Genomic DNA, 46,624 nt, shown 5'->3' on the forward strand with positions numbered 1-46,624 from the left:
TGCTTCTTCAGCCTGACGAGAATAACTTCTCCCGCCAGGCCAGTCACAACATACAAGGAGCGAGCGCAGCTCGCGATGCGCCGCGCGGGCGGCGCTCGATCTCACAGGCGCTGAAGATGCTCCGGCTACCCTTGCCAGGAACCATAGAATCTCCCACAGGGACCGCGCTGGCCTTGGCGTTTGTTACAGGGCAGCGACCCCCTGATCATTGAAAAGGCTCTAGGCCCAGCGCGGTCCCTGTGGGTTGTTGCTGCGCGCTACCACCGACCACCTAGCGCGCGGAACAGATTGACCTGTGCCTGCGCCAGGCGCCCTTGGGCCTCGACCTGGCTGGCGCGCAGGCGGATCAGTTCGCGTTCGCTGTCGAGCAATGCCAGGCCGTCAGCCGTGCCAGCGCGGTAGTTGTTCTGGGCCAGGGCAAAGCCCCGCTGGCTATGGCCAAGCGCTGCCTCCAGTGCCTGCAGGCGCTGCCGCTCACCGGCGTAACCCGCCAGCGCCTGGCGCACGTCCTTCAGCGCATTCAATGCCACGCCCTGGTAGCGGGCGACCTGCGCCTGCCGCAATGCTCGGGCCTTGCCAACGCGCGCGCGATTGGCCTTCAGGTTGGGAAACTGCCAGTGAATCAGCGGGCCGATCCCGAACATCACTGCGCGGCTGTCGCCGAGGTCGGCCAGGTGAGCGGCGGAGGAGGTCAACGAGGCGCCGAAGCTGACCTTCGGGTACAGGTCCGCCCGGGCGATTTCGGTCTCCAGCGCAGCAGCGCGCAGTTCCCGTTCTGCCTGGCGCAGATCCGGCCTTCGCTCGAGCAGGCGCCACCCATCGCCAAGCGGTAGCGGCACCGACACCGTGGGGATGGCGCTGCAGTCGCCTACCGGTGCCGCAGCCGCCTGGCCACTGAGCATGGCCAGTTCGTAGAGCGCCATTTGCCGCCTGGCAACGAGCATCGGCAGTTGCGCCCGCACCTGCTCACGCAAGCCCAGCAGGCGCTCGCTGTCGAGCGCCGTTGCCACGCCGGCCTGTTGCTGGCGTTCACTCAATTGCACGCTGCGCTCGAGGCTTTGCAACGACTGCCTGGCCTGGGCCAGGCGTGCGCCATACACGCATTGAGCCAGGTAGGCGCGGCTGGTCTGGGTGACCACCTGCAGGCGTACCAGGTCCCGTGCTGCAGCGCTGGCATCGGCTTGAGCCCGGGCACGCTCGATGGCCGCACGTACCTGGCCCCAGACATCCACCTGGTAGGCCAGCTCGATGCCGGGGCTGAATTGCCATTGTGACGGCGCATGGCTGTCAGTGGCCTCGGCCAGGGTCTGGTCATCGGCGCTCTTGCCATAGGTTGCGCCAACCTCCACTGCAGTGGCGGGCCAGCGGCGCGCGTCGAATTCACCGATACCCGCCAGCATGGCCTGCACAGTGGCGTCTGCCTGGGCCAGGTCCTGGTTATGCGCCAGGGCCAGCTGTACCCAGTGGTTGAGTTGCGGGTCCTGGAACAGCGCCCACCATTGCGCGGGTAACGGCTGCTGGCTGACCCCCGCCGGCAGGTCTGCCAGCGGGTTTGCCTGCAGCACGGGTGGCGGCGCGGCGGGGGCCGGCTGCCGCGTGCACGCCGTGAGGGCACCGAGCACGGCGAGCGTGGCGCCCAGCCGGGCAGCGAAGGGAGAAAAGTGCAGTAAAGGCATCACACAGGCCACTTGAAGAGGGTGATGCGAGGTTAACCAGGGACGGGGAAGCGGCGCTGTCGCAAGCAGGACAAGCCTGCGCGCAAGCGGGACAACCTGCTGTTCAGTGGCCGCGTGTGAGGTTGTGCTGCCAGTCACTCGGCGCGTAGCCGAGGATGCGCTTGAACATGGCGGTGAACGCGCTTGCACTTTGGTAACCGTGCTCCAGCGCCACGTTGAGGATCGGCTGACCCTGCGCCAGGCATTGCTGGCTGAGCATTACCCGCGCGCGGGCGCGCCACTCGCCATACGACATGCCCAGTTCGCGTTGAAACAGCCGCGCCACGCTGCGCGCACTCAGGTTCAACTGCGCGCCACACTGCGCCAGCGTCAGGTCCTGGGCCGGGTACTGGAGAAAGCCCTCGCACCAGGCACGCAAGCGCGGGTGCGAGGGCGTGGGCACGAAGGCATGGATGCGCCGAGCGGCGGACAACTCGTTCAGGATCAATGCCCGCGCATGCTCGCCGTCACGCCGGTCGAGCATGCGTGACGCGGCCAGGATCAGTTCGCGCAGCAAGCCGGATACCACGATGACCTGGCAGCACGCGATGCCGGCGTCGAGCAGCAACGTGCGCATGCTCACCACGCCCTGCATGCGGATGGCGTGGCTGACCCCGGCAGGCACCCACAGTGCATGCCCGCCGGGGATCACCCAGTCGCCTCCCGCGCTGCTGACCCGCATTACCCCGCTGGCGGCATAGATCAGCTGGTCTTCAGCGTGGCAATGGCTGGCGACTTGGTCGCCGTGGCCGTAGTCCATTTCCAGTGTTCGCATTCAAGGCATCCTCGATATTGGATCCAATTATACGGCGGTGGATTTTCATCGGGTTGCGATGGTAGGCATGGAAAAGGGGTGACCAAGACGCAAAATGGCTGTTTGGCAGTTGAACGTGGTGAATTATTGCCAAGCGAGTGCTACGCACAACAAGTAAAGCGGCTTCTGTTGTCAGATCCAGACATCATTGACGGCGGTGCGCTCGCCGCCCTCATGCCCGGTGTTCAGAATGCCGCGGGGCTCGATCATCATCAGTTTTGCTTCGCCCTCTGCGGCTGTCCTGTGTTCGATACCGCGCGGCACGACGTACAGCTCACCGGGATTGACGTGCACACAGCCACCGGGCAGATCGATGCGCAAAACACCCTCCAGCACCAGAAATGCTTCGTCGGTTTCCGGGTGTGCATGCCAGATGAATTCGCCTTCAATGCGCACCACCTTGAATTGGTAGTCGTTCATTTCGGCAACGACCCTGGGGCTCCACTGCTGCTCGATCAGCGACGCTTTGTGCAGCAGGTTGGCAGGCTGGGAGGGGATACGGGCTTCAGACATGACAATTCCTCGTTGAGTGGAGTGGCCAGCCTAACGGTCTGCAACATGGGCATCTTGTACGATCCTGCAAGTCAGCGGGTGGGGCGCAGGCGCTCCAGCCAACGCAAGGGCGGCACCCCATAGCAACGGGTGAAATGCCGCGTCATGTGGCTCTGGTCATGAAAGCCGGCAGCAAGCGCCGCATCGACCAGGCTGAAGCCGTCGACCACCATGCGCCGCAAACAGTCCAGGCGGCGCAAGGTGACGAAGCGGTAGGGGCTGGTGCCGTACAGCGTGCGAAAATCACGCGACAGGCTCCAGCGCTCGCGGCCGCTGGCCTGTTCGAGCATGTCCAGGGTAATGCTCTGGTGCAGGTGCGCCATGATGAAAGCCCGGGCACGTTCGGCGGCTTGGTAGTCCAGGCGCTTGCGCCCGCGTGGTTTGCCGCCGACCGCCAACAAGGCCATGGCCAGGTCGTACAGGGCGTCCTGCTGCTCCAGCGGCTCCAACGGGTGGTCCACGGCCTGTACCAGTGCCTCGCTGGCCTGGTACAGCCGTGGGTCGCTGGACAGCCCGCCAGCGATGAAGGGCAGCGGCTGGCCACCCAGCACGTTCTGGATCAGGGCCGGGTCTACGTAAGCCATGCGGTAGCGAAAGCCTGCGTTGGTGCCGGCCATGCCGTCATGCAGCTCGTCCGGGTGCAGCACCAGGGTGTTGCCGGGTATGCCGTGGCGCAGCGAGCCCTTGTAATGGAAGCTTTGCACGCCGGCCAGGGTTCGCCCGACCGAGTAGGTATCGTGGCGATGCGGGTCGTAACCGTGGCTGCCGAACCAGGCCTCGATACGCTCGATGCCGCCCGGCTGGTCGCTGCGGATTACCCAGTCGGACGGTGGCGGGTCAGCTTTACGGTTCATCGCGGTGGGAGCCTGGGCGGAGCACGGCTGGGGCGGCCGTGAGGGGAGGAGAAGGAAGGGTAACCGGACTGTCCGCTGTCGGGCAATCGGGTCGCCGCCAAGGGCCGCCCTGCCAGGTTATCTACCAACGTTGACTCGACCAGGGTGCTTGTCAGTGCTGAAATCGAGCAAGCACAACCACAATGGGCCGGGAGCGCCAATGAACCGCAACGAACTGCGCAAAGCCGATATCAACCTGATGGTGGTGTTCGAAGCGCTGATGCAGGAGCGCAACCTTACCCGCGCCGCAGAAAAGCTGTTCGTCGCCCAACCTACGGTCAGCGCTGCGCTGGCGAGGTTGCGGGTGATGTTCAATGACCCGTTGCTGATCCGTGTGGGCAACCGCATGGAGCCATCGGCCCGCGCCCAGGAAGTGATCAAGCACCTCACCCCGGCCCTGGATGCGATGTCTGTGGCCCTTAGCCTGACCCACGACTTCGACCCACTTTCCAGCAAGATGACCTTTCGCATCGGTTTGTCCGATGACGTCGAGTCCGGGCTGTTGCCGCCCTTGTTGCGGGCGCTGCGGGTCGAGGCGCCGAACGTGGTGGTGGTCGTGCAGCACGTGGATTACTGGCGCATTCCCGACTTGCTGGCGGCGGGGGATGTCACGGTCGGCATCAGCCAGACCCGGGGCCTGCCGGCCAATGCCAAGCGCAAGGTATTGCGCAGCATGCAGGCCAGGGTGGTGCGCGCCGACAAATCCACCAGGCCGTTGACGTTGGATGAGTTCTGCGCCCGCCCGCACGTTCAGGTCTCGCCTACGGCCAATACCCTCGGTGTAGTCGATGACTGGCTCAAGGAGTTGGGGCGCGAACGCCAGGTGGTGTTGTCGGTGCCGCAATTCAGTACGCTGCCGGCGATCCTGGCCGGTACCGAACTGCTGGCCTGCTGCCCCGATTACGCGGCCCAGGGGATGGAGCGCTGGGGCAACCTGCAGGCCGAGCAACTGCCGTTCGCGGCCACGGCGCTGGAGCTGGCCATGGTCTGGCTGAGCACTACCGACAATGACCCGGCCGAACGCTGGCTGCGCGGCCGCCTGGAGCACTACATGGGCGGTATGGCCTAGCCGGCAGAAGGGCGCTTAAAGGCCCGCTTCCAGGTCCAGCAGGTCCTGCACGGTCTGCCGCCGGCGGATCATTCGCAGCGCGCCGTTCTCGATCAGGAACTCTGGCAGCAGTGGCCGGCTGTTGTAGTTGGACGACATCGATGCGCCATAGGCCCCGGCATCGTGGATCACCAGCAGGTCGCCCACCTGTGCTTGCGGCAGGTCTTGCGGGGTGAGTTCCTGGTCGTCCTGGGTGAATACGTCACCCGACTCGCACAGCGGCCCGGCCACCACGGTTGGCTGGCGTGGGCGCTCCACCGGCTGGCCGTTGGCATCGAGCAGGGTCATGCCGTGGTAGGCGCCGTACATGGCCGGGCGCATCAGGTCATTGAAGCCGGCGTCGATCATCACGAAGGTATTGCGCCCCACCTGTTTCACCGCCCGCACCTCGGCCACCAGGTAGCCGCACTCGGCCACCAGGAAGCGGCCGGGTTCGATCTCCATACGCACCGGGTGGCCGAGCATCGCTTCGATTTCCTTGCGTGCCACTGCCCAGGTCTGGGCGTAGCGCTGCAGGTCGACCGGCTTGTCGCTGCTGCGGTAGGGGGTGGAAAGCCCGCCCCCGATGGAAAACGCCTCGATGTCCACCCCCAGGCGGCCGACCAGCTCGATCATCGAGCGGGCTACCTGTTCCAGGTGCTGGTAATCCACGCCCGAGCCAATGTGCATGTGCACGCCGACCAGGTGCAGGCCGTGTGCCTTGATCACGCCCAGCGCTTCGTCCAGCTGCTCATGCCAGATGCCGTGCTTGCTGTTTTCACCGCCGGTGTTGGTCTTGCGGCTATGGCCGTGGCCAAAGCCGGGGTTGATGCGGACCCACACGCGGTGGCCAGGGGAGCGCTCGCCCAGCTGGCGCAGCATGTCGATGGAGCCGGCGTTCACTTCGATCTTTTCTGCCACCACCCGCTCCAGGGTAGGCCGGTCCAGTGCATCGCAGGTCAGCACCACGCCGGCCGGGTCGCCCTGAACGCTGGCGCCGGCAGCGAAGGCCCGCTCCATCTCGCCCAGCGACACGGCGTCCAGCACCAGGCCGTGGCTACGCATCAGGCGCAGCACGTGCAGGTTCGGGTTGGCTTTCTGGGCGAAGCGTACAGTGTCGAACACCTTCAGCTGTTCGACACGCTCTGCGATGGTGCCGGTGTCGTAGGCCCACAACGGCGAGCCATGTTGGCGCACTGCCTCGGCCAGGAGGGTGAAGGATGTTGTCATGTTGGCGCTACTCGCTCAGGTGATACCAGGAAGGAAAGCAGGATGCGATAAAGCAGGAATTCAGAAAAATAGCTATTTTTCTGTCGGCCATTCATATCTGATATGGCTACTGTCATTACGCAGGGCGTTGCCGTGAAATTGTCCGTTCGCCATATCGAAGTGTTCCGCGCCATCATGGCGGCGGGCAGCGTCACCGCCGCAGCTCGCCTGCTGTTCACTTCGCAGCCCACCGTCAGCCGCGAGCTGGCCCGGCTGGAGCAGGTCACCGGGCTGAACCTGTTCCAGCGCGAAGGTGGGCGGCTGGTGCCGACAGCCCAGGCACTGCTGTTGATCGAGGAGGTGGAGCGCGCCTATGTCGGGCTGGAGCGGATTGACCGCTTTGCCCAGGCCATTCGCAATTTCGAGCAAGGCCGGTTGGCCATCACCTGCCTGCCGCTGTTCTCGCAAACCCTGCTGCCCAAGGCCTGCCAGCGCTTTCACCGGCAGCACCGGGGGGTGAGTGTGAGCATTCTGGCCCAGGAATCGCCGTTGCTGGAGGAGTCACTGGTGGCCCAGCAGCACGACCTGGGCCTGACCGAGGTCGAGCAGATACCGCGCGGGGCGTATGGGGAGCGGCTGTTCAGCGCCAACATGGTGTGCGTGCTGCCCGAACACCACCCGTTGCAGGCCAAGGCCGAGCTGGCGTTGAGCGATTTTCACGAAGTCGATTTCATCAACCTGGCCAGCCTGGACACCTACCGCCAGCAACTGGACCAGCACTTTCGCGCGGCGGGTGTGAACCGCCGCACGGTGATCGAGACGACCAGTGCGGCCTCGGTCTGCGCCATGGTGCGCCAGGGCCTGGGGGTTGCCATCATCAACCCGCTGAGCGGCCTGGAGGCCGCGCAGGGCGGGCTGCCGATCCGGCCGTTGCGGGTATCGGTGCCATACCAGGTGATGCTGATCCGCCCGGATCATCGGCCGGCTTCGGCTGCGGTGGAGCCGTTTTGTGAGGCATTGCGGGCGCAGGCTAAAGCAATGCAACAAGCGCTGGCATGAGCAGGGGCGACGCGCGGCGTGTGAAGCCCTAAAGCTCGCAGACGAAGGTGCCAGTGCCGGCCAGGATGTTCTCCAGGGTTTCCTTCACCTCATCCAGGTCACTGAGGTCGCTGGTCAGGTTGATTTCCAGCACCTCACCCCCCTTCAGCGCATCGCGGTCACCGGCGGCCACTTCGATCAGCAGGCGCTTGGCACTCAAGGTCACTTTCAGCCCGTCCAGCGTCGACGGCTCGTCATCCAGGGTCAGGTCGACGGTGTCTTCGTCCGGGTAGCGGGTAAGCAGGAACATCTGGCCCTTGTCGCTGTGGCAGCACAGGGTCGCCATGTTGTCTTCCTCGTCATCGCAAGGGGTGGCGAACAGCAGGGCGGTGTTGATTTGCATGAGCAGGCTCGGATCAAAGGAAACGGAAGGGAATTCTGACAGTCTTGGCTACATGCATAAACGTAAAGTTACCGCCCCTTGACCGAAATTGTCGCAGCGCTGCAAGCCTTGATGACCGATCAGTCGTTAAGCTTCGCCAAGCCCGGGCGTGCCTGCGCACGTTCCACCTCTGGTTTTTACCGTCCGCCTTGCCACGGGTTGGCTATCGTTGATCCGTAAATGGCGCACGCAGCGACGCTTCAACTATTACAAAGCCCAAGCGGAGTACCACAGATGGCGTTCTTCACCGCAGCCAGCAAAGCCGACTTCCAGCACCAACTGCAAGCGGCCCTGGCGCAGCACATCAGCGAACAGTCCCTGCCACAAGTGGCGCTGTTCGCCGATCAGTTCTTCGGCATCATCTCTCTGGACGAACTTACCCAGCGCAGGCTTTCCGACCTGGCCGGCTGCACCCTGTCGGCCTGGCGCATCATCGAGCGTTTCGACCCCGAGTCCCCGCAAGTACGCGTGTACAACCCCGATTACGAACGCAACGGCTGGCAGTCGACCCACACCGTGGTCGAGGTGCTGCACCACGACCTGCCGTTTCTCGTCGACTCGGTACGTACCGAGCTCAACCGCCGCGGCTATAGCATCCACACCCTGCAAACCACCGTGCTCAGCGTGCGCCGGGGCGCCAACGGCGAGCTGCTGGAGCTGCTGCCCAAGGGCAGCCGGGGCGAGGGGGTGCAGCACGAGTCGCTGATGTACCTGGAGATCGACCGCTGCGCCAACGCCGCCGAACTGGCCGTGTTGACCCGCGAGATCGAACAGGTGCTGGCTGAGGTTCGGGTGGCGGTTGCCGACTTCGAGCCGATGAAAGCCAAGCTGCAGGAAGTGCTCGCCAAGGTGGAGCAAACCGCGTTCGGCCCGGCGCAAAACGAGAAGGGCGAGGTCAAGGCCTTCCTCGAGTGGCTGCTGGACAACCACTTCACCTTCCTCGGCTATGAGGAATTCACCGTTGCCAGCACCGCCGATGGCGGCCAGATGGTCTACGACGAACAGTCGTTCCTCGGCCTGCCGCGCCGCCTGCGTGTGGGCCTGACGGCCGACGAACTGCGCATCGAAGACTACGCCGTGGCTTACCTCAACGAGCCGCTGCTGCTGTCGTTCGCCAAGGCCGCGCTGCCCAGCCGCGTGCACCGCCCGGCCTACCCGGACTACGTCTCGATCCGCCAGCTGGACGCCGACGGCAAGGTCATCAAGGAGCACCGCTTCATGGGCCTGTACACCTCGTCGGTGTACGGCGAAAGCGTGCATGCCATACCGTACATCCGCGGCAAGGTCGCGGAAGTGGAGCGCCGCTCGGGCTTCGATCCCAAGGCTCACCTGGGCAAGGAGCTGGCCCAGGTGCTTGAGGTGCTGCCGCGCGACGACCTGTTCCAGACGCCGATCGACGAGCTGTTCACCACGGTCATGGCGATCGTGCAGATCCAGGAGCGCAACAAGATCCGCGTGTTCCTGCGCAAGGACCCGTACGGCCGCTTCTGCTACTGCCTGGCCTACGTGCCGCGGGAAATCTACTCCACCGAAGTGCGGCAGAAGATCCAGCAGGTATTGATGGAGCGCCTGAAGGCCAGCGACTGCGAGTTCTGGACGTTCTTCTCCGAGTCGGTGCTGGCCCGCGTGCAGTTGATTCTGCGGGTCGACCCGAAAAACCGCATCGACATCGACCCGCAGCAGCTGGAGCGCGAAGTGGTGCAGGCCTGCCGCTCGTGGCGCGACGACTATTCTGCGCTGGTAGTGGAGAACTTCGGCGAAGCCCAGGGCACCAACATCCTGGCCGACTTCCCCACCGGCTTCCCGGCGGGCTACCGCGAGCGTTTCGCCGCCCATTCGGCGGTGGTCGACCTGCAGCACGTGCTCAACCTGTCGGAAAGCAAGCCCCTGGCGATGAGCTTCTACCAGCCGTTGACCCAGGTCGGCGAGCGCATCCTGCACTGCAAGCTGTACCACGTGGACACTCCGCTGGCGCTGTCCGATGTGTTGCCGATTCTGGAAAACCTCGGCCTGCGCGTACTCGGCGAGTTCCCGTACCGGCTGCGCCATGCCAGTGGCCGTGAGTACTGGATCCACGACTTCGCCTTCACCTACAGCGAAGGCCTTAGCCTGGATATCCAGCAGCTCAATGACACCCTGCAGGACGCGTTCATCCATATCGTGCGCGGCGATGCCGAGAACGATGCCTTCAACCGCCTGGTGCTGACCGCCGGCCTGCCTTGGCGCGACGTGGCACTGCTGCGTGCCTACGCCCGTTACCTCAAGCAGATCCGCCTGGGCTTCGACCTTGGCTACATCGCCAGCACCCTGAACAACCACACCGACATCGCCCGTGAGTTGACCCGGCTGTTCAAGACCCGCTTCTACCTGGCGCGCAAGCTGACCCAGGACGACCTGGACGACAAGCAGCAGCGCCTGGAACAGGCCATTCTGACCGCGCTGGACGAGGTGCAGGTACTCAACGAAGACCGCATCCTGCGCCGCTACCTGGACCTGATCAAGGCCACCCTGCGCACCAACTTCTACCAACCGGACGCCAACGGCCAGAACAAGTCGTATTTCAGCTTCAAGTTCAACCCGCGGCTGATTCCCGAGCTGCCCAAGCCGGTGCCCAAGTTCGAGATATTCGTCTATTCGCCGCGGGTCGAGGGCGTGCACCTGCGCTTTGGCAACGTGGCCCGTGGTGGCTTGCGCTGGTCCGACCGCGAAGAAGACTTCCGCACCGAAGTGCTCGGCCTGGTCAAGGCCCAGCAGGTGAAGAACTCGGTGATCGTGCCGGTGGGTGCCAAGGGCGGCTTCCTGCCGCGGCGCCTGCCGCTGGGCGGCAGCCGTGACGAGATCGCGGCCGAAGGCGTGGCGTGCTACCGCATCTTCATTTCCGGCTTGCTCGACATCACCGATAACCTCAAGGATGGCGGCGTGGTGCCGCCGGCCAACGTGGTGCGCCACGACGATGACGACCCGTACCTGGTGGTGGCGGCCGACAAGGGTACCGCGACCTTCTCCGACATCGCCAACGGCATTGCCATCGACTACGGTTTCTGGCTGGGCGACGCCTTCGCCTCGGGCGGTTCGGCCGGCTACGACCACAAGAAAATGGGCATTACCGCCCGCGGCGCCTGGGTCGGCGTGCAGCGGCACTTCCGTGAGCGCGGCATCAATGTGCAGGAAGACCCGATCACCGTCATCGGTGTGGGGGACATGGCCGGCGACGTATTCGGCAACGGCCTGCTGATGTCCGACAAGCTGCAATTGGTGGCCGCGTTCAACCACCTGCACATCTTCATCGACCCCAACCCCGAGCCGGCTTCCAGCTTCGCCGAGCGCAAGCGCCTGTTCGACCTGCCGCGCTCGGCCTGGACCGACTACGACACCAGCATCATGTCCGAAGGCGGTGGCATCTTCCCGCGCAGCGCCAAGAGCATTGCCATCAGCCCGCAGATGAAGGAACGCTTCGCCATCGAAGCCGACCGCCTGACCCCGACCGAGTTGCTGAACGCGTTGCTCAAGGCCCCGGTCGATCTGCTGTGGAATGGCGGGATCGGCACCTACGTCAAGGCCAGCAGCGAAAGCCACGCCGACGTCGGCGACAAGGCCAACGACGCGCTGCGGGTCAACGGCAACGAGCTGCGCTGCAAGGTGGTGGGCGAGGGTGGCAACCTGGGCATGACCCAGCTTGGCCGGGTGGAGTTCGGCCTGCACGGCGGGGCGACCAACACCGACTTCATCGACAACGCCGGCGGCGTGGACTGCTCTGACCACGAGGTCAATATCAAGATCCTGCTCAATGAAGTGGTGCAGGGTGGCGACATGACCGAGAAGCAGCGTAACCAGTTGCTCGGCAGCATGACCGATGAAGTCGCCAGCCTGGTGCTGGGCAACAACTACAAGCAGACCCAGGCGCTGTCGCTGGCCGCCCGCCGCGCCCGCGAACGCATTGCCGAGTACAAGCGCCTGATGGCTGACCTGGAGGCGCGGGGCAAGCTGGACCGTGCCATCGAGTTCCTGCCGTCCGAGGAGCAACTGGCCGAACGCCTGGCCGCCGGCCATGGCCTTACCCGTGCCGAGCTGTCGGTGCTGATCTCGTACAGCAAGATCGACCTCAAGGAGCAGTTGCTGAAGTCGCAGGTACCCGACGACGACTACCTGACCCGCGACATGGAAACCGCCTTCCCGCCGTCGCTGGTCAGCAAGTTCGCCGAATCCATGCGCCGCCACCGCCTGAAGCGTGAAATCGTCAGCACCCAGATCGCCAACGACCTGGTCAACAATATGGGCATCACCTTCGTCCAGCGCCTGAAGGAGTCGACCGGCATGAGCCCGGCCAACGTGGCCGGGGCCTACGTGATCGTGCGCGACATCTTCCACCTGCCGCACTGGTTCCGCCAGATCGAGGCGCTTGACTACCAGGTGCCGGCGGAGGTCCAGCTGACCTTGATGGACGAGCTGATGCGCCTGGGCCGCCGCGCGACCCGCTGGTTCCTGCGCAGCCGCCGCAACGAGCAGGACGCCGGGCGCGACACCGCGCACTTCGGGCCGAAAATCGCGCAACTCGGGCTCAAGCTGGATGAGTTGCTCGAAGGCCCGACCCGCGAACGCTGGATGGTGCGCTACCAGGGCTTCGTCGAGGCTGGCGTGCCGGAACTGCTTGCGCGCATGGTGGCCGGTACCAGCCACCTGTACACGTTGCTGCCGATCATCGAAGCAGCTGACGTTACCGGGCATGAGCCGGCGCAGGTGGCCAAGGCGTTCTTCGCCGTGGGCAGCGCGCTGGACCTGACCTGGTACCTGCAGGAAATCAGCAACCTGCCGGTGGAAAATAACTGGCAGGCGCTGGCCCGCGAGGCCTTCCGTGACGACATCGACTTGCAGCAGCGGGCGATCACCATTTCGGTCCTGCAAATGGCCGACGGGCCGCAAGACATGGACGCCCGTGTGGCGCTGTGGGCCGAGCAGCACCGGGTGATGGTAGAGCGCTGGCGCGCCATGCTCGATGACCTGCGCAATGCCAGCGGCAACGACTATGCGATGTATGCGGTGGCCAACCGCGAGCTGGTCGACCTGGCCATGAGCGGGCAGGCAGCGGTGGTGCCTTCTTAAGCTGCAAGCTGCAAGCTACAAGCTACAAGCTGCAAGCTGCAAGCGGAGCTCACTGGTTTCGCTTGCAGCTTCTGGCTTTAGCACCGTTTAGATCGCGTACACAGCCCCCGCTTTTTCTTGAAGCTTGTAGCTTGTAGCTTGAAGCTTGAAGCTTGAAGCTTGAAGCTTGAAGCTTTCCTACTTGAACCGCCGCTCCACGCCTTTCTCCACCAGGATCTTCGCCGAGATCTCTTCCACCGAAAAATGCGTGGAATTGATGTTGGGAATGTTCTCCCGGCGGAACAAACTCTCTACCTCGCGCACCTCGAACTCGCACTGGGCAAAGCTTGAGTAACGACTGTTGGGCTTGCGCTCGTGGCGGATGGCCGTGAGGCGGTCAGGGTCGATGGTCAGGCCGAACAGCTTGTTGTGGTGCTTTTTCAGCACTGCCGGCAACTGCAGGCGTTCCATGTCGTCTTCGGTCAGGGGGTAATTGGCGGCGCGGATACCAAACTGCATGGCCATGTACAGGCAGGTTGGGGTCTTGCCGCAGCGCGACACACCCACCAGGATCAGGTCGGCCTTGTCGTAGTAGTGCGTGCGCGCGCCGTCGTCGTTGTCCAGGGCGAAGTTCACCGCCTCGATGCGTTCCATGTAGTTGGAATTGCCGCCGATCGAATGGGACTTACCCACGGAATACGACGAATGGGCGGTCAATTCTTGCTCAAGCGGGGATAAAAACGACGAAAAGATGTCGATCATGAAGCCATTCGACGTAGCCAGGATCTCACGTATGTCCTGGTTGACGATGGTGTCGAAGATGATCGGGCGCACCCCGTCACGCTCGGCCGCGGCATTGATCTGCTGGACCATGGTCCGCGCCTTGTCGGGCGAATCGATGTACGGCCGGGTGAATTTGTTGAACGGGATGCTCTCGAATTGCGCGAGAAGACTCTGGCCCAAGGTTTCGGCTGTAATACCGGTGCCATCGGAGATGAAGAACGCGGTTCGTTTCATTTGCGACCTGGGCCTTAAGCTGATGAAGATTCTTGGATATGATAAGTTCGGTTTGCCGAATGCGGTTGTCGACATTCTGCCACATTTGCAAAGCCTATTTTCCAGGTACAGGCCACAAACGCCCGGCCAAGTCATAGCGGACAGGCGGGCGCCCTTTGAGCTTTTCCAACACAGTTAGTGGAGAGATCACCTTGGTAGAGTACGTAGTTTCCCTCGATAAGCTCGGCGTCCATGATGTGGAGCATGTGGGGGGCAAGAACGCATCCCTGGGCGAGATGATCAGCAACCTTGCCGGTGCTGGTGTATCGGTGCCGGGCGGCTTTGCCACTACGGCGCAGGCGTACCGCGATTTTCTCGAGCAGAGTGGCCTCAACGACCGAATCCATGCGGCGCTCGACGCCCTCGACGTGGATGACATCAACGCCCTGACCAAGACCGGCGCGCAGATCCGCCAGTGGGTCATGGAAGCCGACTTCCCGGCGCGTCTGGATTCGGAAATCCGTACGGCGTTTGCCGAAATGGCCGCTGGCAACGACAACATGGCCGTTGCCGTGCGCTCCTCTGCCACTGCTGAAGACTTGCCGGACGCCTCGTTCGCCGGCCAGCAGGAAACGTTCCTCAACATCCGCGGCGTGGACAACGTGATCCGCGCGGCCAAGGAAGTGTTCGCTTCGCTGTTCAACGACCGTGCCATTGCCTACCGCGTGCACCAGGGCTTCGATCACAAACTGGTCGCCCTGTCTGCCGGTGTGCAGCGCATGGTTCGTTCCGAAACCGGCACCGCCGGTGTCATGTTCACCCTCGATACCGAATCGGGCTTCCGCGACGTGGTGTTCATCACCGGCGCCTATGGCCTGGGTGAAACCGTGGTACAGGGTGCGGTCAACCCTGACGAATTCTACGTGCACAAGAACACCCTGCAGGCTGGCCGCCCGGCTATCCTGCGCCGCAACCTGGGCAGCAAGGCGATCAAGATGGTCTATGGCGACGAAGCCAAGGCCGGCCGTTCGGTGAAAACCGTGGAAGTCGACCGCGCCGAACGTGCGCGCTTCTGCCTGAGCGACGCCGAGGTCAGCGAACTGGCCAAGCAGGCGATGATCATCGAGCAGCACTACCAGCGCCCGATGGACATCGAATGGGCCAAGGACGGTGACGACGGCAAGCTGTACATTGTCCAGGCCCGCCCTGAAACCGTGAAAAGCCGCTCCAGCGCCAATGTCATGGAGCGCTACCTGCTGAAGGAAAAGGGCACGGTACTGGTCGAAGGCCGTGCCATCGGCCAGCGCATCGGCGCCGGCAAGGTCCGCGTGATCCACGATGTATCGGAAATGGACAAGGTGCAGCCAGGCGACGTGCTGGTTTCCGACATGACCGACCCGGACTGGGAACCGGTAATGAAACGCGCCAGCGCCATTGTCACCAACCGCGGTGGGCGTACCTGCCACGCGGCGATCATTGCCCGTGAGCTGGGTATTCCGGCCGTGGTCGGTTGCGGCAACGCCACCCAGGTGCTCAAAGACGGCCAGGGCGTCACGGTTTCCTGCGCCGAAGGCGACACCGGCTTCATCTTCGAGGGTGAACTGGGCTTTGACGTCAAGCAGAACTCGGTCGATGCCATGCCCGAGCTGCCGTTCAAGATCATGATGAACGTCGGCAACCCGGACCGGGCCTTCGATTTTGCCCAGTTGCCCAACGCAGGCGTGGGCCTGGCGCGCCTGGAATTCATCATCAACCGCATGATCGGCGTGCACCCCAAGGCACTGCTGAACTACGCAGGCCTGCCTGCCGACCTCAAGGACAGTGTCGACAAGCGCATTGCCGGCTACAACGACCCGGTCGGCTTCTACGTCGAGAAACTGGTCGAGGGCATCAGCACCCTGGCCGCGGCTTTCTACCCGAAAAAGGTCATCGTGCGCCTGTCGGACTTCAAGTCCAACGAGTACGCCAACCTGATCGGCGGCAAGCTGTACGAGCCGGAAGAAGAGAACCCGATGCTGGGCTTCCGCGGTGCCTCGCGCTACATCAGCGAGTCGTTCCGTGACTGCTTCGAACTTGAGTGCCGCGCGCTCAAGCGCGTGCGCAACGAGATGGGCCTGACCAACGTTGAAATCATGGTGCCCTTCGTGCGTACCCTGGGCGAGGCCAGCCAGGTCGTCGACCTGCTGGCCGAAAACGGCCTGGCCCGTGGCGACAACGGCCTGCGCGTGATCATGATGTGCGAGCTGCCGTCCAACGCCATTCTCGCCGAGGAATTCCTGGAGTACTTCGACGGCTTCTCGATCGGCTCCAACGACCTGACTCAGCTTACCCTGGGCCTGGACCGTGACTCGGGCATCATTGCCCACCTGTTCGACGAGCGTAACCCGGCCGTGAAGAAGCTGCTGGCCAACGCCATTGCCGCGTGCAACAAGGCTGGCAAGTACATCGGCATCTGCGGCCAGGGCCCTTCGGACCACCCGGACCTGGCCAAGTGGCTGATGGAGCAGGGCATCGAAAGCGTGTCGCTGAACCCCGACTCGGTACTCGAAACCTGGTTCTTCCTCGCCGAAGGCCAGGGCGCAGCCTGACGCAATAAAACGCGGGGGGCGTCTGGCGTGCCCCCGCCTGGTTTTTTCCAGGGCGAGTTCCAGCAATGGATCCCGCCCTTTTTTGTGCACCAAGCAACCTTATGCAAAGCAGTAGCCGTTTATTTCCCGTGGCCTTGCTCAGTGCCGAGCGCCGCGGCGACCTCAGTGAAGACGTGTACCGGATCAAGGCCGGCAACAGCCCTGATCCCAGTGTGGAATTGGCCGTTACCCGCCTGGGGCTGGCCGACCAGGAGCACGCCCAGGGCGTGCCGGTGATTCTGCTGCATGGCAGTTTTTCCAACCGGCGTTTCTGGTATTCGCCCAAGGGCATCGGCCTGGGGGCCTATCTGGCTCGGGCCGGTTTCGACGTATGGATCCCGGAAATGCGTGGCCACGGCCTGTCGCCACGCAATGCAGCCTGGCGCCACAACAGCGTAGCCGGCTATGCCCGGGACGACCTGCCAACCATCAACGCCTTCGTGCGCGAAAAAGCCGGCCAGGCGCCGCACTGGGTGGGCCACTCACTGGGTGGAACAACCTTGGTGGCAGCCTTGGGTGGCGGTTTTCTGACCGCCGACCAGGTCGCAAGCGTGGCCCTGTTCGGCACACAGGTCAGCCGCGTGTACTGGCCGTTGAAAGTCCCGCCAGTGGCCTGGGGCGCGAAGTGGCTGCTCAAGCGCTGGGGGCAGATTTCCGGGCCGCGCTTCAAGCGTGGGCCAGAGGACGAACCCCTGGGGCTGGCCCTGGAAAGCCTGCGCTGGCATGGCTTGTTCGGGCGTTTTGGCGACAAGAAGCAGGATTGGTGGGCAGGGCTGGCTGAGGTTGATGTGCCGCTGTTGGCAGTGGCCGGCGCCGGTGACTTCCAGGACCCGGTGTGGGCCTGCCGCAAGCTGTTCGAGCAGGTGGGGGGCGAGCGCAAGCAGTTCCTGCGGCTGGGGCGTGAAGAAGGTTTTGAAGCCTTCGGGCATGTCGACATGCTGGTGAGCAAGGCTGCGCAGGTGCAGGTGTGGCCGCTGGTAGAGCGCTGGCTGCGTAACCCGCTGTTGCCGGTGCATGCGTCCACAGTGGTTGCAGAGCCTGTGCCGGTCAGCTGAGTTTGCGTCGCCTGTGCTGGCCTCTTCGCGGGCGCGCCCGCTCCTACAGGTACTGCACAAGCCTGCGAACCTGTGACAATCCTGTGGGAGCCGGCTTGCCGGCGATAGGGCCGGCACAGGCAAAACACACATGACTACCTAGTCCCGGATGACTGCAATGGGCTCTACGGTGTAGCCTTGGCCGATACCCGCTTTCGTTGTGACTGACAGGAGCTTCCCATGCAGCATTACGTAACGCCCGACCTGTGTGACGCCTACCCGGACCTGGTTCAGGTGCTGGAACCGATGTTCAGCAACTTCGGTGGCCGTGATTCGTTTGGCGGCCAGATCGTCACCATCAAGTGCTTCGAGGACAACTCGCTGGTCAAGGAGCAAGTCGAACTCGACGGCAAAGGCAAGGTGCTGGTAGTCGATGGCGGTGGGTCGCTGCGTCGCGCATTGCTGGGTGACATGCTTGCCGAAAAGGCTGCCAGGAACGGCTGGGAAGGCTTGTTGATCTACGGCTGCGTACGCGACGTCGATGTATTGATCCAGACCGACGTCGGCGTGCAGGCGCTGGCCAGCCACCCAATGAAGACCGACAAGCGCGGCATCGGCGACCTCAACGTGGCAGTGACCTTCGCCGGCGTGACGTTCCGCCCGGGCGAGTATGTGTACGCCGACAACAATGGCGTGCTGGTGTCGCCAAGCCCGCTGAAAATGCCGGAGTGATGCGCCGCACGCGCTGATGGAGCTTTGATGTTCGAGGAAGACAACGCGCAGTGGGGGCTGGTGCATGCCCTGGTGCTCGATGGCAAAGGCGGCGCGCGCTCGATTGCCCGTACCGAACTGGCCGACCTGCAATTGCAGCCCCAGCAGAGCCTGTGGCTGCACTGGGACCGCAGCCATCCGCAAACCCGTACCTGGCTGCTGAATGAAAGCGGCCTCAGCGAGTTCGCCAGCGAGCTGCTGCTGGAGGAAAACACCCGCCCGCGCTTGCTGCCCATGGCCGATGAACAGCTGCTGCTGTTCTTGCGTGGGGTCAACCTGAACCCGGGCGCCGAGCCGGAAGACATGGTCTCGGTGCGCATTTTCGCCGAGGCGCAGCGGGTCATCTCGCTGCGGTTGCGGCCCCTGCGCGCCAGCGACGAGGTGCTCCAGCTACTGGAACAGGGCAGGGGGCCCACATCCGCATCGGAGCTGCTGCTGCTGATGGGGGAACTGCTGACCGAAAAGGTGCAGGGCCTGGTCAGTGATCTCGCCGAACTGGTCGACCTGGAAGAAGAAAAGGTCGAATCCGACGAACGGTATACCCCCGAACAGGGCAGCCTGCAGCAGATCCGTCGGCGGGCCGCCGGGTTGCGCCGGTTCCTGGCCCCGCAACGGGAAATCTATGCCCAGTTATCACGCAGCAAGTGGAGCTGGTTCGCCTATGCCGATGCCGATTACTGGAACGAGCTGAACAACAGCCTGATCCGCTACCTGGAGGAGCTGGAGCTGACCCGCGAGCGCGCCGCGCTGGTGCTGGAGAGCGAAGACCGTCGCCGTAGCGAGCGGATGAACCGCACCATGTACCGCTTTGGCATCATCACCTGCATCTTTCTGCCGATGAGCTTCATCACCGGGTTGCTGGGCATCAACGTCGGTGGCATTCCGGGGGCGCAAAACCCCTACGGCTTCCTGTTCGCCTGCATTGTGGTGCTGGGGCTGGCGGTGGGGCAGTGGTGGTTGTTCCGCCGGTTGCGGTGGGTATGACGCGTGGGTGGGCTGCAGGCGAACATCACACCATTCGAAACATTCGTGCCAATCGGATGTGTGACCCATCGCCGGGCCATCTCGTCTCTAGCTGACACTGCGCGAGGTGCACATGCACGATCCGTTTGAAGAATCCCTGCGCGACCTGCTCAAGGCGTCACCCTCCGGCAACGACCGGGACGACCGGGATGACGCTGCCTGCTTGGGCCGCGTGCTGAAAACCGCCAACCGCCAGGTCGGTGCGGGTGATCTGTTCAGCTTGCTTGGCCGCTGGAGCCAGGCGCTGCTGATCGCCGTGAACAATGGCTCGGCGCATGTCGCGCCGGTGCGTCGACACACTTCCCGCAACGCTGCCACTGGCAGCAAAGCAGATAAGGCCGATTGAATATGGAACTCGATCTCTGGACCCAGAGCCTGGTCACCGCGATGACCGCCCTTTGGACCAAAGTGGCGAACTTCATCCCTAACCTGTTCGGCGCACTGGTCGTGGTGCTGCTCGGTTTCGTGGTAGCCAAGCTGCTCGATACACTGCTGTCCAAACTGCTGGCCAAATTCGGCCTGGACCGCCTCATGGCCGGTACCGGCCTGACCAAAATGCTGGGCCGGGTCGGCATACAGGTGCCCATTTCCACCCTGATCGGCAAGATCGTCTACTGGTTCGTACTGCTCATCTTCCTGGTTTCCGCCGCTGAATCGCTGGGCCTGGAGCGGGTTTCGGCGACCCTCGACATGCTTGCCCTGTACTTGCCGAAAGTGTTCGGCGGGGCCTTGGTGTTGCTGGTCGGCGTGCTGCTGGCACAGGTGGCCAATGGCCTGGTTCGCGGTGCTGCAGAAGGCATTGGCCTGGAGTATTCGGCAGGCCTGGGGCGTATCGCGCAAGGGCTGGTCATCATCATCAGCATTTCGGTGGCCATCAGCCAGCTGGAGGTGAAAACCGACCTGCTCAACCATGTGATCGTCATCGGCCTGATTACCGTTGGTCTGGCGGTTGCCCTGGCCATGGGCCTGGGCAGCCGCGAAATTGCCGGGCAGATTCTGGCCGGCATTTATGTTCGCGAGTTGTACCAGGTAGGCCAGCAGGTGCGGATTGGAGAGGTCGAAGGGCTCATCGAGGAAATCGGCACGGTGAAAACCACCCTGCTGACCGATGAGGGGGAGCTGGTGTCGTTGTCCAACCGCGAGCTGCTGGAACAGCGAGTCAATAGCCGCTAACCGCGTGAAAGCTGTTAATGTATGCCGCCGCGAAATTCGACCCACGGGGTCGCGCGGCGACATTGACCTGACTGTCGGCCAGATCCGTTTTGAATAAAGTTCCTACGCCGCCCATGCGTTATGACCCTCGCGAGCTCACCGACGAAGAGTTGGTGGCGCGTTCGCATGAGGAGCTATACCACGTCACCCGTGCCTATGAGGAGCTCATGCGGCGCTACCAGCGGACCCTGTTCAACGTTTGTGCACGTTATTTAGGGAACGACCGTGACGCGGACGATGTCTGTCAGGAAGTGATGCTGAAGGTGCTGTATGGCCTGAAGAACTTCGAGGGTAAATCCAAGTTCAAGACCTGGCTCTACAGCATCACCTACAACGAGTGCATTACCCAGTACCGCAAGGAGCGCCGCAAACGCCGGTTGATGGATGCCCTGAGCCTGGACCCTGTTGAAGAGGCGTCCGAGGACAAGGCACCGAAGCCGGAAGAAAAAGGCGGGCTGGACAAGTGGCTGGTGCATGTGAACCCGATCGACCGCGAGATCCTGGTGCTGCGTTTTGTCGCAGAGCTGGAGTTCCAGGAGATCGCCGACATCATGCACATGGGCCTGAGCGCGACAAAAATGCGATACAAGCGCGCGCTAGACAAGCTTCGTGAGAAATTTGCGGGTCTCGATGAAACTTAGTCGTCTGCAAATATCTCTAACGAATCGGCGAGTTCTGCTAGACTTGCCGTCGAGTTGTCCCCCTTGTTTATGGTGGGACTGCTTAACTATCACCAGATGGGGATTTAACGGATGAAATTGAAAAACACCTTGGGCTTGGCCATTGGTTCGCTCGTAGCCGCCACCTCGATTGGCGCTATGGCACAAGGTCAAGGCGCCGTCGAGACTGAAATCTTCTACAAGAAAGAATTCTTCGACAGCCAGCGCGACTTCAAGAACGACGGCAACCTGTTCGGCGGCTCGATCGGTTACTTCCTGACCGACGACGTTGAACTGCGTCTGGGCTACGACGAAGTGCACAACGCTCGTGGCGATGACGGCAAGAACATCAAGGGCTCGAACACCGCCCTGGACGCCGTTTACCACTTCAACAACCCGTACGACGCTATCCGTCCGTACGTTTCCGCTGGTTTCTCGCACCAGTCGCTGGGCCAGACCGGCCGTGGCGGTCGTGACCACTCCACCTTCGCCAACGTTGGCGCTGGTGCCAAGTGGTACATCACCGACATGTTCTACGCCCGTGCTGGCGTTGAAGCCCAGTACAACATCGACCAGGGCGACACCGAGTGGGCCCCAAGCGTTGGTGTTGGTCTGAACTTCGGCGGTAGCCCGAAGCAAACCGCAGCCCCTGCTCCAGCACCTGTTGCTGAAGTTTGCTCCGACTCCGACAACGACGGCGTGTGCGACAACGTCGACAAGTGCCCAGACACCCCGGCCAACGTTACCGTTGACGCCGACGGCTGCCCGGCTGTTGCCGAAGTCGTTCGTGTTGAGCTGGACGTGAAGTTCGACTTCGACAAGTCGGTCGTCAAGCCAAACAGCTACGGCGACATCAAGAACCTGGCTGACTTCATGAAGCAGTACCCACAAACCACCACCGTGGTTGAAGGTCACACTGACTCCGTGGGTCCAGACGCTTACAACCAGAAGCTGTCCGAGCGTCGTGCCAACGCTGTCAAGCAAGTCCTGACCCAGCAGTACGGCGTAGAATCCAGCCGTGTTGACTCGGTTGGCTACGGCGAAACCCGTCCGGTTGCTGACAACGCCACCGAAGAAGGCCGTGCTATCAACCGTCGCGTTGAAGCTCAGGTAGAAGCCCAGGCCAAGTAATTGGTTTGAAGCTTCATGAAAAACCCGGCCTCGGCCGGGTTTTTCTTTGGCTGGGTTTTACCGGCCGGCGGGCCGTGGCTGTCAGCCGGTAGCGGCCACCCACTGCTGAGCCACCTGCGCCCCAACCACCTCGCCAATCACCAGGATCGCCGGGCTACGCAAGGCGAACCCACGCGCATCCTCGACCATCCCCTGCACATCGCTCCTGCACTCGCGTTGCTCGGGCAGCGAGGCATTCTCGATCATGGCCACCGGCATGTCGGGTGCCATCCCCCCGTCCAGCAACCCTTGGCGGACCTGCTCCAGCCGGGCCACGCCCATGTACACCACCAACGTGGTGCCAGCCTGGGCCAATGCTGCCCAGTTCAGTGCGCTGTCATCCTGGGTATGCGCGGTCACCAGCGTTACCCCGCGGCTGACGCCCCGCGAGGTCAGGGAAATACCGCACTGCGTGGCGCCTGCCAGGCCTGCGGTGATGCCGTTGACAATTTCCACCTCGATACCATGCCTCTGCAGCCACAGGGCCTCCTCGCCGCCGCGGCCGAAAATGCACGGGTCGCCACCCTTGAGCCGCACCACACAGCGCCCTTGGCGGGCGTGGCGCAACATCAGGCGCTGGATGAACGCCTGCGGCGTCGAGCGGCAGCCGCCACGCTTGCCCACTGCAATAACCCGCGCCTGCGGGCAATGCTCCAGCACTGCCGGGTTGACCAGGTCGTCGATCATCACCACTGCCGCTTCCTGCAAGGCGCGTACAGCCTTGAGGGTGAGCAGTTCCGGGTCACCCGGGCCGGCACCGACCAGCCACACTTTTGCATTCATTCGCGTTTCCTCATTGGCAAGGTGCATTCAGCCCTTGAGCAGGGTGAGCAGCAATATCAGGTTGATCAGTAGCGACAGCACGGCCAGGGTGCGCCAGACTTTCAGTGGCTCGCGCTCCAGCAATGGCCGCGGGCGGCCGGGTAGTTCCTGGCGGTCGCCCCGTTCGAGCAGTAGCAACCAGTGTTCGGCGGTTTCGAAGCGCTGCGCCGGGTCGGCGGCCACGGCCTGCTGCAGGTTGTGCTGCAGCCACTCCGGCAGGTCGGGCCGGTAGCGCGCCGGGTTGACCGGTTGGCCGAAGCGCGGCCGCTGAAAAGCTTCCACTTCCCCATACGGGTAGTGCCCGGTCAGCAGGTGATACAGCGTCACGCCTGCGGCATACAGGTCCTGGCGGGGGCTGGGCGGCTGGCCGTCGAAGGCTTCCGGGGCGATGTAGGACGGGGTGCCGGGCAAGGCATGTTGCGGGTCTTCGCAGAGCCCGGGGCAGTACGCCAGGCCGAAGTCCAGCAGGCGCAACTGGCCATCGCCGCCCAGGTGCAGGTTGTCGGGCTTGATGTCGCGGTGCAGCAGGTTGCGCCGGTGCAGTACCCCCACCGCCTGTAGCAACTGCCGGGCAAGCTCCAGCCACTGGGCCAACGGCAGTGGGCCATTTTCGGCCAGCAGCGCGGCCAGGCTCTGGCCCGGGTATTCGCGCATCACGTAGTACAACTGCTGGCGCTGGCTGCAAACGTGCAGCTCGGGAAAGTGCCGGCCGGCGACCCTGCGCATGAACCATTCTTCGAGCAGCAGGCCCTGCGCCGCACCAGGCTCCTGCCGCCGCTCGGGCGGCAAGGTCTTGAGCAGCCACGCCTGGCCCTGGCCATCGCGCACCCGGTACAACAGGGACTGACGGCTGTGTGCGCGCAGTTGTTCGACCTGCCAGCCATCGATCGACTGGCCTGCCCGTAACGGCTCGGGCACGGGCCAGTGCTGCAGTTGGGCCAAGGTGTCGCCAAGGTTCGCCGTGCCCGGTTGTTCGACCTGCACCAGCATGGCGCTGGCGTTATCCTGGCTGCCGTTGAGGTGGGCGCTGGCAACCAACGTGTCCACGGCCAGCTGCAGGTCGGGTTGCTCGCGCAGCACCGCCTGGATGTGCTGGTCGCCCAGGCTGGCCCACACACCGTCGCTGACCAGCAGATAACATTCACCCGGCTGCAATTCGCCTTCCAGGTAGTCCACCAGCAGATGCTGGTCCAGGCCCAGCGCGCGTTTGAGTACATGCTGCATGCCGGGCTGGTCCCAGACATGGTCTTCGCTCAGGCACTGCAGCTGGCCGGCGTGCCAGCGATACACCCGGCAGTCGCCTATGTGGGCCAGGGTGAAGCGCCGCCCGCGCAGCACCAGTGCGCTGAGGGTGGTCAGCAACGGCTGGCCATTCCCTTGGGCGCGCAGCCAGCGGTTCTGTGCCAGCAGCAGGCGGTCGAGGGCCTGGGCCACGCCCCAGGTGGCCGGCGTGGCGTAGTAGTCCAGGGCCAGCGCCTGCAGGCTGGCCCGCGCGGCAAGGCCGCCGTCGGCACATTGGCTGACCCCGTCGGCCAGGGCGAACAGGTAGCCTTTGCTGGCAGCCAGTTCGGGCGCCGGGGTGACCAGGCGCAAGGCATCCTGGTTTTCCGCGCGCGGCCCGGTGGCGCTGGCCTGGGCAAAGCTCAGTTGCAGGCTCATGGGGGGCCTCAGACCCGCGCTGCGGTCACGGCCGCCGAGCCCCAGGTGGTGCGCCAGCGTTGTTTCACGCCGTGCAGGCCGAACCAGGCCAGCAGGCCCAGGCTGGCGAACAGCCACAACCCCAGTTGGTAATCGCCAGTGTGCTGCTTGATGGTGCCCAGCCCCGCCGCCAGCAGGAAGCCACCCATACCACCGGCCATGCCGATCAGCCCGGTCATCACGCCGATTTCCTGGCGGAAGCGTTGCGGCACCAGTTGGAACACTGCGCCATTGCCGGCACCCAGGCCGAGCATGGCGCTGACGAACAGGGCCAGGGCGGCTGTCGCGGAGGGCAGGTTGAAGCCGACGGCAGCAATGCAGACGGCCGCTAGGCTGTACATGCCCAGCAGCGTGCGGATGCCGCCAAAGCGGTCGGCCAGGGCGCCACCGAGCGGGCGCATCAGGCTGCCGGCGAACACGCAGGCCGCCGTGTAGTAGCCGGCGGTGACCGGGCTCAGGCCGTACTGATCGCTGAAGTAGCCGGGCAGGGCGCTGGCCAGGCCGATGAAACCACCGAAGGTAACGCTGTAGAAGAACATGAACCACCAGCTGTCGCGGTCGCCCAGTGCCTTGAGGTAGTCGGCCATGGCTTTGGGCTTGGGCCGTTGTGGGGCGTTACGTGCCAGCAAGGCGAAGACCACCAGCGCCAGCGACAGTGGCAGCAGTGCAAAGCCGAAGACATTGTTCCAGCCAAAGCCGGCTGCCAGTGCCGGGGCGAGCAGGGCCGCGAACACCGTGCCCGAGTTGCCGGCCCCGGCGATGCCCATGGCCTTGCCTTGATGCTGTGGCGGGTACCACTGCGAAGCCAGTGGCAGCGACACGGCGAACGAGGCGCCGGCAAAACCGAGGAACACGCCCAGCAGCAGTGCCTGTTCATAGCTGTGCACGCCCAGGCGCCAGGCGGCGGCCAACGCGACGATAACCACCACCTGGCCGATCAGCCCGGCGGTCTTGGGCGACAGGCGGTCCACCAGCACGCCCATGGCAAAGCGCAGGATGGCCCCGGCCAGGATCGGCACCGCCACCATCAAGCCCCGCTGTTGTGCGCTCAATTGCAGGTCGGCGGCAATCTGCACCGCCAGCGGGCCCAGCAGGTACCAGACCATGAAGCTAAGGTCGAAGTACAGGAACGCGGCGAACAGCGTGGGCACATGCCCGGATTTCCAGAAGCTGGTACTCATCGAACACCTCACTCGGTCATGCAACGGAACGAAAAAGACGCCGCCACCCGCTCCACGGCTGTGGAGGGGTGAGCGACGTCTTTGTCGGAATTTAAGTGGGGCAACCGCCGTTGGTTACCGGTGCGTTTTGTTCAGCAAGAGATGGGCCAACTGAGCCTGGGCAGGGTGGCCAGGCAGTGCACCGGCCCCCTCAGCCGAGCATCTCGTGCATGGCGATGATCTGCTCGGCCACCTGGATCAGCTTCTGTTGGCGGCTCATGGCCTGGCGGCGCATCAGGGTGTAGGCCTGTTCTTCGTTGCAGTCTTTCATTTTCATCAGCAGGCCCTTGGCTTGCTCGATACGCTTGCGTTCAGCCAGTTGCTGGTCGCGTGCCAGCAACTGGGCGCGCAGGGCCTGGTCGCTTTCGAAGCGAGCCATGGCCACGTCCAGAATCGGCTGCAACCGCGCCGCATGGATACCTTCCACGATATAGGCACTGACCCCTGCCTGGATCGCCTGGCGCATCACCCCGGGGTCGTGTTCGTCAGTGAACAGCACGATCGGTCGGGGTTGGTCACGGCTGACCAGCACCACATGCTCCATCACATCGCGGTCCGGTGAATCGGTATCGATCAGCACCACGTCCGGGCGCACCGTTTCGACGCAAGCGGGCAGGTCGATGGTCAGGCCTGGGGCTTCGGTGACGTCGAAGCCGGCCTCGGTCAAAGCGGCCTTGAGGCGGCCTAGTTTGCTCTGGGTGTCGTCGATCAGCAGGATGCGCAGCATGGTCGTCCCCCCTTACCTGCCAACCTGGGCGTCGGGCAGCTCGCCCAACGCATGCAGGCTGAAGCTACGGGCATAGCCATAGGGGTCGCTGCCGTCCCAGCGGCCACCGTCTATCAGCAGGCTGCTGCGCATGGGGTGCGCCGGGTATGCCACGCCCAGGCTCTGGGCTGCCTCGGTGTACAGCGCCAGGTGCTGGACCTGGCCCGCGACCTGGAGGTAATCCGGGTCTTCGCGCAGCAGGCCCCAGCGGCGAAACTGGGTCATGAACCACATTCCGTCGGACAGGTATGGGAAGTTGGCTCGGCCCTGGTCGAACAGGCGCAGGGCGTGCGGGTCTTGCCAGTGGTTGCCCAGGCCGTCCTGATAGTGGCCCAGCAGGCGTGGCTCGATGCTGGCCAGCGCGGTGTCCAGGTAGGCGCTGCCACTGAGCAGTTGCGCGGCGCTGCGGCGGTTGTCCGGGCTTTGCTCGATGAACCGGCTGGCAGCGAGGATCGCCTTGATCAACGCGCGCGCGCTGTTGGGGTATTGTTCGGCAAAGGCGCGGGCACAGGCCAGGACCTTTTCCGGGTGGTCGGGCCAGATCGACTGGCTGGTGGCCAGGGTAAAGCCCTGGCCTTTGGCGACCGCGTCGGCGGCCCACGGCTCGCCGACGCAGAAGCCGTCGATGCGCCCGGCTTGGATGTGTGCGGCCATCTGCGCAGGCGGTACGACTACGCTGTCGACGTCACGCAAAGGGTGGATGCCCTGGCTGGCCAGCCAGTAATACAGCCACATGGCGTGGGTGCCCGTGGGGAAGGTCTGGGCAAAGGTCAGCCGCGGGCCATGTTGGTGCACCAGCCGCGCCAGTGCTTCAGGGTTGGTCACGCCTTTGCGTTGCAGGGTCGGGGACAGGTTGATGGCCTGGGCGTTCTGGTTCAGCCCCATGAGCACGGCCATGTCGCTGCCCGGCACGCCACCGATGCCCAGGTGCACGGCGTAGACCAGCCCATACAGGCAGTGCGCGGCGTCCAGTTCGCCACTGACCAGTTTGTCCCGCAGGCCGGCCCACGAGCCCTGGCGCTTGAGGTTGAGGGTCAGGCCGTGCTGCTGGGCGAAGCCCTGGGTGGCGGCGACCACGACCGAGGCGCAGTCGGTGAGGCCCATGAAACCGATGTTGAGGCTGGGTTTCTCCGGCGCGTCGCTGCCGTTGACCCAGGCCAGGGGCGTTGCTCGGGGTGCAGTGTTCACAAGGTTCCTCGCCCATACTGATAAGGCTGTGGGCACTTGGGGTGCAACCGATGTGCCATTTACGCGACCACCTCGCCCCATGGCCCCACGATGTGCTGTCATGCCGGCGCCGCGCTGGCTATAATCGCCCCCTCACTCACCCTGAGCCTTGCCCGCCCATGTATACCCTGGCCCGCCAGCTGCTGTTCAAGCTTTCCCCGGAAACTTCCCACGACCTGTCCCTGGACCTGATCGGTGCCGGTGGCCGTCTTGGCCTAAACGGCATGCTGTGCAAGCAACCGGCGGCGTTGCCGGTTTCGGTCATGGGCTTGAACTTCGCCAACCCGGTCGGCCTGGCCGCCGGCCTGGACAAGAATGGCGCGGCCATCGACGGCTTTGCCCAGTTGGGCTTCGGTTTCGTCGAAATCGGCACCGTCACGCCGCGCCCGCAGCCGGGCAACCCCAAGCCTCGGCTGTTCCGCCTGCCGCAAGCCACCGCCATCATCAACCGCATGGGCTTCAACAACCTGGGGGTCGACCACCTGCTGGGTCGTGTTCGTGCGTCGCGCTACAGCGGTGTGCTGGGTATCAACATCGGCAAGAACTTCGACACCCCGGTCGAGCGCGCGGTCGACGACTACCTGATCTGCCTGGACAAGGTGTACACCGCTGCCAGCTATATCACGGTCAACGTCAGTTCGCCGAACACCCCGGGCCTGCGCAGCCTGCAGTTCGGCGATTCGCTCAAGCAACTGCTCGATGCCTTGGCCGAGCGCCGTGAGCAGCTGGCTGCTGAACATGGCAAGCGCGTGCCGCTGGCGATCAAGATCGCCCCGGACATGAGCGACGAAGAAACCGCCCTGGTGGCGGCTGCATTGATGGAGTCGGGCATGGATGCGGTGATTGCCACCAACACCACGCTGGGCCGTGAGGGTGTCGAAGCGCTGCCGTATGGGGGCGAGGCAGGTGGCCTGTCAGGCGCGCCGGTGCTGGAGAAGAGCACCCATATCGTCAAGGTGCTGGCGGGCGAACTGGGTGGCAAGTTGCCGATCATTGCCGCCGGTGGCATCACCGAAGGGCGCCACGCTGCCGAGAAGATCGCTGCCGGGGCGAGCCTGGTGCAGATCTATTCGGGCTTCATTTACAAGGGGCCGGCACTGATTCGCGAAGCGGTGGATGCGATCGCGGCGATGCCGCGCTAGTTTGGCGCTTTGCCAGCCCATTAAAAAGGGCCCCTTGAAGGGGCCCCTGGGCCTACGCCCGCCGCCCGATTGGGGCGTGCATGTAAATCGAATTCAGTGTCCTCGATCAGCCTACGGCGTGATTTTCGTTGAGTCTATGGATGCCAGCGGTGCCAGTCATTCCGTCCCAGTTATCGCCGCGACCTTCACGCCAGCCGTTGATCCAGGCTTGGCGAACAGAAGGAAGATTGAACGGGCAGAGTTCGCGGGATTTGCCGGTGACCCCGTATTGGTAGCCACGTGAATATGCTCTTTCCAACGGATCACGCTTAAGTCTTCTCATAGGGTGTTGCCCTCACTTGTTGACTGTAATGTCCCGTCGGCCTCTCCGAGGCCGGGCAGAGTCTTTCTGCCGGTTTGCGCTCGCTGCCGGCGTCGCGAGCTGGATGTGCCGCCTCGTTGCGAAGCGGCCTGAGACCAGTTCTATCGAATGCGAGTCACGGTGTGAATGATCGATTTGTCATAACGACGTAACGTTTGTGAGGGTGTGGGGATAAGTAAAGAAATGCGACTCAACCTTGTTTAGCGTTGAGCCCGCTACGATCGGGGTTTGCCGATCATTGACGTCATTTTGCCAGCGTCACTCAAGGAACAGAGAAATAATTTGAAATGCGACGAAGGGTCACACAGGGCTCTACGTCGCCAGAATTTTTCGTACTGCCTGATGATCTAAGCTGTCTTTGCCACCCGGCAAAGTGCAGATCTGTCAGGTGGCCCGGCCCGCTGCGGCACACGTTGTGCCCAACCGGCCACCTGCACGCCTGCTGGAAAGGCGTGCGGGCAAACATCGCGGGGCGATGCGTCGCCTCGTCAGTCAATAGCCCAAGGCTCTGGAATATTCATGTCGGACCGTTTCGAACTCTACCTCACCTGCCCCAAAGGCCTTGAAGGCCTGCTTGCCGAAGAGGCTAAAGGCCTTGGCCTGGACGAAGTGCGTGAGCACACCTCGGCCATCCGCGGCGCCGCCGACATGGAAACCGCCTACCGCCTGTGCATCTGGTCGCGTCTGGCCAACCGTGTGCTGCTGGTGCTCAAGCGTTTTTCCATGAAGAACGCCGACGACCTGTACGACGGCGTGCACGCCGTCGACTGGGCGGAGCACCTGGCGGCCGATGGCACCCTGGCGGTCGAGTTCAGCGGCCATGGCTCGGGCATCGACAACACCCATTTCGGTGCGTTGAAGGTCAAGGATGCTATCGTCGACAAGCTGCGCAACCGCGAAGGCCTGCGCCCGTCGGTGGAAAAAATCGATCCTGACGTTCGCGTGCACTTGCGCCTGGAGCGCGGCGAGGCGATCCTGTCCCTCGACCTGTCCGGGCACAGCCTGCACCAGCGTGGCTATCGTCTGCAGCAGGGCGCCGCGCCGCTCAAGGAAAACCTGGCGGCCGCTGTGCTGATCCGCTCCGGCTGGCCGCGTATTGCCGCGCAAGGTGGCGCGCTGGCCGACCCGATGTGCGGTGTAGGTACGTTCCTGGTAGAGGCCGCCATGATTGCTGCCGACATCGCGCCCAACCTCAAGCGTGAACGCTGGGGTTTCAGCGCCTGGCTCGGCCATGTGCCGGCGCTCTGGCGCAAGGTGCATGAAGAAGCGCAGGCACGGGCCCAGGCTGGCCTGGCCAAACCCCCGCTGTGGATCCGTGGCTACGAGGCCGACCCGCGGCTGATTCAGCCGGGCCGTAACAACGTGGAGCGCGCAGGCCTGGGTGACTGGGTGAAAATCTACCAGGGCGAGGTCAGCACCTTCGAGCCGCGCCCGGACCAGAACCAGAAAGGCCTGGTCATCAGCAACCCGCCCTACGGCGAGCGCCTGGGCGACGAAGCCAGCCTGCTGTACCTCTACCAGAACCTGGGTGAGCGTCTGCGCCAGGCGTGCATGGGTTGGGAGGCTGCGGTATTCACCGGGGCGCCGCAACTGGGCAAGCGCATGGGCATTCGCAGCCACAAGCAATACGCGTTCTGGAACGGCGCGTTGCCGTGCAAGCTGCTGTTGTTCAAGGTGCAGCCTGACCAGTTCGTCACCGGTGAGCGCCGCGAGGCACCGGCCGACACCCGTGAGGTCGGCCAGCAGGTGCCCGTCACCAGCGAGCCGGCACGCCTGTCGGAAGGGGCACAGATGTTTGCCAACCGCCTGCAGAAAAACCTCAGGCAACTGGGCAAATGGGCCCGACGCGAGCAGGTCGACTGCTATCGCCTGTACGATGCCGACATGCCTGAGTATGCCCTGGCAGTCGATCTGTACCACGACTGGGTACACGTGCAGGAATATGCCGCACCACGCTCGGTGGACCCGGACAAGGCCCAGGCGCGCCTGCTCGATGCCCTGGCGGCCATTCCGCAGGCATTGGGCATTGCCCCGCAGCGCGTGGTGCTCAAGCGCCGCGAGCGGCAAAGCGGTTCCCGCCAGTACGAGCGTCAGGCTACCGAGGGCCGTTTCCAGGAAGTCAACGAAGGCGGCGTGAAGTTGTTGGTCAACCTCACCGATTACCTCGACACCGGCCTGTTCCTCGACCATCGCCCGATGCGCATGCGGATTCAGCGCGAAGCAGCCGGCAAGCGCTTCCTCAACCTGTTCTGCTACACCGCCACGGCCACCGTGCACGCGGCCAAGGGTGGGGCGCGCAGCACCACCAGCGTCGACCTGTCGAAAACCTACCTGGACTGGGCGCGACGCAACCTGGCGCTCAATGGCCATTCCGAACGCAATCGCCTGGAGCAGAGTGATGTCATGGCCTGGCTGGAGGGTAACCGCGACAGCTACGACCTGATCTTCATCGACCCGCCAACCTTCTCCAACTCCAAGCGGATGGAAGGTGTGTTCGACGTGCAGCGTGACCACGTGCAGTTGCTGGACTTGGCCATGGCCCGCCTGGCGCCCGGTGGCGTGCTGTATTTCTCCAACAACTTCCGTAAGTTCCAGCTGGACGAACACCTGATGGCGCGCTACGCCGTGGAGGACATAACGGCCCAGACCCTGGACCCGGATTTCGCCCGCAACAACCGCATCCACCGCGCCTGGCGCTTGCAGCTGCGCTGAGCCGACGGGGTACATTGCGCGGGTAGTGGCCAATAGCTATAACTTGGTTCATGGCTGGATAATCCGCAGGACGCTGACGTGACGAGACGTGTGTATGTCAAAGTGTGGCGTGCTTGCGCGGGTGCCTGGCCTGCGCGCAGAGGCGATGTCCGCCTGGGTGATGGCCTTGATTGCGCTGCTGGCCGGCGGCCTGCTGACGGCCGCCCTGGCCCTGGCCACGCAGTCGTTGTACAACCAGCAGCTGCGCCAGCGCTTCGAGTTGCTGGCGGGCGAGCGCTTTGGCCGCATCGCCGAGCGTTTTGCCGAACAGCAGCAGCGCCTGGATGGGCTGCGCTGGTTTTTCAGCTATTCCGATGAAATAACCCCCCGGGAATTTGCCGGTTATGCCCGGCCGCTGCTGCACCGTACCCAGGCCTATGCCTGGGCCCCGCGTGTAGAGGCCGCGCAGCGGGCCATATTCGAACGCCAGGCCAGCACCCTTGCTGGCCCGGGCTTTATGATTCGCGATCAGGACCCGCAGGGGCAGTGGCGCCGCGCCCCCGCGCGCGACCTGTATTTTCCCGTGCTGTATAGCGCGTCAGGCACCTTGCCGGGGCTGCCATCTGGTCTCGACCTGGCTGCGCAGGATGCGGCCCGGGCAGTGCTTGCGCGGGCGCTGGTGCCGGGGAGCATGGCGGTGTCGCAGCCGCTGAAGTTGAATACCAGCGAACCGGGCGTGCGCGGCCTGATGATGGTGGCCCCGGTATTCGCCGTTGCCACGCCCCACGGCGCGGCAGCGGGTTATGTGCTGGCCCTGTTGAGCATGCCCGAGCTGATCGGCGATGGCCGGCCAGTGGCGCCTGACGATAACCTGGTAACGCGCCTGGTTGACCCGTCCGGGCGGCAGGGCCCAGAAGTTCTGTACGACTCCAACAACCCCGTGGCGCCCCTGTCGCTGGTCAGCGATCAGGTGTTGCACCTGGCGGACCGCCAGCTGCTGCTGAGTATCCGCCCCAGCCTGGCATTCCTGCAGGCCAACCGTTCTTCGGCGGTGCTGGCAGTCGGTGCACTGGGCGGTTTGCTGAGCCTGCTGCTGAGCGTGCTGTTGTTCAACCTGTTCAGCCAGCGTCAACGGGCCTTGGCCCTGGTTGCACAGCGCACCGCAGCGCTGCAGGTCAGCGAACAGTCGCTGCGTGGCACCCACAACCAGCTGCGCAGCGTGCTGGATGCCGCGACCCAGGTTGCGATCATCGCCACCAACCTCAAAGGGGTGGTCAGCACCTTCAATGCCGGTGCCGAAAGCATGCTCGGTTACCCGGCCAGTGAAGCCATTGGCCGCCTGCGCCTTGAGCAACTGGTGCTGGCCGAGGAGCTGAGCCAGCGTGCGCATGCCTTGAGTTTGCGCTTTGGCCGCGCCATTGCGGGGGGCCATGCACTGTTTGCCGAAACCGTATACGAACAGGGCGCCGAGCCAGGTGAGTGGACCTTGGTACGCGCCGACGGCAGCCAACTGGTAGCCAACATGCTGGTGACCGCCATGCTGGACGACCAGGGTTTATGGGTGGGTTACCTGGCCATCTGCATCGACGTCACTGAGCGGCGTCGGGTACATGAGGCATTGGCTGCGCGTGACCGGTTGCTGGAAAAACTCAGTGCCGAAGTACCGGGCGGCATCTACCAGTACAGGCTGGATGCAAACGGCCATTCGTGTTTCCCCTATGCCAGCAAGGGGCTGTACGACATTTATGAGCTTGACCTGCAGCAGCTACGCGAAGATGCCGCCGCAGTGTACGAGCGCATTCACCCTGATGACCTGGAGCGGGTGAGCCGTTCGGTGCGCTACTCGGCCGAGCACCTGACGCCATGGCGCGAGGAGTACCGCGTGTGCCTGCCCCGGGCGGGCTTACGCTGGGTGCGTGGCGAGGCAACGCCGGAAGTGGGCGAGCAGGGCTGTACCTTGTGGCATGGCTACCTGACCGATATTTCCGATCTCAAGGGTGTGGAACACGAGTTGCGCAGGCTGTCGGTGACCGATTCGCTGACCGGCATCCATAACCGCCGTTATTTCCAGGAACGGCTGAAAAACGAGTTGGAGCGTGCCCAGCGAGATGGCCAGGCGCTGGCGGTGATCATGCTCGACATTGATCACTTCAAGCGCATCAACGACCGTTTCGGCCATGCGGTCGGTGACCGGGTGCTGCGTAGCCTGTGCCAGCGCATCGGCCAGCGCTTGCGGCGGACCGATGTGTTCTGCAGGCTGGGCGGGGAGGAGTTCATGGTGCTGTGCCCGGGCACTGATGCCGAGCAGGCGCGTGTGCTGGCGCTGGAGCTTTGGCAAGGCGTGCGCAATGACCCGGTAGACGGCGTGGGCCAAGTCACCGCGAGTTTCGGCGTGGCCGGGTGGCGGCCGGGGGAGGGCGCCGACGCGTTGCTGTTGCGCGCCGATGCCGGGGTTTATGCGGCCAAGCAGGCCGGGCGGGACCGGGTAGAGGGGGAGTCTGCCTGACCGCGCTGCCAGGTGCTGGTCACCACATCTTCAGCGCCTGTGAGATCGAGCGCCGCGCGGGCGGCGCTCGATGCATCAATTGGCAGCGGTGCTGCCGGCCAGCTTCGGCTGGCGGTACAGGTCCAGCAGCACCTGGTCCAGCACCTGCGAGGCACCCCATGGTTTCGGGTCGTTGAGGATCGCCGCCACCGCCCAGGTGTGGCCGTTGCTGTCGCGGCTGAAACCGGCTATTGCGCGCACCGTGTTCAGGGTGCCGGTCTTGATGTGCCCTTCGCCGGCCATGGCGGTGCGCTTGAGGCGCTTGCGCATGGTGCCATCCATGCCCACCAGCGGCATCGAACTCATGTATTCGGCAGCGTAGGGGCTCTTCCAGGCTGCCTGCAGCATCTCGGCCATTTCCCGGGTGCTGACGCGCTCGGCTCGCGACAGGCCAGAACCGTTTTCCATCACCAGGTGCGGCGCGGTAATGCCTTTTTTCGCCAGCCACTGGCGTACCACGCGCTGTGCGGCACGCGCATCGTCGCCATCGGCATCGGTGCGGAACTGTGCGCCAAGGCTGAGGAACAACTGCTGGGCCATGGTGTTGTTGCTGTACTTGTTGATGTCGCGGATCACTTCGACCAGGTCTGGGGAGAAGGCACGGGCCAGCAGGCGGGCACTCTTGGGCACGTTCTCGACACGGTCGCCGCCCTGGATGGTGCCGCCCAGCTCGTTCCAGATGGCACGTACGGCACCGGCCGCGTAAGTCGGGTGGTCAAGCAGGGCCAGGTAAGTCTGCGAGTTGCAACCGTCACCCAGTTGGCCGCTGACCGTCACACTGATGCCGTTGGCCTGAGGCACTGGGTTGTAGCGCACATCGCCACTGCACTGTTTCGAGGCTACAGGCTTGACCTGGTTGTCGATGCGGATGCTGGCAATCGGTGGCTCCACCGCAATGGTGACCTTGCCGCCATCGTTGCGGGCAACAAAGCGCAGGGCCTTGAGGTTGACCAGCAGCGAGTCGGGCTTGACCAGGAACGGCTTGTTTTCGTCACCGCCGTCGTCGTTGAACTGGGGCAGGTTGGGTTGCACGAAGTGGCTGCGGTCCAGTACCAGGTCACCGGTGACGGTGCGCACACCATTGGCGCGCAGGTCACGCATCAGCAGCCACAGCTTTTCCATGTTCAGCTTGGGGTCACCGCCGCCTTTGAGGTACAGGTTGCCGTTGAGCACCCCGTTGCTCAGGGTGCCGTCGGTGTAGAACTCGGTCTTCCACTGAAAGGTCGGGCCAAGCAGCTCAAGGGCTGCGTAGGTGGTAACCAGTTTCATGGTCGAAGCCGGGTTTACCGACACGTCGGCATTGAACACGGTGGGAACACCGGGGCCATCCAGGGGCAGCATGACCAGCGACAGTGCGGTGTCTTGCAGTTTGTTGGCTTTGAGCGCCTGCTGCACTTTGGCAGGCAAGGTGGTGTTGACGGCTGCGGCTTGGCTGGGCAAGGCAAAGGGCAATAGCAGGCCGGCGAGTACGAGGGGACGAAGCGTTTTGATCATGGTGAGCAAATACCCTGCAGCGAGGGAAAAGGACATTGGGGCTGTAAGCGATGATGGCCCCACGAGCTAAAGAAACCGCATTATGCCCCAAGCGTAGCGACGATGCGCCACGTTCGACGGAAAACCATCGCCAATAAAAAGGCCACCTCGAGAGGTGGCCTTTCTTCGATCGAACCGGGCTGAGGGTTACTCAGCCTTGTTGATCGGCTTTTCCGGGTACCAGGCGTCCAGCAACGGGCTGACTTCGATCTTGGTCAGTTCGCTGCGGCCTTTGAGCCAGGCTTCGACGGCAGCGCGTTGTTCTTCACTGACCGAGCCGCGTTTGACCGAGCACACCAGGCCGTAATCGTCACCGCCTACATAATCCAGGCCGTTGGCGTCCATGGCTTCAGCCAGGAACGCGTCGAGGAAAGCATCGATTGCCTGGTCATCCAGATCTTCCTTGAATTCCAGGTTCAGCTCGAAGCCCAATTCCTGAAACTCGTCGACACACAGCTTCTTGCGCAGACGACGGGAGCGGTTTGTGGCCATGAAACAATCCTCTTAGGTAATAACGCCGCGCAGTCTACCAGTTAACACGCGTGGCTGCCTGCCTGAGTGTCGGCGGGTGGCGCCAACTCCCTGGCCAGGGCGCGCTCCACCCGGCGCATGTGGCGTGCCAGTGCCTGGCGCTTCAAGCGTAGCTGGGCAGGGGTGAGGGTGCCGGCTTCCAGCGCTTCGCATGCCGCCATCAGGGCGGGTGCCTTGAGCATGCGTGCGGCGCTCAGCACCTTGTGGGCCTGGTCGGCGATGGCCGTGCTGTCGTGCTGCGGGTCCAGCGCCATCAAGCTGAGCAGGTCGGCCTGCAGGCTCTGCAGTAGCGCTTGCAGAAAACGCAGGCGGTCGTCGGGTGCTGGCCCGGTCACGGCCGCCAGGCCGTCCAGTTCGTACAACCTGCCCGGGGCGCATTGCTGGCGGCGCGGGTGAATGCCCGCCAGGCACTGGCTGAGCGTACTCAAGCTGATGGGCTTGAGCAGGCAGTCGTCCATGCCGGCGCTCAGGCACTTGCGACGGACCTCTGGCTGGGCGTTGGCGGTATAACCCAGGATGGTGCAGCGCGGCCGCTGGCCATGGCGTTCTTCGGTGCGCACGGCGGTTGCCAGCTGATAGCCGTTCATGTGCGGCATGTTGCAGTCCAGCACCAGCACGTCGAAATCACCGGCGCGCCAGGCGGCCAGGCCTTCTCGGCCATCCCGGGCGCTGGCATGCTGCAGGCCCAGATAACCGAGCTGCTGCGCCATCAGTTCCAGGTTGGCCGGGTGATCGTCGATCACCAGCACGCGCAGACCGGGGTCGGGAACGTCCAGGCATTCCGGCAACTGGGCGGGTTGCGCTGCAGCATCGACCCGTTGCAACGGCATCTTCAGGCGCACCTGGGTGCCGACATCCTCCAGGCTCTTGATGGTCAGGCTGCCCCCCATCATGTCGCACAGGTTGCGGCAGATGGCCAGACCGAGCCCGGTGCCCGCGCGGGCACCCTGGCTGTGCGGGTTGGCCTGGATGAACGGGTTGAACAGGCGTTCCAGGTCGTCGGGATGGATGCCGATACCACTGTCGCGCACCTCCAGGTCCAGCATTGCAGGCCTGCCAGGGGCTTCGTCCAGCAGGCTGACGCAGATGCGTACCTGGCCATGCTCGGTGAACTTGATGGCGTTGCTCACCAGGTTGGACAGCACTTGCTTGAAACGCAGGGGGTCGAGCAACGCGTGGCAACGTGCGGCCGGTTCGATGATCACTTCCAGCGCCAGGCCTTTTTGCCGTGCCTGGCCATCGAACATGCGCCCCACCGACTCGACCAACGCTGCCAGGTCGACCACCTCGGGGGCCAGAGAGAGATGCCCGGATTCGATGCGCACGATATCGAGAATGTCACCGATCAGGCCCAGCAGGTCTTTGGCCGAATGGTGCGCCAAGGCCAGCGCGCTGCGGTCCACCCACCCTTGATCGGCGCGTTTGACCGCCAGTTCGAGCATGCCGATGACGGCATTCATGGGGGTGCGGATTTCGTGGCTCATAGTGGCCAGGAAGGTGCTTTTGGCGCGGTTGGCATTGTCGGCCTGCTGCTTGGCCTGGCGCAGTTCCGTGACCAGCTGGCGGCGGTCGCTGATGTCGATCCAGCCGCCGATGATGCCCTGCACTTCACCCAGCGAATCACGGTAGGGCAGGATCCAATGGTAGATGGTCATCTCCCGGCCCTTGATCCGCAACGGGCGGTCCATGATCAGGGGGGAGCCGGCAGCCATCACTTTGTGGTAATCCGCCTGGATCTGCCGGGTCTGTTCGGCGTCGGCGAACAGGCTGGCGCTCAGCTGTTTGCCGATAACCTGCTCGGAGCGGGCCTGCACCGCCTCCAGGTAGCTGTAGTTGCAGCTTTGCAGGCGGCCATCGCGGTCGCGCACGTACATGGGGTGAGGGGTGCCGTTGAGCAGTGCGCGCATGAATGCCAGTTGGTCGTTCAGCGCCCTTTCGGCGCGCTGGCGCTGGCGAATCTGCAAGCGCAGGCGGGCGTTCCAGAGCAACGCCAGCAGAAGCAGCACCGCCGTGGCCAGTACCACCTGCAGCGCCAGCCGGCGGTAGCTCTGGCTCTTGCTGTCTTCGTGCGGGCCAAAGCTGCGCCAGCGGTTGTTGATGACCCCCAGTTCCTCGGGCGAAATGCTCTGCAGGGCCTTGTCGAGAATCGAGGCCAAAGCCGGTGAAGACGCGTTGGTGGCCATGGCGTAGTTGGCGGGCTCGCCGCCGACCGAGGTGCGGATGACCAGGTCGGGGTTGCTGGCCAGGGCGTGGTTGGCATCGATCAGGGTGGTGATCACCGCATCGACGGCGCCGCTGTTGAGCAACGCCATGGAATAGAACGCGCTGGCGCTCTCGACCCAGCCAATGTGCGGATAATGCTGCGGCAACGTGGCATGCATGGCGCTGTGGCGGGTAAAGGCGATGCGGTGGCCCTGCAACTGCTCCAGGGACCCTGGGGCCGGTTTGTCCTTGCGGCTAACCAGAACATAGGCGCTTTCCAGGTACGGCCGGCTGATCTGCAGGTCCTTGTCGACCAACCCGGCGATGGCCAGGGCGGCGATCACGTCAGCGCGGCCATCCTTCAAGCGGGCGATCATGTCGGCAATGCCACTGGCCCGCTGTACCTCGAAGCGCAAGCCGGTCCGCAGGCGAATGAGCTCCAGCAGGTCAGCAGTGATGCCGCGAAAATGCCCCGAGCCATCGAAGTAGGACAAGGGCGCAGCCGTGTCGTCGATGGCCACACGCATCACAGGGTGCTGCTGCAGCCATTGTTGCTCTGTTGCGCTCAATTGCAGGTTGCGGTCGGTCAACAGCAGGTCGCTGCCGGCGCTCCAGCGTTTGAAGATACTGGCGCGCATGGCGGGGGGCTGGCTATCGAGGATGGTATCGACCAGTTCCCTCAGTACGGTGTCCTGCTGGCGCAAGGCAAAGCCGAAGCCGATGGCTTCGTGCTTGCCGAAGTTGGCCATGCGCAGGCGTGGCAGGTGGCCGCGGTTGAGCTGGTAGTGGGTGGAAATGGTGTCGCCGATGAACACGTCGGCCTGGCCGAACGCTACGGCGTTCAACGCCTGGCTTGAAGACTCGAACGTCAGCAGCTCGGCCTTGGGGTAGGCGTTGAGCATTTCTGCCTCGGGCAGGTAGTGATAGAGCATGCCCAGGCGCATGCCGGCCAGGCCTGTGTCCAGTGCCCGCGTTTCGTCTTCGCGCGTGACCAGCACCGGCTGGTCAACGGCATAGGGGTGCGACAGGGCCAGGCCGTCGCTGGCCGCTTCGTAGCCATTGGCGCTGCCCAGCAGGTCGATGTCGCCTTGCCGGAGTGCTTCTACAGCGGCCTGGCGGCTGGGAAAACGCAGCACGCGTACCGGCAACTCCAGGGCCGTACCGATCAGGTTTGCATATTCGGCGGTGAGCCCCTGGTAGTCATGGCCGCCACTGGAGATGTCGAACGGCGGGTAGTCGGGGGCCGATGTTCCCAGTACCAGTTCCTGGCGCCCTGCAAGCCATTGCCGTTGCTCGGCGGTGAGTTGCGGTGGCGCTGGCCTGGCCGATGAACGCGCCAGGAGCGTGTACGATGCAGTTTCGTGGTGGGTGCCCAGTGCCGCGCTGCTGAACAGCAGCAGCGCGAGCAGCAGGCGGGCGAAAGGGCGGGCCATGAACATGCTCAGACCAGCGCGTTGCGCTTGGCCATCTCGATCAGGTCGACCAACGTACTGACCTGCAGCTTTTGCATGAGGCGCTTCTTGTAGGTGCTCACGGTCTTGCTGCTGAGGAACATGCCCTTGGCAATTTCCTTGTTGCTGCGCCCTTGGGCGAAGAGTTGCAGCACCATCAGTTCGCGATCATTTACCTGGCGGAAAAGTTGCAGGTCGCTCGTGGTTACCTGGTCATGCTTTATTGCCTGGCTGGGGAAGTAGTTATAACCGGCCAGCACGGCCTTGATTGCACTCAGCAGTTCACCGAGGTCCTCCTGCTTGCACACATAACCGGCAGCACCCGAGTGCATGCAGCGCACGGCGAACAACGCCGGGGCCTGGGCAGTCAGCACCAGCACTTTCATGGGCAGCGCCATGGCCTGGAAGCGCGCAAGCACCTCCAGCCCGTCTAGCTTGGGGATGCTGATGTCGAGGATGACCAGGTCGGGGTGGCTCTCGCGGATCATCTGCATCGCGTCCACGCCATTGTCCGACTCACCGACAATCTTGTAATTCTGGTTTTCCAGCAGCATGCGGACGGCAAGGCGGATGACCGGATGATCGTCAACAATAAATATGTTTTGTGGACACACTGGGCTCAGTGTCAAAACCCTCAAGGATTTGACTGCCCTTGCCCTTGCCCTTGCCCTTGCCCTTGCCCTTGCCCTTGCCCTTGCCCTTGCTCTTGCTCTTGCTCTTGCTCTTGCTCTTGCCCTTGCTCTTGCTCTTGCTCTTGATCAAAGCCCAAAAGGCTTTGATGCCTTTGACGTAAAATCTTTAGATTCGGTGCGCTTATGATAGGGAGTGAACCTGAGCTAATAGTGAGTCAGGAAGGGGGTTAGGGAGCAATACACCTCACCACGAGCTTTGTGATGAGCTTACAACCGATACGATCATGCCTCTCGAGTACCTTTCCTCAACGGATTGCTCATTCGAATTGCTGGTGCCACAACCGACGCAAAGTCGACTCAGGAATGCCCAGCTCTTTCTTCGCCTGGGCTTGAGTGAAGCCTCGCTTTTTCAAGTCCTGAACCGCCTCCCATTTCTTCCTGGCGTTATCTGTCCCATGGCGGGCTAATTTCGCTGGCGCTGTTGGAAGGCTCGCGTCTGCCAGCTCCAAGGCATCCAGCTCCGCAAGCGCAGCCAGCAGCATTTCCCTAGCTGTTATTTGATCGTGAGAGGCAACCGTTAAGGCTAGGAGGGTGATCGGCTCCACCTTCAACGCGGCTGCTATCTGATAGCTCGTGTCGAGACTCACCACACTCTTTCCGAGTTCTAGCTTGCTCACATAAGGCTGAGAGACAGAACCGCCGACGTTGGCGATGTCCTCCTGGTACAGCCCTTTACGAGTGCGTAGCAACTGGAGGCATGCTGCAAAGGAATAACGCAGCGACATCGCAAGCTCCCCAAAAGCGAACGGTATGCCGCGTTTGCCTGCCGCCATGCAAAGAGCTATAGTAATATGGATGGCGGTCAAGGCTTAGATCGTCAATTTATGTGTAATTGTTGGCGGGGACGCAGCGAATGGAAAGAGGGCTCGAAGATGGGCTGCTGGGCGAAAATGGGGTTGCCCTGGTTGGCTCCGAGCTTTCTCTCGAAGAGGTTCTCACTGCGGCACGACAGCGGTTCAAGTGGTTTCCTCTCTGCGTGGTTGAGGATTGGGTAATTCTCGATGCGATAATTACTGACGAGGAGCGAGCGAAAGTAACCGCAGCTGGATGCCAGCCGATGTTTCTGTTTGCTCACAATGTGCTACATGACGACCAGCGCCGCTTCGAACCTGGCAACTGGGTACGCTCCTCCATGGGCACTTCGCTTGAAGATGGTTACCTGTTCGTAACTCGGAATACAGCCTACGTTTTGAAAGGCCCTGGTTATCGCAAGCCTTCCAGCTTGCAAGCCATCTTCTCCATCTTCTAAGTGTCACGAGCTACTCGTGGGACTTGCCTGTTTCAGAGGTCAAAATATGTTCCGTTCGCACCAAGCTGACATGGCCGGTATCCCAGGCATGTTCGGCGATGGGCTGATGCATTGGCATGGCGTTTCCCGAGCTCTCGCTACCCACTGGTACCACGTGAGCGTTCAGCGTCTTCATGAAGGCCAATTCAGCAATTATGAGGAGATGCTCAACGATGAGGCCCGGCTCGTTGAGCTGCTGTTGGCTCAAGATGAGAGCCTGGTTGTTCGGGAAGTCCAAGCCGTCACACCCGCATGGATGAACAAAGGCGATGGCTGGAAGATGCAAAAGCTGAGGTCTCTCTCCATGGGCTTTAGCGTGGATGAAGTGCCGGTCTCGATCCTGGAGGTTGAAGGGGGTGACGTTTACATCGACACGCATGAACCAGGCCTCAAAGTCGAGTCCCTGACTGGGCTGAAAGAGCTGTATCGCAGTCGTACCTCGAATTCGACATCAGTTGCAGGTAATGGCGGGAATTAAACATGACTGAGAACAGCGAAGTAGAAGTCGATTTCTACGTCAAACGCTATTCCGATTTCGACCTGCTTCGGATTGCTCGAGCGGTCGGGCAGGGCTTTGAAGAAGAGGTCACGGCGGTTCTTGTAAATGTCCACATCAGCAGGCACAGCGCGGTTGGCGTTGTGTTCGGGCACACCAAGAAGGGGCGGCATGGGCGATACGCTGATGGCCACCTTATTCAAACTTCCGACATCCTGGCTACGGCCAAGGAGGGAAGGTTTTGGGTCATTACCACGATCCACTCCCGATACGTGATAGCCACGTTCCAGCGCGACGGTGGGCGCCGCAGTTTCAACGAGTTCCGGCGCGTGGTGGGTAATCGGTACCCCAACACCTAATCGCGGAAATCAATTTTAGAAATGAGCCAAGGGTATGGCTGGTTCATGCCCTAGGTATCCCTGTGCCTGCAATATAGGCAGTTAAGCAAGGAGCTGTAAGTGACTAAGTTCGACTACCTCAAAATATCGGGATGCTTGGAGGAGATCCGAGTTTTCGAGCATTTTTCTGACGTCGTTCAAGTGATTATGCGAGTGGATGGAGTGGTCATCCCGAACTTTAAAATTCCATTGGCTATCTATGAGGAGCTTGAACAGGGTAGTCAGGTCGAGTTTTACGCGCTTGTGCAGAATTCGAAGAATAAAATCAGGAATATCGCAGTTGTCTATGCTGTTCGGACTGCGAGCGGTAGGCTGTTGTCAGTGCCAAGTATGCGTTATAAGGTTCAGATTAATATCTTAATAACAGCAGCGATTATGGCTGCAATAGCTTTTGTGGCGAGCTTCATAGGTTTCGCATATTTGGTAGATTTCTTGTTCAGTGGTGGTCGTATGTCTATTTCCGGCCAAGGAACTCTCGCTACTTGGTTGGCATCGATCACAGGGTTAGCGGTTGGCGCTTTCTTTGCCGGTACAGGGGTGTATTTGTTTTACAAAACCACTGTGCTCGATACATGGCAGTCGATTGCGCCAGCTCGGGTGGTGGAGAGGTTCAGTAAGCTTCACCGATAACCAATGAGCGGGCCGCTTCGCGGACGGCTGGCGTGAACCAAATCCCGCCCAAGGCGGGTTTTGGCCCTGTCGGGCTTTCATCCTCCCGTCTGCGCGCTCCGCTTGCCGGATCTCTGAGTTCCAGCATGGTCTCGCATAGACTTGCTGCTGGTAGCAATGCAGCTAGTCGGGCTCCGCATGAATGAAGTTACTACTCATCAATGTAGAGCCCAGCCTGGTAGCTAATTTATGTAGAATTAGCCCAAGGGGCATTGGTTCAAGGAGAGCAGGTTGTTGTTCCATTGCCCATCAGCATAAGTTCGCAGATAAGCAGCCTTGCCGTTTTCCCTAACTACGCCGATGTAAGCCTTCTTCCCACTAGCCGGGTCTTGGACATAAAAAGTATTCGATTTAGCATCGATGCTTTGAATCACCTGTTCCCTTGTCCATTTCCAACCCGCAGTTGGATTACCCAAGTGGGTGATATGCTCGTGAGCACTGTTCACGTTAGGTTTTGTAACGCATGTCACAGCTACGTCTGCCATTGCGAGTTCCTTTCGTAGGGTTTTTAATGCGCGTAGAGTCGCGCCACTACCTTGTAGTAACTTTCGGCTATGCATGTCAATGGTGCGGCTGGGTGTAAAAAATGACGCCAAATTGTTGGCTTCAGGCCCGAAGATATTCATAAAGCCCTTCGCTTCTTGCCTAGAGTGGGCTAGTCTCTTCGAGTTGAGGAAAGATTTTTGACCGTTTGTATTCGTCAAGTCAAGGACAGTCATGTCAGCGCAGAAACTCCCTCCCGAATCCGAAGTGGTAACGTGGTTGCAGCAACTTATAGAGCAAGAGGAGCTCTTGGATACGATCCAGGGTCAGGAGGCTGTCCTGTCGCTGGCAGATCTAGGTAGTGAAGAGTGCTTCTTGCCAGCCTTTAGTATCGACTACATCTCGCGACGAACCTCCGCTGAAGCGGCTAGGCATGTGCTTGGTAGGCTTAGCCTATTGGAAATAATATCGATTAATAAAAGCATTTCTCTTACTACTGGTGAAGTGCTACGCCCAGACATCCTTTGTTTCAATTCAGAGACCAAAACTCTTGTGGTTTTTGAAGTGAAGCGTGCGAGCGAAACAGAGCGTCAGACTGTCACAGAACTTGCGGGATATGAGCAAGAGCTTCGAAACATGTTGCCATTCTTGGGGCATTTCGATGTGTGCTTCGTAGTTGTCGCCTCAGATTGGTCAACTCTTCTGGTTCACGCTGTAGGTAGCATGAATGCTTGGTCAGGAAAGCAGTGCCTGGCACTTCGACTCACCAGCAATGAGTCTGGATTTGGCCTGGTTGCGCACTTGCCGGAAGCCTGGCACCTGACGGGTAGTACGAACCTTCCCCCCGAAGCGCTGACGTCAATTGACCTTTACCTTGCTTACAAAGGCATAGATCAATTAGTAGATGGGCTCTCCTTGAATGATCGTAGGGGCTTCGTTGAGGACGATGAGCGTTGGCCCCCTAGAGTTGTTCTTTCAGCTATGGATGTGATCGCTAGGGCAGGGGATCGGGCTGGATCACACGGATTTATGATGCTTTGGCGTGACGTCCACGGATTTGGGAGGGGTAGGTGGTGCATTACGCTTACCGCCATCGATCCCTATACGATGTATGCGTGGTGTAGAGACCATGGTCTACCTCAACGAGAATCCGAAGCTGGAGCGTTCATTCACAACCGTAGAGGTGACCTTCTAGGGCAGACGCCCACCACTGTTTATGACATTGCGAAAGCTGCGTTTCCTTTGTTGGAAGAGCATTTCGATCCGGAGTTTTGCGGCGATTTCCAGTGGCATCTCAAGACTCGACAATACCGTCATAGGGTTGTGCCTACGAGATTCGATTTCTGGGGGAGCTTGGGGCAGCATGCTCGGGACTTTGTTTGCAACTCGGCAGTCAGACAGAACTACATGCCATTCGTAGGGAGGAGTCAGCTGGACTGGACAGATCCTGCGGTTGGAATGACCTTGGTGGCGAACCTCTCGCTTGGAGTGCCATTCTCAGGAGGTGTGATTAAGTGCAGCGATGCCTTCCTCGCTGGTCGTGTCCTCGGAGAATTAGCGGTCGCTGCGTTCAATGCGTCACCCGATAAAGAACATGCCGCCAAGATAGAGCCAATGGTTGAGTGGGCACAACTTGAAGCACTCCGATACGCCATCGAGATGAAGCAGATGTACGACATCACTGAAGAAGTCGTCACGCCAATGCCCCACCTGTCCAACGAACCCTCGAAGCGGTTTGAGTCCGTGCAGAATCTGGCTCAGTGGGTCAGCGAAGACCTAGTCAGCCAACGCCACCCATTTCATCAGACTTGTTTTGATCTTGGCTATTGCAATTCATCTCTTTTTAAATTGCGGGAGGAGGGGAGCATTAGTCACATCGAACCAAACGAAGCAGCCAAGCTCATTCGAAGCCTACTCGTTGCCGTGTTAGCTAAAGCTGAGGGAAGTCAAGGACAGACGTTGCATTCTCAAAGATACCTTCGATTTATGGCGTTCCTAGAGCCGCATCTCAGTAAGCGTCCGCCCAACTCACCTTGCGTAAGTCAGGCCGGCACCCACTGATGCGGCAGCAATTGCCCGATCTCACTG

General features: G+C 62.4%; 39 protein-coding genes. 19 read left to right on the forward strand and 20 right to left on the reverse strand.

Annotated elements, in window-relative coordinates:
- Positions 1-257: 257 nt before the first annotated feature.
- The 4 genes from QME24_RS19625 to QME24_RS19640 form a co-directional block, all read right to left on the reverse strand.
- The gene (locus QME24_RS19625) at positions 258-1,676 is read right to left on the reverse strand and encodes a TolC family protein (RefSeq protein ID WP_225624712.1); all 1,419 of its coding nucleotides are present in this window, start codon (positions 1,674-1,676) and stop codon (positions 258-260) included.
- 103 nt (positions 1,677-1,779) lie between these two features.
- Entirely contained in the window at positions 1,780-2,490 is a 711-nt protein-coding gene (locus tag QME24_RS19630; RefSeq protein ID WP_029887877.1) for a helix-turn-helix transcriptional regulator, read from the reverse strand.
- A gap of 171 nt (positions 2,491-2,661) precedes the next feature.
- Complete coding sequence (locus tag QME24_RS19635; RefSeq protein WP_192440654.1) at positions 2,662-3,042, reverse strand: cupin domain-containing protein; 381 nt, start codon at positions 3,040-3,042, stop codon at positions 2,662-2,664.
- Between the two features lie 71 nt (positions 3,043-3,113).
- Entirely contained in the window at positions 3,114-3,935 is an 822-nt protein-coding gene (locus tag QME24_RS19640; RefSeq protein ID WP_009684032.1) for an AraC family transcriptional regulator, read from the reverse strand.
- Between the two features lie 199 nt (positions 3,936-4,134).
- Here QME24_RS19640 and QME24_RS19645 point away from each other — a divergent pair, with 199 nt between their 5' ends.
- Positions 4,135-5,043: a LysR substrate-binding domain-containing protein gene (locus tag QME24_RS19645; protein WP_192440652.1), complete on the forward strand. Its 909-nt coding sequence runs from the start codon at positions 4,135-4,137 to the stop codon at positions 5,041-5,043.
- A gap of 15 nt (positions 5,044-5,058) precedes the next feature.
- Here the strand turns inward: QME24_RS19645 and lysA are convergent, their stop codons facing one another.
- Positions 5,059-6,291 (reverse strand): diaminopimelate decarboxylase, encoded by a 1,233-nt coding sequence (gene lysA, locus QME24_RS19650; protein WP_232892857.1) that lies wholly within the window; start codon positions 6,289-6,291, stop codon positions 5,059-5,061.
- Between the two features lie 132 nt (positions 6,292-6,423).
- Between lysA and QME24_RS19655 the strand changes: the two genes are divergently transcribed.
- A complete protein-coding gene (locus QME24_RS19655; RefSeq protein ID WP_280091529.1) occupies positions 6,424-7,329 on the forward strand; it encodes a LysR family transcriptional regulator in 906 nt (301 codons plus the stop codon).
- A 28-nt stretch (positions 7,330-7,357) separates the two neighbouring features.
- Here the strand turns inward: QME24_RS19655 and QME24_RS19660 are convergent, their stop codons facing one another.
- Positions 7,358-7,711, reverse strand: coding sequence for a hypothetical protein (locus tag QME24_RS19660; protein ID WP_054905096.1), 354 nt, complete (start codon positions 7,709-7,711; stop codon positions 7,358-7,360).
- A 273-nt stretch (positions 7,712-7,984) separates the two neighbouring features.
- Between QME24_RS19660 and QME24_RS19665 the strand changes: the two genes are divergently transcribed.
- Entirely contained in the window at positions 7,985-12,850 is a 4,866-nt protein-coding gene (locus QME24_RS19665) for an NAD-glutamate dehydrogenase (protein ID WP_054905095.1), read from the forward strand.
- Positions 12,851-13,027: 177 nt separating this feature from the next.
- Here the strand turns inward: QME24_RS19665 and QME24_RS19670 are convergent, their stop codons facing one another.
- The gene (locus QME24_RS19670) at positions 13,028-13,846 is read right to left on the reverse strand and encodes a pyruvate, water dikinase regulatory protein (RefSeq protein ID WP_012271263.1); all 819 of its coding nucleotides are present in this window, start codon (positions 13,844-13,846) and stop codon (positions 13,028-13,030) included.
- Between the two features lie 191 nt (positions 13,847-14,037).
- Between QME24_RS19670 and ppsA the strand changes: the two genes are divergently transcribed.
- The 8 genes from ppsA (at position 14,038) to QME24_RS19710 (ending at position 22,282) form a co-directional block, all read left to right on the forward strand.
- Positions 14,038-16,413 (forward strand): phosphoenolpyruvate synthase, encoded by a 2,376-nt coding sequence (ppsA, locus tag QME24_RS19675; RefSeq protein ID WP_029887870.1) that lies wholly within the window; start codon positions 14,038-14,040, stop codon positions 16,411-16,413.
- Positions 16,414-16,514: 101 nt separating this feature from the next.
- Positions 16,515-17,507: an alpha/beta fold hydrolase gene (locus tag QME24_RS19680; RefSeq protein WP_029887869.1), complete on the forward strand. Its 993-nt coding sequence runs from the start codon at positions 16,515-16,517 to the stop codon at positions 17,505-17,507.
- A 219-nt stretch (positions 17,508-17,726) separates the two neighbouring features.
- A complete protein-coding gene (gene rraA, locus QME24_RS19685; protein WP_009684023.1) occupies positions 17,727-18,218 on the forward strand; it encodes a ribonuclease E activity regulator RraA in 492 nt (163 codons plus the stop codon).
- A 27-nt stretch (positions 18,219-18,245) separates the two neighbouring features.
- Entirely contained in the window at positions 18,246-19,241 is a 996-nt protein-coding gene (locus QME24_RS19690; protein WP_280091527.1) for a zinc transporter ZntB, read from the forward strand.
- A gap of 112 nt (positions 19,242-19,353) precedes the next feature.
- On the forward strand, positions 19,354-19,626 hold the full coding sequence (locus tag QME24_RS19695; protein ID WP_009684021.1) for a hypothetical protein: 273 nt from the start codon (positions 19,354-19,356) through the stop codon (positions 19,624-19,626).
- A 2-nt stretch (positions 19,627-19,628) separates the two neighbouring features.
- On the forward strand, positions 19,629-20,453 hold the full coding sequence (locus tag QME24_RS19700) for a mechanosensitive ion channel domain-containing protein (RefSeq protein ID WP_054905093.1): 825 nt from the start codon (positions 19,629-19,631) through the stop codon (positions 20,451-20,453).
- 113 nt (positions 20,454-20,566) lie between these two features.
- Positions 20,567-21,133: an RNA polymerase sigma factor SigX gene (gene sigX, locus QME24_RS19705; protein ID WP_003248665.1), complete on the forward strand. Its 567-nt coding sequence runs from the start codon at positions 20,567-20,569 to the stop codon at positions 21,131-21,133.
- Between the two features lie 111 nt (positions 21,134-21,244).
- On the forward strand, positions 21,245-22,282 hold the full coding sequence (locus QME24_RS19710; protein WP_009684019.1) for an OmpA family protein: 1,038 nt from the start codon (positions 21,245-21,247) through the stop codon (positions 22,280-22,282).
- Between the two features lie 81 nt (positions 22,283-22,363).
- Here QME24_RS19710 and cobA read toward each other — a convergent pair whose 3' ends face one another.
- The 5 genes from cobA to QME24_RS19735 form a co-directional block, all read right to left on the reverse strand.
- Positions 22,364-23,104 (reverse strand): uroporphyrinogen-III C-methyltransferase, encoded by a 741-nt coding sequence (gene cobA / locus QME24_RS19715; protein ID WP_280091526.1) that lies wholly within the window; start codon positions 23,102-23,104, stop codon positions 22,364-22,366.
- A gap of 27 nt (positions 23,105-23,131) precedes the next feature.
- On the reverse strand, positions 23,132-24,802 hold the full coding sequence (locus tag QME24_RS19720) for a bifunctional protein-serine/threonine kinase/phosphatase (protein ID WP_281690967.1): 1,671 nt from the start codon (positions 24,800-24,802) through the stop codon (positions 23,132-23,134).
- Between the two features lie 8 nt (positions 24,803-24,810).
- Complete coding sequence (locus tag QME24_RS19725) at positions 24,811-26,022, reverse strand: nitrate/nitrite transporter (RefSeq protein ID WP_054905090.1); 1,212 nt, start codon at positions 26,020-26,022, stop codon at positions 24,811-24,813.
- 190 nt (positions 26,023-26,212) lie between these two features.
- Positions 26,213-26,788: an ANTAR domain-containing protein gene (locus QME24_RS19730; RefSeq protein WP_009684013.1), complete on the reverse strand. Its 576-nt coding sequence runs from the start codon at positions 26,786-26,788 to the stop codon at positions 26,213-26,215.
- 12 nt (positions 26,789-26,800) lie between these two features.
- On the reverse strand, positions 26,801-28,015 hold the full coding sequence (locus tag QME24_RS19735) for a CmpA/NrtA family ABC transporter substrate-binding protein (RefSeq protein WP_054905089.1): 1,215 nt from the start codon (positions 28,013-28,015) through the stop codon (positions 26,801-26,803).
- Positions 28,016-28,173: 158 nt separating this feature from the next.
- Here QME24_RS19735 and QME24_RS19740 point away from each other — a divergent pair, with 158 nt between their 5' ends.
- Positions 28,174-29,196, forward strand: a complete 1,023-nt coding sequence (locus QME24_RS19740; RefSeq protein ID WP_009684011.1) for a quinone-dependent dihydroorotate dehydrogenase — start codon at positions 28,174-28,176, stop codon at positions 29,194-29,196.
- A gap of 106 nt (positions 29,197-29,302) precedes the next feature.
- Here the strand turns inward: QME24_RS19740 and QME24_RS19745 are convergent, their stop codons facing one another.
- Positions 29,303-29,518, reverse strand: a complete 216-nt coding sequence (locus QME24_RS19745; protein ID WP_003248687.1) for a ribosome modulation factor — start codon at positions 29,516-29,518, stop codon at positions 29,303-29,305.
- Positions 29,519-30,076: 558 nt separating this feature from the next.
- On the opposite strand from QME24_RS19745, the gene rlmKL reads away from it, so the two are divergent.
- Both rlmKL and QME24_RS19755 read left to right on the forward strand, forming a co-directional pair.
- Positions 30,077-32,269 carry a bifunctional 23S rRNA (guanine(2069)-N(7))-methyltransferase RlmK/23S rRNA (guanine(2445)-N(2))-methyltransferase RlmL gene (gene rlmKL / locus QME24_RS19750; RefSeq protein WP_232892861.1) on the forward strand — a complete coding sequence of 731 codons (2,193 nt, stop codon included), beginning with the start codon at positions 30,077-30,079 and terminating at the stop codon, positions 32,267-32,269.
- Positions 32,270-32,363: 94 nt separating this feature from the next.
- Complete coding sequence (locus tag QME24_RS19755; protein ID WP_054905087.1) at positions 32,364-34,754, forward strand: GGDEF domain-containing protein; 2,391 nt, start codon at positions 32,364-32,366, stop codon at positions 34,752-34,754.
- A gap of 75 nt (positions 34,755-34,829) precedes the next feature.
- Here QME24_RS19755 and dacB read toward each other — a convergent pair whose 3' ends face one another.
- The 6 genes from dacB to QME24_RS19785 form a co-directional block, all read right to left on the reverse strand.
- Positions 34,830-36,287 (reverse strand): D-alanyl-D-alanine carboxypeptidase/D-alanyl-D-alanine-endopeptidase, encoded by a 1,458-nt coding sequence (dacB, locus tag QME24_RS19760; protein ID WP_029887788.1) that lies wholly within the window; start codon positions 36,285-36,287, stop codon positions 34,830-34,832.
- A 186-nt stretch (positions 36,288-36,473) separates the two neighbouring features.
- Complete coding sequence (locus tag QME24_RS19765) at positions 36,474-36,818, reverse strand: YggL family protein (protein ID WP_009684007.1); 345 nt, start codon at positions 36,816-36,818, stop codon at positions 36,474-36,476.
- Between the two features lie 41 nt (positions 36,819-36,859).
- A complete protein-coding gene (locus QME24_RS19770; RefSeq protein WP_280091525.1) occupies positions 36,860-40,492 on the reverse strand; it encodes a transporter substrate-binding domain-containing protein in 3,633 nt (1,210 codons plus the stop codon).
- A gap of 8 nt (positions 40,493-40,500) precedes the next feature.
- Entirely contained in the window at positions 40,501-41,064 is a 564-nt protein-coding gene (locus tag QME24_RS19775) for a response regulator transcription factor (protein ID WP_281690968.1), read from the reverse strand.
- A gap of 31 nt (positions 41,065-41,095) precedes the next feature.
- A complete protein-coding gene (locus tag QME24_RS19780) occupies positions 41,096-41,272 on the reverse strand; it encodes a hypothetical protein (protein WP_281690969.1) in 177 nt (58 codons plus the stop codon).
- Between the two features lie 187 nt (positions 41,273-41,459).
- Positions 41,460-42,008, reverse strand: a complete 549-nt coding sequence (locus QME24_RS19785; RefSeq protein ID WP_281690970.1) for a helix-turn-helix transcriptional regulator — start codon at positions 42,006-42,008, stop codon at positions 41,460-41,462.
- A 47-nt stretch (positions 42,009-42,055) separates the two neighbouring features.
- Here QME24_RS19785 and QME24_RS19790 point away from each other — a divergent pair, with 47 nt between their 5' ends.
- From QME24_RS19790 to QME24_RS19805, 4 genes are all read left to right on the forward strand, one after another.
- On the forward strand, positions 42,056-42,451 hold the full coding sequence (locus tag QME24_RS19790; protein ID WP_221100593.1) for a hypothetical protein: 396 nt from the start codon (positions 42,056-42,058) through the stop codon (positions 42,449-42,451).
- Between the two features lie 46 nt (positions 42,452-42,497).
- Positions 42,498-42,968 carry a hypothetical protein gene (locus tag QME24_RS19795; protein ID WP_281690971.1) on the forward strand — a complete coding sequence of 157 codons (471 nt, stop codon included), beginning with the start codon at positions 42,498-42,500 and terminating at the stop codon, positions 42,966-42,968.
- Between the two features lie 2 nt (positions 42,969-42,970).
- Positions 42,971-43,345 carry a hypothetical protein gene (locus QME24_RS19800; RefSeq protein WP_281690972.1) on the forward strand — a complete coding sequence of 125 codons (375 nt, stop codon included), beginning with the start codon at positions 42,971-42,973 and terminating at the stop codon, positions 43,343-43,345.
- Between the two features lie 99 nt (positions 43,346-43,444).
- Positions 43,445-44,014, forward strand: a complete 570-nt coding sequence (locus tag QME24_RS19805) for a hypothetical protein (protein ID WP_281690973.1) — start codon at positions 43,445-43,447, stop codon at positions 44,012-44,014.
- Positions 44,015-44,250: 236 nt separating this feature from the next.
- On the opposite strand, the gene QME24_RS19810 is transcribed toward QME24_RS19805, so the two are convergent.
- On the reverse strand, positions 44,251-44,772 hold the full coding sequence (locus QME24_RS19810) for a DUF3892 domain-containing protein (protein ID WP_281690974.1): 522 nt from the start codon (positions 44,770-44,772) through the stop codon (positions 44,251-44,253).
- Here QME24_RS19810 and QME24_RS19815 point away from each other — a divergent pair.
- Positions 44,771-46,597 carry a hypothetical protein gene (locus QME24_RS19815; RefSeq protein ID WP_281690975.1) on the forward strand — a complete coding sequence of 609 codons (1,827 nt, stop codon included), beginning with the start codon at positions 44,771-44,773 and terminating at the stop codon, positions 46,595-46,597. The genes QME24_RS19810 and QME24_RS19815 overlap by 2 nt on opposite strands.
- The last annotated feature ends 27 nt before the right edge of the window (positions 46,598-46,624 follow it).

This window comes from Pseudomonas sp. PARCl1, assembly GCF_947311875.1.
Lineage (GTDB): Bacteria > Pseudomonadota > Gammaproteobacteria > Pseudomonadales > Pseudomonadaceae > Aquipseudomonas > Aquipseudomonas juntendi.

Bases quoted from the DNA above. Each gene is read 5' to 3' on its own strand.
- QME24_RS19625 (WP_225624712.1), bottom strand. From the start codon at position 1,676: ATGCCTTTACTGCACTTTTCTCCCTTCGCTGCCCGGCTGGGCGCCACG.
- QME24_RS19630 (WP_029887877.1), bottom strand. From the start codon at position 2,490: ATGCGAACACTGGAAATGGACTACGGCCACGGCGACCAAGTCGCCAGC.
- QME24_RS19635 (WP_192440654.1), bottom strand. From the start codon at position 3,042: ATGTCTGAAGCCCGTATCCCCTCCCAGCCTGCCAACCTGCTGCACAAA.
- QME24_RS19640 (WP_009684032.1), bottom strand. From the start codon at position 3,935: ATGAACCGTAAAGCTGACCCGCCACCGTCCGACTGGGTAATCCGCAGC.
- QME24_RS19645 (WP_192440652.1), top strand. From the start codon at position 4,135: ATGAACCGCAACGAACTGCGCAAAGCCGATATCAACCTGATGGTGGTG.
- lysA (WP_232892857.1), bottom strand. From the start codon at position 6,291: ATGACAACATCCTTCACCCTCCTGGCCGAGGCAGTGCGCCAACATGGC.
- QME24_RS19660 (WP_054905096.1), bottom strand. From the start codon at position 7,711: ATGCAAATCAACACCGCCCTGCTGTTCGCCACCCCTTGCGATGACGAG.
- QME24_RS19665 (WP_054905095.1), top strand. From the start codon at position 7,985: ATGGCGTTCTTCACCGCAGCCAGCAAAGCCGACTTCCAGCACCAACTG.
- QME24_RS19670 (WP_012271263.1), bottom strand. From the start codon at position 13,846: ATGAAACGAACCGCGTTCTTCATCTCCGATGGCACCGGTATTACAGCC.
- QME24_RS19680 (WP_029887869.1), top strand. From the start codon at position 16,515: ATGCAAAGCAGTAGCCGTTTATTTCCCGTGGCCTTGCTCAGTGCCGAG.
- rraA (WP_009684023.1), top strand. From the start codon at position 17,727: ATGCAGCATTACGTAACGCCCGACCTGTGTGACGCCTACCCGGACCTG.
- QME24_RS19690 (WP_280091527.1), top strand. From the start codon at position 18,246: ATGTTCGAGGAAGACAACGCGCAGTGGGGGCTGGTGCATGCCCTGGTG.
- QME24_RS19695 (WP_009684021.1), top strand. From the start codon at position 19,354: ATGCACGATCCGTTTGAAGAATCCCTGCGCGACCTGCTCAAGGCGTCA.
- QME24_RS19700 (WP_054905093.1), top strand. From the start codon at position 19,629: ATGGAACTCGATCTCTGGACCCAGAGCCTGGTCACCGCGATGACCGCC.
- sigX (WP_003248665.1), top strand. From the start codon at position 20,567: ATGCGTTATGACCCTCGCGAGCTCACCGACGAAGAGTTGGTGGCGCGT.
- QME24_RS19710 (WP_009684019.1), top strand. From the start codon at position 21,245: ATGAAATTGAAAAACACCTTGGGCTTGGCCATTGGTTCGCTCGTAGCC.
- cobA (WP_280091526.1), bottom strand. From the start codon at position 23,104: ATGAATGCAAAAGTGTGGCTGGTCGGTGCCGGCCCGGGTGACCCGGAA.
- QME24_RS19720 (WP_281690967.1), bottom strand. From the start codon at position 24,802: ATGAGCCTGCAACTGAGCTTTGCCCAGGCCAGCGCCACCGGGCCGCGC.
- QME24_RS19725 (WP_054905090.1), bottom strand. From the start codon at position 26,022: ATGAGTACCAGCTTCTGGAAATCCGGGCATGTGCCCACGCTGTTCGCC.
- QME24_RS19730 (WP_009684013.1), bottom strand. From the start codon at position 26,788: ATGCTGCGCATCCTGCTGATCGACGACACCCAGAGCAAACTAGGCCGC.
- QME24_RS19740 (WP_009684011.1), top strand. From the start codon at position 28,174: ATGTATACCCTGGCCCGCCAGCTGCTGTTCAAGCTTTCCCCGGAAACT.
- QME24_RS19745 (WP_003248687.1), bottom strand. From the start codon at position 29,518: ATGAGAAGACTTAAGCGTGATCCGTTGGAAAGAGCATATTCACGTGGC.
- rlmKL (WP_232892861.1), top strand. From the start codon at position 30,077: ATGTCGGACCGTTTCGAACTCTACCTCACCTGCCCCAAAGGCCTTGAA.
- QME24_RS19755 (WP_054905087.1), top strand. From the start codon at position 32,364: ATGTCAAAGTGTGGCGTGCTTGCGCGGGTGCCTGGCCTGCGCGCAGAG.
- dacB (WP_029887788.1), bottom strand. From the start codon at position 36,287: ATGATCAAAACGCTTCGTCCCCTCGTACTCGCCGGCCTGCTATTGCCC.
- QME24_RS19765 (WP_009684007.1), bottom strand. From the start codon at position 36,818: ATGGCCACAAACCGCTCCCGTCGTCTGCGCAAGAAGCTGTGTGTCGAC.
- QME24_RS19770 (WP_280091525.1), bottom strand. From the start codon at position 40,492: ATGGCCCGCCCTTTCGCCCGCCTGCTGCTCGCGCTGCTGCTGTTCAGC.
- QME24_RS19775 (WP_281690968.1), bottom strand. From the start codon at position 41,064: ATGCTGCTGGAAAACCAGAATTACAAGATTGTCGGTGAGTCGGACAAT.
- QME24_RS19790 (WP_221100593.1), top strand. From the start codon at position 42,056: ATGGAAAGAGGGCTCGAAGATGGGCTGCTGGGCGAAAATGGGGTTGCC.
- QME24_RS19795 (WP_281690971.1), top strand. From the start codon at position 42,498: ATGTTCCGTTCGCACCAAGCTGACATGGCCGGTATCCCAGGCATGTTC.
- QME24_RS19800 (WP_281690972.1), top strand. From the start codon at position 42,971: ATGACTGAGAACAGCGAAGTAGAAGTCGATTTCTACGTCAAACGCTAT.
- QME24_RS19815 (WP_281690975.1), top strand. From the start codon at position 44,771: ATGTCAGCGCAGAAACTCCCTCCCGAATCCGAAGTGGTAACGTGGTTG.
- QME24_RS19810 (WP_281690974.1), bottom strand. From the start codon at position 44,772: ATGACTGTCCTTGACTTGACGAATACAAACGGTCAAAAATCTTTCCTC.